This window comes from Citrobacter amalonaticus, from assembly GCF_002918555.1.
Lineage (GTDB): Bacteria > Pseudomonadota > Gammaproteobacteria > Enterobacterales > Enterobacteriaceae > Citrobacter_C > Citrobacter_C amalonaticus_A.
Genome location: NZ_PQMB01000008.1, coordinates 1 through 57,671 on the forward strand (window position 1 = coordinate 1; position 57,671 = coordinate 57,671).

Consider the following 57,671-nt stretch of genomic DNA (forward strand, 5'->3'; position numbering starts at 1 on the left):
TCGGTCGGGCAGTTTCCCAGACATTACTCACCCGTCCGCCACTCGTCAGCRAAGCAGCAAGCTGCTTCCTGTTACCGTTCGACTTGCATGTGTTAGGCCTGCCGCCAGCGTTCAATCTGAGCCATGATCAAACTCTTCAATTTAAGTTTGATGCTCGTAGAATTAAACTTCGTAATGAATTACGTGTTCACTCCAGAGACTTGGTATTCATTTATTGTCCGAAGACATTAAGAATCCATGTCACTTTGAGTGCCCACACAGATTGTCTGATAAATTGTTAAAGAGCAGTGCCGCTTCGCATTTTCTCAGCRGCGCGGGGTGTGCATAATACGCTTTCCCGCTTGAGAGTCAAGCATTTATTTTGCTTTTCTCCGGTATCCGTCGRCGGCTTTCGCCGGGAGGACYCTGCTGACCCGGCGGCTTGCRTGCCGTTGTTCCGTGTCAGTGGAGGCGCATTATAGGGAGTTATTTCAGGCTGACAAGGGGAAATTTAAAATAATTTTCCAAATGTCTTTTTTTTATCCAATACACCCTTAAACGGACAGTTTTTCGAGCTTTTCAAAGCCATAACGCTGTAAAACGGGTATTAATTGCGCAGTCTCAGGCGTTATTGCCATGCAATAGGCAATATTAGCATCCACTGATTTTGCATCCGGTGCTTCATGTTCCAGCAACCACGCCGTACGACGTGCAATCGCTGCCCCAGAATCCACCAGTCGCGTCCCTTCGGGAAGAACCTGTAAGAGTTCATCCTGCAATAGAGGAAAATGAGTGCATCCCAGAACCACCGTATCTGGCGGCTCCTGCATACGCAACCACGGACGCAAAATACGCTGCAAATCTTCCAGTGGTACGGGTTCACCATGCAGTTTCGCCTCGGCCAGTTCAACCAGCTCAGCCGAACCCAGCATCGCTATATGGCACTCATTTGCAAAGCGCGCAATTAACTCATGAGTATAAGGACGTTTCACCGTTCCGCGCGTCGCCAGCAGTCCCACAACACCATTAGCAGTCAATCGCGCAGCGGGTTTAATCGCCGGAACCACCCCAACCACCGGGAAAGCAAATTTTTCACGTAGCGCCGGCAGAGAAACCGTACTGGCTGTATTACAGGCAATCACCGCAAGTGCGAGTGGATAACGTTGCTGCACTGCGGTAACAATCTCGACAACACGCTCAACGATGAACTCTTCGCTCTTCTCCCCATAGGGGAAAGCCACGTTATCAAAAGCGTATATATAGTGGAGATCCGGCAGGAGACGCCGGATCTCGTCATAGACCGACAACCCACCGACGCCGGAATCAAACACCAGCACCGTGGGGCGTGGATCAGAAGGTGTAGCTGCCAGACAAGGTGTATTCCCGTCCTGCAGTTTGGTAGCCATAAACTGTCTCGTAATCTTTGTCGAACAGGTTGGCTATTTTACCACGAACTGTCAGATGTGAGGTGATCGGATATGAAAGTCCAATATCCCATAAGCTCAGGCCACCCATTTTTACATCTCTCTTATTGTCGTAGTCGTTATCGTAACGCTCGCCGAGATACTGATACATTACATTCCAGCCGAGTTCAAAGATTTGCCCGGTCAGCTCATACTTTACCTGCTGCTTAGCACGGCGATAGAGAACCTTATTAGTTTCATCATCACGCGGATCGACATATTGCAGCGTCAGGTGGTGATCTACCGGACCAGTGGTGATATTTCCAGTCCACTCCAGACCTTTAATGGTGGCTGACTTCAGATTGACGTACTGGTTATCTTTATAATCGATCAGGTTTTGAACTTTATAATGATATGCAGAAAGACGCCAATCCAGCGGCCCGGTCAGTCCATCAATACCGGCCTCCCACTGCCTGGATTCTTCCGGCTTCAGATTTGGGTTGGCGGCAATGCCAGGCCCATAAGACGATGCAAAACGCGTCGCGCCATATTGCTGCCCAAGGGACGGCGCCAGGAAACCCGTGCCATAGGAGAGAGTCGCCCGATAGCCATCAACAAACTCCCAGCCCGCAGCGGTCTGCCATGTCCCATGCCAGCCGAACTGCTCATCATGATCTTCACGGCCAGAAGCTTCCAGCGTGACGCTATCGATTTGCTGCTGCCCGGTCAGGTAGAGTCCAGTGGTATCACGTTTGTAAGTATCGGCCTTCGTTGTACTGCTGGAGGTCAGCTTTTCCTGTTTCCAGTCAACCCCGCCGTTAACCGCCCCATGCCCAACTTCAACACTATTACCCCACTGAATATAACGTTGCTCCATGTTATCCAGCGAGGCATCCCCCGCATATCGACCGAGCTCGTTGCTGTAGTTGTAATCTTTCAGGTGCTGATAATTGGCGATCAGCTGAGAAGAATAGATGCCAGAACTGTATTGCAGGCCAGTATCCCAGGATTGAGTGTAATTCTGAGCTTCATCATTGCCGCCAACATAGCCATATGAACCCTGATCGTAATCGCTATTCGCCGTATAGCCATAGCCGCGAAAGAAACCAGAGACGTTATCGTTAAACTTATGCTGTACACCTCCCCAGAACAGCTTGTTGCGGTAGCCGTCCCGGTCACTGTCACCGCGATAGGGAGAGTCAGGCTGAATGTTAAAGCCCCTGGTCGTCTCATATGCCCCGGCAGCCGTTACGATCGTATCGCCAAACCGTTTATTTATGATGCCATCATAGGTCTGGTAACCATCCGTTCCCATACCGGCATTGATCTGCGATTTATCGTCATTGCTCATCGTAATGATATTGACGACGCCGCCAATCGCGCCGGAGCCGTACACCGCTGAACGCGGTCCGCGAATGTATTCAATGCGCTGCACCAACGATACCGGGAGCTGGCCAATATCAATCGCGTTACTAATGCCCGCCCGCGCCATCGGCACACCATCAATCAGTACCAGGACATGCCGCGCTTCGGTGCCGCGAACATACAGAGAGGAACTCTTTCCCATTCCGCCGCTCTGTGAGATATCTACCCCAGGAAGACGGCGCATCACGTCATTAAGATCTTTTGACTGCCAGCGCTGAATATCTTCGCGGGTAACAATATCCGTTGGCGCAAGCACGGTATTTACCGGTTGTTGAAAACGGTTAGCGGTAACGACAAGGGTATCCGGGCCTGAATCCTGCGCCCAACCAGAAAATGCCGTGACGGAGAGCGCCGTCAGCAGCGAAGCTTTTTTAATCATTGTAAAGCATCCACAATATAAGAAGGATGCCGCAGGTCCCACCGATAGTACGCGATGATGAAAACCAGATGCGACGTTAGCCGGCAGGTCTTCGGGCTTGGAAGGTTATCCACGGGATAAAGAGATGATGACTTCCCACCGTTTGGCAGTGTCTGCTTACGCTCTCATCTCACCTTTCCTTACCGCTGCGCGTCAGCTCCAGATTCACACTGGATTCCCTATTAACTCACAGGACCGGCACACGGATGCTACAGTCTGTTACAACGCACTGTCCAGACTACACTTCACAAATCAGAAATCATCAATGCTGGACATCTGATGAGCAATCCCTACAATCCCCGCGTACTTTTATTTTTCAGGATACATCATGACCCCAGAACACCTTCCGACAGAGCAGTATGAGGCGCAGCTCGCCGAAAAAGTGGTGCGTTTACAGAAGATGATGGCACCGTTTTCTGGCCAGGTTCCGGAAGTGTTTCGTTCACCGGTCAGTCACTACCGTATGCGAGCTGAATTTCGTCTGTGGCACGACGGTGATGATCTGTACCACATTATTTTTGAAAAGCAGACGAAAAGCCGGATCCGCGTCGACAGCTTTCCGGCAGCCAGCGAACTGATCAATACATTAATGAAAGCGATGATTGCAGGCGTACGTGATAATCCCGTTCTGCGGCATAAGCTGTTCCAGATTGATTACCTGACGACCATGAGCAATCAGGCGGTGGTGTCGCTGCTGTATCATAAAAAGCTGGACGATGAATGGCGTAAAGCCGCAGAAGCATTGCGCGACGACCTGCGGGCACAAAATCTGAATGTGCATCTGATTGGTCGTGCGACCAAAACCAAAATCGAGCTGGATCAGGATTATATCGACGAACGTCTGCCGGTTGCGGGTAAAGAGATGACCTACCGTCAGGTAGAGAACAGCTTTACGCAGCCTAATGCCGCAATGAATATTCATATGCTCGAGTGGGCGCTGAATGTAACGAAAGAGTCAAAAGGCGATCTGCTTGAGCTTTACTGCGGTAACGGTAACTTCTCGCTGGCTCTGGCACGTAACTTTGATCGCGTGCTGGCGACCGAAATCGCCAAACCATCCGTAGCGGCAGCCCAGTACAATATTGCCGCCAACCATATCGATAACGTGCAGATCATCCGCATGGCGGCTGAAGAGTTTACCCAGGCGATGAACGGGGTGCGCGAGTTTAATCGTCTGCAGGGGATCGACCTGAAGAGCTACCAGTGCGAAACCATTTTTGTCGACCCGCCGCGCAGCGGCCTGGACAGCGAAACAGAGAAGATGGTGCAGGCATATCCGCGTATTCTGTACATCTCCTGTAACCCGGAGACGCTGTGCAAGAACCTGGAAACATTAAGCCAGACGCACAATGTGTCCCGCCTTGCTCTGTTCGATCAGTTCCCGTATACGCACCATATGGAGTGCGGGGTGTTATTGACGGCGAAGTAACGGTATTTCCTTGCAGGCCGGGTAAGGCAAACACGCCGCCATCCGGCCTGCAACTGCCCCACTATTCCGCGACTTCCTGCTTACGGTTACGCATTTTCACGCCAATCCAGAACACCAGAATCACCGACAGCACAGCCGGGAAGAAGTTAGATCCGATATCCGGATATTCCGCGCGAACCACGGTGCTGTAAAGCAGAACGCCGAGGATAAAGCAGGCGGCAGCCAGACCGGGCAACCCAACAGGCATCGTGCGGTTCTGGTAACGTTGATGCAGGCAGTAAACTGTCAGCACCAGCGAAATAATCGGGAATACAGAGAACGGCACAATGGAGCTGAACAGCGCCGAAAATGTGCCATTAATCGATAAGCCAGCAACCAGCGCCAGCAACAGTGTACCTTTATCTTGACCAGATTGTTTCATTGTTCGTCCTTCACGTTAACCGGAGTGATATTCATCTTCTCTTGTTCACGGCGATACCAGTAATAAGCCCCTTTCGCAATCATTCGCAGTTGCAGTACCAGTCGCTCTTCTAATTGTCGGCGCTGTTCTGCGCCCACATCCAGCGCCTCGGCACCTGCACTGAAGACGATCGTGACCATCGCTTCGGCTTGCGCTTCAGTAAACGCACGAGGCATATGGTTTTCGAGTTCCAGATAGTCCGCAAGTTCCGCAATAAAGTGCTGAATTTCACGGGCAACGGCAGCACGAAACGCGGCAGAGGTGCCTGAACGTTCACGCAATAATAAACGGAAGGCGTTAGGATTGTTGCCAATGAACTCCATAAATGTGGAGACCGAGGTGCGGATCACACTCCCACCTTTGGCGATGCGCTGACGCGCCTGGCGCATTAGCTGACGCAGCATCAGCCCGCTTTCATCCACCATGGTCAGACCGAGTTCATCCACGTCACGAAAGTGGCGATAAAAGGAGGTTGGCGCAATGCCCGCTTCACGCGCCACTTCACGCAGGCTGAGGCTGGCGAAACTTCGCTCAGCGCTCAGTTGGCTAAATGCGGCTTCTACCAGCGAACGCCGGGTCTTTTCTTTTTGTTGCGCTCTAACGCCCATCACGATGTCTGAATCCTTCCATATGCCTTATCTGGCACTATACCAGAGAACAAACTTAATCTGTTTGTTCAGCTTTGTGAATGATTGTTTACAGGCAGTTTGTGCTCCAGCTCCGCAAAAAAGCACAACGATAATTGGGTTAAAGACACGCAAATGTTATCATCGTGTTTATTTTATGTATAAAAACAGGTGAGTCATACCATGCCACATTCCTGGGATTATGATGCAATTGTCATAGGTTCAGGCCCCGGCGGCGAAGGCGCTGCGATGGGTCTGGTCAAGCTTGGAGCACGCGTCGCGGTTATTGAGCGTTATCATAACGTTGGCGGCGGTTGTACCCACTGGGGGACCATCCCGTCGAAAGCTCTCCGTCACGCCGTCAGCCGTATTATCGAATTCAATCAGAATCCGCTTTACAGCGACCATTCCCGACTGCTTCGTTCTTCTTTCGCCGATATTCTCAACCATGCCGATAACGTGATTAACCAGCAGACACGTATGCGGCAGGGATTCTATGAACGTAACCACTGCGAGATCCTGCAAGGTAACGCCCATTTTGTGGATGAACATACGCTGGCGCTGGAGTGCCACGACGGCACGATTGAAACGCTGACGGCAGAGAAGTTTGTCATTGCCTGCGGTTCACGCCCGTATCACCCCGCCGACGTTGATTTCGCGCATTCACGCATTTATGACAGCGACTCCATTCTCAGCCTGCATCATGAGCCTCGCCACGTCATAATTTATGGCGCAGGGGTAATTGGCTGCGAATACGCATCGATCTTCCGCGGAATGGATGTAAAAGTTGATTTAATTAACACCCGCGACCGTCTGCTGGCGTTTCTTGATCAGGAGATGTCTGACTCTCTCTCTTACCACTTCTGGAACAGCGGCGTCGTCATTCGCCATAACGAAGAGTACGAGAAAATCGAAGGCTGCGATGACGGCGTCATCATGCACCTGAAATCCGGCAAAAAGCTGAAGGCTGACTGCCTGCTGTACGCCAACGGTCGTACCGGCAATACCGACTCACTGGCGCTGAAAAACATCGGTCTGGATACAGACAGTCGTGGGCAACTGAAGGTCAACAGTATGTACCAGACCGCGCTGCCGCACATTTATGCCGTAGGCGATGTGATTGGTTATCCGAGTCTGGCTTCTGCCGCCTACGATCAGGGCCGTATTGCTGCTCAGGCGCTGGTGAAAGGCGAAGCAACCGCGCACCTTATTGAAGACATCCCCACCGGGATTTACACCATTCCGGAAATCAGCTCCGTCGGTAAAACCGAGCAGCAGCTGACGACGATGAAAGTACCTTACGAAGTCGGCCGCGCCCAGTTTAAACATCTGGCGCGTGCGCAAATCGTTGGGATGAACGTCGGCACGTTGAAAATCTTGTTCCATCGTGAAACGAAAGAGATTCTGGGGATTCACTGCTTTGGTGAGCGCGCGGCCGAAATCATTCATATCGGGCAGGCGATAATGGAGCAGAAGGGTGGCGGTAACACAATCGAGTACTTCGTTAACACCACCTTTAACTACCCGACAATGGCAGAAGCTTATCGGGTAGCCGCGCTAAACGGCTTAAACCGCCTGTTTTAACGCGCTGTCGAAATGGCCGTCCATTGAACCCCGGATGGCCTCTGCCAGTTGCTCATAGCGACTGCGCAGCGGCGAGCCAGGGCGATAAACCAGGCCAATAGTACGGCGCGGTTCTGGCTTAATGCATGGCAGATAAACCACACCATCACGTTTACGCTCGTGCGGCACAGACAGCGCAGGCAACAACGTAATGCCGCTTCCTGCTGCCACCATATTGCGCAGCGTTTCCAGGCTGGTTGCGCGGAAATGAGTATCTTCATCCGCGCCGGCTTCAAAGCAGAAACCCATCGCCTGATCGCGCAGGCAGTGACCATCTTCCAGCATCAGCAGCTTTTCTCCTGCGAGATCGGACATCGGCACGCAGTCGCGATTTGCCCACGGGTGATCTTCGTAGATCGCCAGCAGCATGGGTTCATCAAATAGCGGAACCTCAATAAATGCCTCACTCTCTTTCACCAGCGCCAGAATCACGCAGTCAAGCTTGCCGCTATCCAGCTGCGCCAGCAGCTGATGGGTTTGCGCTTCATGCAGATACATTTCCAGCTTCGGGAAAGTCTGGTGCAGCATAGGAATAATCTGCGGCAGCAGGTATGGCCCTACCGTAGGAATCAAACCGATATGCAGTGGACCCGACATTGTCTCGCCCTGCTGGCTTGCCATCTCCTTAAGCACCTTGACCTCACGCAGCACGGTTCGCGCCTGATCCACCAGCAGCAACCCCGCCTGGGTGAACAGAACTTTACGGCTCGTACGCTCCAGCAGCATCACGCCCAGCTCATCTTCCAGCTTACGGATCTGTCCGCTGAGTGTGGGCTGGCTGACGTGACAGGAATCTGCCGCGCGCCGGAAGTGGCGGTGTTCGGCTAATGCCACCAGGTATTCAAGATCACGAATATTCATTATTCATCCTCCATTGCCACGATAGTTCATGGCGATAGGTAGCATAGCAACGAACGATTATCCCTATCAAGCTTTCTGATTAATAATACATCACAGAAACGGAGCGGTACCCTTTAACCCTTGAAGTCACTGCCCGTTCTAAGAGTGTTTCTCTAACTCGAAATAACTAAAGCCAACGTGAACTTTTGCGGACCCCGTGGTCCGCTTTTTTTTGCGACCGGCAGAATACATTCAAAATATAAATATATAATATAAATAATATATTTCCTCTCGCGCATTTAAATATAATTCATACGAAATTAAAATAATCAAAAACATTTTGTATCATTTATATATTTGACGCCCTATCAGGTTCATAAATAATAACCGCGCGATATTCAATATATGGCAAATCGCAAGGACACTAGCTTCCTCGCCACTCTAATTATTTAGAGTATATTCACCCATATTTTTATAATACTCATCGAATGGAATCTTTTATGAAACTCAATACTATTTCGCGATATTTTCTCGCGGCAGGCCTGATGTCGTGCGCCGCAAACGCATTCGCCCTTGAAGCCTGGAGCGGCCAGGCAGGTGGAAACACCTTCGACGTTATTTTTGACAGTAAAGTTTATAGTAACCGCTGGTACGTGAATGCCGATAATTGCCCACAGGGTGCATCCGCAGACAACTGGGATAATCCGTGGAGTTATGTGCGCGATGCCACAAAAGCGGAAATCGATCAATATGGCAACCCAACCACTTGTGAATCCGGCAGCGCCACGCCTGTTGCCTACGACGCATTCAGCGCAGAAAAAGATTATGCCGAAGATGATATTGTCGCTTATCAGGATGTAACATATGAAGCGGCAATCCCCGTTCCGGCTTATTCCTTTACCCCAGGTGCCAGCAATCCGTGGAAACTCTATACGCCAGTACCCGACTGGCGTTCCAGCCAGGTTTACAACAAAGGGGATGAGGTCAAAGTTGACGGCCAGTCTTATGAAGCACTGTTTTATACTGTTGGCGAAAATCCATCTATTGCAGGAAACCAGAACCCGACCGGCACCAATGGACGTCCGTGGAAACCGTTAGGCCCAACGGTCGAATTCACCCAGGAACAATTTAATAATGCCCCACAGATCAACTCCATTGCGTTTTACGAACCCGGTAAACTGGCGGTGTACAAAGGAACGCCTTTTGTCGCTCAGACGAAAGTCAAAGGCGTTATGCCGTATGATAAAAACCCATGGGCGATTTATACCAACTGGACTGGCACCAAAGAGCGCGTAGGGACGCCGAAGCATCCATGGCCTGCCCACGTTTATGCACCATACGTCGACTTTAGCCTGAACAGCATTCCGGATCTGGCGAAAGAGCAAAACATTACCCACTTCACCATGGCGTTTGTCGTCGCGAAAAGCGGCGAGCAGTGCATCCCAACCTGGGGTACGGCCTATAACCTGCAGGATTACGCACAGTACAGCAAAATAAAAGCACTGCGTGAAGCCGGTGGCGATGTGATGGTTTCCATAGGCGGAGCGAATAACTCCCCGCTGGCGGCTGCCTGTAAGAATGTGAAAGACCTGCAAAAACTCTACTACGACATTGTTGATAACCTGAACCTGAACGTGCTGGATTTTGACATCGAAGGCACATGGGTGGCCGATCAGGATTCCATCGATCGCCGCAACCAGGCAGTAAAAGAGGTTCAGGCTCAGTGGAAAGAGGAAGGTCGCAAAGTCGGTATCTGGTACACCCTGCCAATTCTGCCGACCGGTCTGACGGCTGAAGGTCTGTACGTGCTGGAAAACGCGCGCCATGTCGGCGTTGAGCTGGCTGGTATTAACGTGATGACCATGGACTACGGTAACGCGGTCTGCCAGTCAGACGGCACCGAAGGGCAGAACATTCACGGTCAATGCGCCACGTCCGCCATCGACAACATGTTCACCCAGTTGAAGAAAATCTGGCCAGAGAAATCTGACAAAGAGATCAACGCCATGATGGGCACCACCCCGATGATCGGTTACAACGACGTGCAGGGCGAAGTGTTCTATCTGTCCGATGCGAAACTGGTGATGGACGATGCGAAAAAACGTAACCTCGGCATGATTGGTGCCTGGTCAATGGCGCGCGATCAGCCGGGCGTAGCGAAGCAGGTCAGTCCGGAGCACAGCGGCATGACCGCACAGCAGGCGCCGATGTACGCATACAGCCAGGTATTTGCGCCGTTTACGCATGACAATTCCGCAGATGAAGCGTCTACCGATCTTGCCGGTGATGTGAAAGCGGTTTATGTCGATGTTTTTGATGGACAGCAGCGCGTCAATGTGAATCTCGATACCAGTAAGCTGAGCGGCAGTAACAGTTACTCGGTAGATGTGGATGGTAAATATGCCTTCTCCACCTCCGGCAACAGTGTCTACTACAGCTACCGTTCTAACTACGGCACGCAAAGCACGGTACGGACCGGTGGCATGTCCTACATGTTAGCGCCAGGAAAAGTGATCACCGTTAAACGTACCAACCCGAATCCTGAAGTCCTGGCACAGCTCACCGTGACGCGGGATATGCTGGAAGGTAACAATCCGGTCAAGGATGCCGGTGAAGTGAAATCGTTGACGGTTAAAAAAATCAACGGCGTACCGAATGTGGTTGTTGATTTTGACGCCAAAGCGCTGGGCTGGAAAGCAGCGAACGGTTCTGCGTGGGTCGTGAAAGTGATGGGCGACGCGAAAAACGGTAACTACATCTTCAGTTGTGACAACGGTAACTGCTATTACAGCTCTGCCAAAACAGCGGGAGATATCACCACGGTAACGTCTGATGAAAGAGACATCTCCGCAGGTGAAACCATTGTCGTTGAACGTGTTACACCGAATCCGGCAACCGTAGCCAAACTGGTTGTTACGAAAGATATGCTGAAATAATCCTTTTCGCATAAAGTCAGAACCCCGTCAGCTCATAGCGACGGGGTTCTTTTTTTACACCAGCCGCGCTTTCGCGTCTTTAATGGCCTGCGCCACCTGCGCAGGCGACACACCGCCCTTCGCCGCGCGTTTATCCAGACACGATTGCAGTGACAGAATCGGGTAAACGTCCTCGCCAATCACGCTGCTGAATTTTTGCAGATCGGAAAGGGGCAGATCTTCCAGCGGTTTGCCCTGACGAATCGCTTCCACCACCGTTTCGCCCACAATATGGTGCGCTTCACGGAACGGTACACCTTTCGCCACCAGATAATCCGCCAGTTCAGTGGCGTTGGCGTAACCCTGCTGCGCCGCTTCCTGGCAACGCGGGCGTTTCACCTGAATACCGTCCAGCACCAGCGCGGCCATATGCAGGCAGTCCAGCCAGGTATCAAGCGCATCAAACAGCCCTTCCTTGTCTTCCTGCATATCTTTGTTATACGCCAGCGGCAGTCCTTTCAGCGTCATCATCATGCCGGTCAGTGCTCCCTGCACGCGACCACATTTCCCACGGATCAGCTCCAGCGCATCCGGGTTTTTCTTCTGCGGCATTAATGATGAGCCGGAGGTAACGCGATCGGAAAGCTCGACAAATCCCGACTCTCCGGTATTAAAGAAAATCAGGTCTTCCGCAAAGCGCGACAGGTGCACCATACCGATTGAGGCGTCAGAGAGCAGCTCCAGCACGTGGTCACGGTCAGAAACACTGTCCAGACTGTTACGCGTCGCCGAGGCAAAGCCCAGCCAGCCGGCCAGCTGTTCACGGTCGATTTCATAAGCGGTGCCCGCCAGCGCGCCACAACCTAACGGGCTGACGTCCAGACGCCTGAGCGTATCCTGCAGGCGACTTTCATCGCGCGCCAGCATTTCCACATATGCCAGACACCAGTGAGCAAAAGTCACCGGCTGTGCGCGCTGCAGATGGGTATAACCCGGCATTACGGCATCCTGATTATTCTCCGCTGTCACCACCAGCGCACTCTGCAACTGACGGCTGGCGGTGAGCAGTTCTGTTACCGTATCTTTGCACCACAGCTTCAAATCGGTAGCGACCTGGTCATTACGGCTGCGCCCGGTGTGCAGTTTTTTGCCTAACTGGCCCACTTTGTCGATGAGCTTCCCTTCCACCCAGCTATGAATGTCTTCCGCATCGCTTTCCAGAATCTGCTGCGAATTGGCGCGAACCTCTTCCAGCAGCACGTTCAGGGCGTCTTCCAGTTGCCGTTGTTCATCAGCGGTCAGTACGCCGACCGTGACCAGCGCTTTGGACCAGGCCACAGAGCCGATGATATCCTGCTCAGCCAGGCGGTAGTCGAAGCGCAACGAATCATTAAACTGCTTGAACCGCTGGTCTGCTGCCTGTGTAAAACGTCCACCCCAAAGTGCCATAACATGCTTCCTTAAATTCTTCGATTTCAATGCCGGATGGCGCTGCGCTTATCCGGCCTGCAGATTTGGTTCACCCAGGCCCGATGAGGTATATCCCCGTCATACGTCAAGTTGCAGGTGTGTTGGCTTTCCTGCAACCCGAATGACTTAGGGTATAGTCGCATCGGGCATAAAAATGGTTAAGCCAGAATACGCGTACCAATCGGCGTACCGTTAAACAGTGCCGGCAGTTGATCTGCATGACGCCAGGAGGCGATATCCACCGGGCGGCCCAGCGTACGGGCAGCATCCAGCGCGGCATTGACCTTCACAATCATACCATCGGTAATGATGCCCTGATCGATCAGTTGCTCTGCTTTCGCGGCGGTCATTTCCGCAATCCGCTGACCTTTACCGTCCAGAATGCCGCTGACATCGGAGAGCAGAATCAGATCCGCCCCCAGCGTTGCCGCCAGCGCCGTTGCCGCCTGATCGGCATTGACATTCATCAGTTGCCCTTCGTCGGTAACGCCAATAGAGCTGATAACCGGCAGAAAACCGTTTTCCAGCAGAGTGTTAATCAGCTTAGGCGAACCCGGCTGCGCCAGTCCGACATGACCTAACTCTTCATCGAGCTGGGTCACTTTTACACTGTCGCCATCGCCGAGATACAGACCAACGGAGGCAATATGATGTTTCTTCGCCCACGCCAGCAGGGTTTTATTCGCCGTCCCCGCCAGCGCGCCGGTAATAATGTCGATCTGATCAGCAGGCGTCACGCGCAGGCCATTTTTCTTTTTAACCGGCAGATTGAGCCCTTTCATCAGCTCATCCACAACGCAGCCGCCGCCATGCACAATGACCAGCGGACGCTGGTGCGACTCCCGATAGTTCACCAGCGCAGTAAAAAGACGCTCCAGCGCCTCTTCGCTATCCAGTAATACGCCACCCAGCTTGATAATTAACGGATTCATTATTGCACCCTTAAATAAGAGACTGCGTTTCAGCAAAGCCAAAACGGATATTCGCGCACTGTACCGCCTGTGCCGCCGCGCCTTTCAACAGGTTATCTTCGGTCGCGACCACAATCAGATGCTCGCCCTGTACGGCAAAGCCGATATCGCAGAACGGCAGCCCAACCACGTTCTTCAGTGCCGGAACGCCTTTGTCATACAGGCGCACCAGCGGTTTCTCGCCATACGCCTGCTGTAGCGCCTGCGCCACCTGCGCATGGGTCACCCCCGCCTTCAGGCGACAGGTAATCGTTTCCAGGATCCCACGCGGGAAGTTGCCCAGATGCGGGGTGAAGATCACCTCCGCACCAAGGTGAGTAGCGATTTCCGGCTGATGACGGTGGGTGAACACACCGTATGGTTGCAGGCTCACTTCACAGAAACTGTTCGAGATCGCCGCCTTACGCCCTGCGCCGCTCACGCCACTGGTGGCATTAATCACAGGCCACTGGGTGAGGTCCAGCAGCCTGGCGTCAATCAGCGGTTTGAGCGACAGCTGCGCCGCCGTCGGATAGCAGCCCGGCACGGCAATCAGGTTCGCCTCTTTCAGTTTGTCCGCATTCCACTCTGCCAGACCGTAAACCGCCTGCGCCAGCAGTTCGGGGTGCTGATGGGTAAAGCCGTAAAATTTTTCATAGAAGGCGCCGTCGTTAACGCGAAACGCGCCCGAGAGGTCGAACACCACACAGCCTGCCTGCAGAAACTGAGGCGCCAGGTCATGGCTCACTTCGTGCGCGGTGGCGAGAAACACCACATCCACACCGGCGCTAAATTCGCTGATATCCGACATCGGCTGCAACGGCAAATCGACAATGCCTTTTAACTGCGGATGTAAATCAGAGATTAATTTTCCTGCATCATTGCTTTGCGCTGAGACGGTCAAAGCGGTTATGGTCATATGAGGATGGCGATTTACATAGGTCACAAGCTCTGCGCCAGCGTAGCCGCTCGCGCCCACAATCAGCGTATTCAACATCGGGGCTGTTCACCTTCTTATGTTTGGTTATCTGGTATTCGCGTAATCGCTTCACCCTGCAGAGGGTGGGTTTTCTTACGCTCAATGTTATTGTATTTTTATTCACTATTACTGCATGAATATTGATACTATCATGACCTGAGGTGTGTCAACAATGAAAAACAAATTACCGCCATTTATCGAGATTTACCGCGCTCTGATTGCCACACCATCGATTAGCGCCACGGAAGAAGCGCTCGATCAAAGCAATGCAGGTTTAATCACTCTGCTGGCGGACTGGTTTAAAGATTCAGGCTTCAATGTCGAGGTGCAGCCCGTCCCCGGAACGCGCAATAAATTCAATATGCTTGCCAGTACCGGACAAGGGGCTGGCGGTCTGCTGCTGGCAGGTCATACCGATACCGTGCCGTTTGACGACGGACGCTGGACCCGTGACCCATTCACCCTTACAGAGCATGACAACAAGCTCTATGGTCTGGGCACTGCCGACATGAAGGGTTTCTTCGCGTTTATTCTCGACGCACTACGCGACGTGGATGTGACGAAGCTGAAAAAGCCACTCTACATCCTGGCGACCGCCGATGAAGAAACCAGCATGGCGGGCGCACGCTATTTCTCCGAAACCACCACGTTACGCCCGGACTGCGCAATCATTGGCGAGCCAACGTCGCTACAGCCGGTGCGCGCCCACAAAGGGCACATCTCTAACGTGGTACGTGTGATGGGTCAGTCCGGCCACTCCAGCGATCCCGCACGCGGGGTGAACGCCATCGAGCTGATGCACGATGCGATTGGTCACATCATGCAGCTTCGTGACGATCTGAAAGAGCGCTATCACTACGAAGCGTTTACCGTTCCGTATCCAACGTTGAATCTGGGGCATATTCACGGCGGCGACGCCGCGAACCGCATCTGCGCCTGTTGCGAACTGCATATGGACATTCGCCCGCTGCCGGGCATGACGCTAAACGATCTCAATGGCCTGCTTAATGACGCGCTGGCTCCGGTGAGCGAACGCTGGCCTGGTCGTCTGACGGTGGCGGAACTGCATCCCCCCATTCCGGGCTACGAGTGTCCGCCGGATCACCAGCTGGTTGAGGTGGTCGAAAAACTGTTAGGCGCGCAAACGGAGGTGGTGAACTACTGTACCGAAGCGCCGTTTATCCAGACGCTGTGTCCAACGCTGGTACTCGGTCCGGGGTCAATTAACCAGGCGCACCAGCCGGATGAATATCTGGAAACACGTTTTATTAAGCCAACCCGTGAATTGATCGCTCAGGTAGTCCATCACTTCTGCTGGCATTAATTCGGATCCCCCGGTGGCGAAACGTTCACCGGGTCTACACTTGAACGCAGGCCCGATTAGCGTAGCGCCATCCGGCGACAGGTCATTCTCGCGTTTTTTTACATTTACATAAGCAACGCTTATTTGATCCGATATGAATTAAATTACGTAAATTTCCGTCATTTATTCGTTTGCTGAACCGATTTCGCCGCAATTGACGTCACGGGTTTTACGTGGCTTTATAAAAGGCGACTTAAGAACAAAGTCCGAAAGATTTCACGTTGCAGCAAAGCGGCAAACGAGCACATCCCTGGGAGCTGACATAAGTCAGTAACCTGGGTAGGCAAACGCGGGCAACACCGCTGCGGCGCGAAAGATACAGGACATTGACAAAATAGATGGGGTGTCTGGGTTAATATGAACGAACAATATTCCGCGTTGCGTAGTAATGTCAGTATGCTCGGCAAAGTGCTGGGAGAAACCATCAAGGATGCGCTGGGAGAGAACATTCTTGATCGCGTAGAAACAATCCGTAAGCTGTCCAAATCTTCACGCGCTGGCAATGAAGCTAACCGCCAGGAGTTGCTCACCACGTTACAAAATCTGTCGAACGACGAGCTGCTGCCGGTCGCGCGCGCGTTCAGCCAGTTCCTGAACCTGGCCAATACCGCCGAGCAATACCATAGCATTTCGCCAAAAGGCGAGGCTGCCAGCAACCCGGAAGTGATTGCCCGCACCCTGCGTAAGCTAAAGAACCAGCCGGATCTTAACGAAGCCATCATTAAAAAGGCGGTGGAATCGTTATCTCTGGAGCTGGTGCTCACCGCGCACCCAACTGAAATCACCCGCCGTACGCTGATCCACAAAATGGGTGAAATCAATACCTGTCTGAAACAGCTCGATAATAAAGATATCGTCGATTATGAGCGCCACCAGCTGATGCGCCGTCTGCGCCAGCTAATTGCCCAGTCCTGGCATACCGATGAGATCCGCAAATTGCGCCCCACTCCGGTTGATGAAGCCAAATGGGGCTTTGCCGTGGTCGAAAACAGCCTGTGGCAGGGTGTGCCAAACTATCTGCGTGAACTGAACGAACAGCTCGAAGAAAATTTAGGCTACCAGCTACCGGTTGATTTTGTTCCGGTACGCTTCACCTCCTGGATGGGCGGCGACCGCGACGGCAACCCGAACGTGACGGCGGATATCACTCGTCACGTCCTGCTGTTGAGCCGCTGGAAAGCGACCGACCTGTTCCTGAAAGATATCCAGATTCTGGTTTCTGAGCTGTCGATGGTGAACGCCACACCGGAGCTGCTGGCGCTGGTCGGTGAAGAAGGCGCCAGTGAACCCTATCGCTACCTGATGAAAAATCTGCGTACCCGTCTGATGGCGACTCAGTCCTGGCTGGAAGCGCGTCTGAAAGGTGAAAAGCTGCCGAAACCGGCTGGTCTGCTGACGCAAAACGAGCAGCTCTGGGAACCGCTGTACGCCTGTTATAAATCACTTCAGGCGTGTGGAATGGGGATTATCGCTAACGGTGACCTGCTTGATACTTTACGCCGCGTGAAGTGTTTCGGCGTTCCGCTGGTGCGAATCGATATTCGCCAGGAGAGTACCCGCCATACCGAAGCGTTGGGTGAGCTGACCCGCTATCTCGGGATTGGCGATTACGAAAGCTGGTCGGAAGCGGACAAACAGGCCTTCCTGATCCGCGAGCTGAACTCGAAGCGTCCGCTGCTGCCGCATCACTGGGAACCCAGCGACGAAACGCGCGAAGTGCTTGATACCTGTAAGGTTATTGCCGAAGCGCCACGAGGCTCCATTGCCGCCTACGTGATTTCCATGGCAAAAACGCCGTCTGACGTGCTGGCCGTACACCTGTTGCTGAAAGAAGCCGGTATTGGCTTTACCATGCCGGTTGCGCCGCTGTTTGAGACCCTCGACGATCTGAACAACGCCGACGATGTCATGACCCAACTGCTGAATATCGACTGGTATCGCGGTCTGATTCAGGGCAAACAGATGGTAATGATTGGCTACTCTGACTCAGCAAAAGACGCCGGGGTGATGGCAGCCTCCTGGGCGCAGTATCAGGCACAGGATGCGTTGATCAAGACCTGTGAGAAAGCCGGTATTGAACTGACGCTTTTCCACGGTCGCGGCGGCTCTATTGGTCGCGGCGGCGCGCCAGCCCATGCGGCGCTGCTTTCGCAACCGCCGGGCAGTCTGAAAGGCGGTCTGCGCGTCACCGAACAAGGTGAGATGATCCGCTTCAAGTACGGTCTGCCGGAGGTCACCGTCAGCAGCCTGTCTCTGTACACCGGTGCGATTCTGGAAGCCAACCTGCTGCCGCCGCCGGAACCCAGGGACACCTGGCGTCATATTATGGACGAGCTGTCCGTCATCTCCTGTAATTTGTACCGCGGTTACGTGCGTGAAAATAAAGACTTTGTTCCCTATTTCCGCTCTGCGACGCCAGAACAGGAGCTGGGCAAATTACCGTTAGGTTCACGCCCGGCAAAACGCCGTCCGACCGGCGGCGTTGAGTCGCTGCGCGCCATTCCGTGGATCTTCGCCTGGACGCAGAACCGCTTAATGCTTCCGGCCTGGCTGGGTGCGGGTACAGCACTGCAAAAAGTGGTCGAAGACGGTAAGCAAAGCGAACTGGAGTCCATGTGCCGCGACTGGCCGTTCTTCTCAACCCGTCTGGGCATGCTGGAGATGGTATTTGCGAAAGCGGACCTGTGGCTGGCGGAGTACTACGATCAGCGTCTGGTATCAAAAGAGCTGTGGCCGCTGGGTGAGGAGCTGCGCAACCTGTTGGCAGAAGATATCAAAGTCGTACTGGCGATTGCCAACGACTCACATCTGATGGCCGATCAACCCTGGATTGCCGAGTCTATTCAGTTAAGGAATATTTATACTGACCCACTGAACGTTCTGCAGGCCGAACTGTTACATCGTTCGCGTTTGACCGAGCAAGAGGGCAAAGAACCCGATCCACGCGTAGAGCAGGCGCTGATGGTCACCATCGCAGGCGTCGCAGCAGGTATGCGCAATACCGGCTAACCTTCCTGTCACATCGCCCTCGTGCTATTGCGCGGGGGCGGCGTGAAATACTTCTGTCATAAACCTTAAGTTTTCAATATATTCCCGTCTGCATTTTATGCGTTATTTGGCGATCTTTTCGTTCATCTGCGGATGCTTCAGATCTCCTTAAGGTTAAGTCGCTACGTTTTACGCAAAATCATTCATGATGCTTCAATGCGGCAAGCGAGCGAATCCTCAGAGTCACAGGCAACGATGTGACAGGGGTGAGCGAGCGCGGTCAACGCAGAGGCAGCCTGAAGGATCAAGTGTATGCGCTACTTTTAAAGACAGGCTTATTAATGATGCAATCCTCTCAACTCCAGTCTACGTACACCTTTAGCTGGAAAGCCCTTGGTTGGGCGCTGCTCTATTTTTGGTTTTTCTCCACCTTGCTTCAGGCCACGATTTTTATTAGCGGCTACAGCGGCACCAATGGCATACGTGATTCACTGTTGTTCAGCTCCCTGTGGCTGATCCCGGTCTTCTTATTCCCGAACCGCATTCGTATTATTGCCGCAGTAATTGGCGTTGTCCTGTGGGCGGCCTCCCTTGCGGCGCTAAGCTATTACGTTATTTATGGGCAAGAGTTCTCGCAGAGCGTGCTGTTCGTGATGTTCGAAACCAACGCGAACGAAGCCAGCGAATATCTGAGCCAATATTTTAGTCTGAAGATCGTGCTTATCGCCCTGGCTTATACCGCAGTGGCGATTCTGCTGTGGACCCGTCTGCGCCCGGTCTATATCCCGTCCCCCTGGCGTTACCTGGTCTCCTTTGCGCTGCTGTATGGCCTGATTCTCCACCCAATGGTGGTCAACTCGCTCATTAACCATAAGCCCTTCGAGAAGACGCTGGATGGCCTGGCCTCACGCATGGAGCCTGCTGCACCGTGGCAGTTTATTTCCGGCTATTATCAGTATCGCCAGCAGCTCACTTCGCTGACCCGTCTGCTTAACGAGAATGACGCGCTGCCGCCGCTCACCAACTTTAAAGACAACTCCGGCGACGCGCCGCGCACGCTGGTGCTGGTGATCGGCGAATCGACCCAGCGTGGTCGCATGAGCCTGTACGGTTATCCGCGTGAAACCACCCCGGAACTGGACGCGCTGCATAAAACCGATCCAAATCTGACTGTTTTCAATAATGTTGTGACTTCACGTCCTTACACCATTGAGATCCTGCAACAGGCGCTGACCTTCGCCAACGAGAAGAACCCGGATCTCTATCTGACTAAGCCGTCGCTAATGAACATGATGAAGCAGGCGGGCTATAAGACCTTCTGGATCACCAACCAACAGACGATGACTGCCCGCAACACGATGCTGACAGTGTTCTCCAGACAGACCGACAAGCAGTACTATATGAACCAGCAGCGCACCCAGAGCGCACGTGAATATGACTCCAACGTACTGGCGCCATTTAAAGACGTCATGGCTGACCCGGCACCGAAGAAGTTCATCATCGTTCATCTGCTGGGAACGCATATCAAGTACAAGTTCCGCTACCCGGAAAACCAGGGCAAGTTCGACGGTAAAACCGACCATGTTCCGGCAGGTCTGAGCAACGAAGAACTGGAGTCATATAACGACTACGACAATGCCAACCTGTACAACGACTATGTGGTTGCCAGCCTGATTAAAGATTACAAGGCGACCGACCCGAACGGGTTCCTGCTCTACTTCTCCGATCACGGTGAAGAGGTGTATGACACGCCGCCGCATAAAACCCAGGGGCGTAACGAAGACACCCCGACTCGTCATATGTATACGGTGCCGTTCCTGTTGTGGACGTCGGAAAAATGGCAGGCGGCACACCCGCGTGACTTCTCTGCAGATGTCGATCGTAAGTACAGCAGCTCAGAGCTTATTCACACCTGGTCTGACTTAGCAGGATTAACCTACGACGATTATGACCCGACGCGTTCCATCACTAACCCGCAGTTTAAAGAGATAACGCGCTGGATTGGTAACCCGTACAAGAAAAATGCCCTGATTGATTACGATACCTTGCCTTACGGCGATCAAACCGGTAATCAATAACCACGACACAGGCCACTCTTTTAGGGTGGCCTTTTTTTATTATCAACGTTACTGTTGCCCTGTCTGCGCTCTGCAAGGGATTAACATGTATCAAGACGTCAGCCACCTGCTCTCCCATCTGATCAACGGCCCCGCATCGCTTCGCCAGGTTTACTTTGCCAGCACCAGCGGTCCGACGCCGCCGCTGGCGTATCAGGTCGATTTTCCACGGCTGGAGATTGTACTGGACGGAGAGTTCAGTGATAACGGCATCGCCGGAGCGCCCGCCATGCTAATCGCTGGCGATGTGCTGTACGTTCCGGCTGGCGGCTGGAACTTCCCGCAATGGCAAACGCCGGTGACGACGCTCAGTATCCTGTTTGGCAAACAGCAACTCGGTTTCAGCGTGGTTCACTGGGACGGTAAACAGTATCTCAACCTGGCTAAACAGCACGTGGCGCGCCGTGGACCGCGCATCGGTTCTTTCCTGCTACAGACGCTTAATGAGATGCAGATGCAGCCACAGGAGCAACAGACGGCCAGACTGATTGTCGCGAGCCTGTTGAGCCACTGCCGTGACCTGCTCGGCAGCCAGATCCAGACGGCATCACGCAGTCAGGCGCTCTTTGAAGCCATCCGCGACTATATTGATGAGCACTACGCTTTGCCCCTCACCCGGGAATCGGTGGCGCAGGCGTTTTATATTTCACCCAATTATCTCTCGCACCTGTTTCAGAAAACAGGTGCTATCGGCTTCAACGAATACCTGAACTACACGCGGCTGGAACATGCTAAGACGCTGTTAAAGGGTTACGATCTGAAGGTCAAAGAGGTGGCGCACACCTGTGGGTTTGTGGACAGTAACTACTTTTGTCGTCTGTTTCGCAAAAATACGGAGCGTTCACCGTCAGAGTATCGTCGGCAGTATCACAGCCAGTTGACGGAAAAGAAGACTACTCCAGAATAAGGTGGGTATGCTGCGGTGCTGAAAGGAGTTTACGCACGGCGCTCATGACTCGCTGAGGCTCCCGCAGAAAAGCGCTAATGCCTGACTGGACGTAGCGGCTCCGGGCAAAACGCTCCGCCCCCGCCAGCTCAATATCCGTGATCAGTAACACGACGTCAGCGCGACCGATCTCCTCTTCCGTTAAGCGATTCTCGGTGCCCAGCGCCCCCTGAGTTTCAATCCTGATACTCCACCGCTCCTGCTGGCAAAGCTTTTCCAGTCTTTCAGCAGCCATATAGGTATGCGCCACGCCGCTCACGCAAGCGGTCACTGCGACCAAATGTCGTACAGGTGCAACTACCATCTTAACCTCCCAGGATTACCTGAAAACCAGCGCGTTCAGCCATCTCACGCATTGCCGTCACCTCTTGCGCCGACGGAGCAGGGACATTCTTCATCGACCACTCCCGACCCAGCAGGCGATATTTCGGTTCACCATACTGATGGAACGGTAGCAGGTGTACCTGCGTTATGCCCAGTGATGCTAACAACGTCAACGCTTGCCGCAGGTTCTCGACATTAAGCGTATATCCAGGAATTAACGGCAAACGCGGGATCACAGTGATCCCCTCACGGACTAACAGCTGCAAATTTTCCAGCACGCGCGGCAGGTTCATCTTCACCTTCGCGCGCGCCTGATCCACATCCATAATTTTGAGATCAAACAGCACCTCATCGCACGCTTTTGCCAGTGGTAGCAGGCGGCTGGCCGGGGCATCACCTGCGGTTTCAATGGCACACTGAATCCCCAGCCGCTTCAGACGTTGTAAAAAACGGGTGGCGAAAGGTGCCTGCATCAGTACTTCACCACCGGAAAGCGTCACGCCCCCGCCGGAAGCACGGAAGAAGATCTCATCTTTCAGCACCTCACGTTCCAGTTCATCCAGCGTGATATCACGGCCGATACGCTCAAACGCACCTGACGGGCATTCATCGGCATCACGCAGACACGGCGTACAGTGCAGACACTGACTCTCTCGTCGCACTGTCTCAATACGTGGGGAGACAGACTCAGGATTGGCACACCACGGGCAGGTATGCGGGCAGCCTTTAAAAAAGACCACCGTGCGAATGCCTTGCCCGTCATTAAGCGAATAACGCTGAATGTTGAAGATGCGTGCAACTTCATCCCCGCACGGCTCCACAACCTCACAGCTGATGCGCGGTGCGGCGAATAATGTCATCCTGAATCTCCTTCGACAGCTCGACAAAGAAGGCGCTGTAGCCCGCCACTCGCACCACCAGCCCGGCGAAATCCTGTGGACGCTGCTGCGCTTCCTGCAATGTTTCGGCATTCACCACGTTAAACTGGATATGCTGTAGCTTGAGCTGGGTAAACGCGCGCAGGAAATCCGCCAGCTTGCGTAAGCCCGCCTCTCCTTCGAGAGTCGCCGGGGTAAACTTCACGTTCAGCAAGGTGCCGTTCGACAACAGCGTATTATCCAGCTTGCTTACCGATTTCAGTACCGCCGTCGGACCCTGCATATCCTGGCCTGGCATGGGCGACAGGCCTCCGTCCGCCAGCTGCTCCCCGGAAAAACGACCATCCGGCGTCGCCCCTACCACTGAACCCAGCGGCACGTGTGCGGAGACGGTATATGAACCTGGCGTAAACTGCCCTCCGCGCGGATTCTGGTATTTTTCCACCTCTTTGCAGTAATAACGCAGCAGTTCGGCGCTGATGTTATCCACATCATCAATATCGTTACCGTATTTCTCGAAGCGGTTAATCAGTCTGGCGCGAACTTTCTCGCCCTCTGGCGTGGCGAAATTGCCTTTTAATACCGACAACAGTTCGTCAAAACGTAAGCGCTGCTGTTCAAACACCAGTCCGTTTAGCGCATGCAAGGAGTCGCTCAGGTTGGCGATGCCAATACCCTGCACGCCGGAGAAGTTATAGCGTGCGCCGCCATCGGTAATATCACGCCCTTTCTCCAGGCAGTCGCTGATAAATGAAGAGAGCAGCGGCACCGGCGCCCAGTCCCGATGGCCGATATCGCAGATATTGCTGCCCTCCACCATCAGCGTGATGTAGTGGCTGATTTTGGCGCGAATATGCGACAGCAAACCCTCATACGTCAGCGCGCTATTACCTTCGTTCTCATACAGGCTGATTTCCATCACTTTCAGCAGGTTGAACATAGCAATGTCGTGCAGCCCGTAGGTTCTGCCCGGAATCGACAGCTCCACGCACCCCACCACCGCGTAATCACGCGCATCTTCCAGCGAAACGCCACGGTTCAGGAAGGCGGGGACCACCACTTCATCATTAAAGATTTGCGGGATGCCGGTGCCAAGACGAATAGTCTCCGCCGTCTTCATCAGAAAAGGTGTATCAATCAACGCATTGGTGCGCACGCCAAGGTTTGGCTGCGGCAGTTGCACGCTCTGATAAGCATCAAGGCAGAGGAACGAAAGCACGTTCACCGCACTGCGTCCGTTCTCCGTCAACCCGCCGAGCAGCGCGGTGTACCCCGTCGGGAATCCGGCAAAATAGCGAGCGCTGCTGGTGGAACGCAACAGCACAATGTCATTGCATTTTACCCACAGCGATTCAAGGATCTCTTTTAAGAATGCCGGGTCATCCCCCAGGCTCAGCGAGGTCTGGTAAAACGGCAGCATATACTGGTCAAAGCGCCCCAGTGAGAGCGAACTGGCGTTGGATTCATATTGCAGAATGATGTTCATGTACCAGAACAGCTGGCACGCCTGCCAGAAGGTCTGCGGCTTGTGCTGCATATTGTGACGAGAGTTCGCAGCAAGGATAAGTAACTCCTGACGACGCTGTGCATCCGGGCAGGTTTGCGCCATCTTCTCTGCCAGCAGAGCGTAACGCAGAATGTGGCGTTGCGAAGCCTCCAGCAGGAGCAGCGCAGCCTGGTAAAAGTGATTATCCGGCTGCTGCTGACAGTGTTGCCGCATCTGTAACACCAGCGCCCCCAGACCGTGATTGAGCAGGCGAGGATAGTCAATAATGATATGCCCCTGCCCTTTGTCCGTCTGGTTAACGCTAAAAATCTGGGTGCTGACGGCGGCTTTCACCTCATCGGTCATCTGACCGTTGATGAAATCCTTCATCGACCGCTTTTCCCAGTACGGGAACAGCACGTCGCGATAGAGGCGTTTATCCTCTTCACTGATATCAAAACGATCCTGCGGACGCGTCGGGAACTGGTCCAGCTCCTTGAGCAGCCAGTAAGGATCCATCTCCGGTGACATAATGCCCGCCCGCGGTTTAACGGTACGATTCCCGGCAATCAGCTCTTCATCACGAATCGAAATTTCAACATGCTCAAGGATATACGCGGTCGCTTTGGCCCGACGCAGGATGACCGGTTCGCCCTCCGTCTGCTGATGGCTGGCGGTATACAGCTGCGCGCGCTCAAGTGAAATTTCACGGTTATTCTGAAACAGAGCGGCTTTGAGGCGTTGAATGCGATTGGTCATGAAGAACTCCCTGAAGCCTGACCATCAGGCTATCTTATTTGTCATTTTGAACCTGGGCAGTGCTCGTAACCCTCACGTACTACGCGTACGCTCGGGTTCCTGCACGCTGTCCGTGTTCAAACTGCCCGCAACGATGACGCCTGATGAGGCAGGCTTGTGCACAAAAACGTTACGCGGTTTGCGAAAGATGCGCGTCAATTTTGTTCATAATGGCGTCAGCGCGTTTTACCGCATCGCTAATGTTGACGCGAACGATGGTTTTACCCGCAAAACGCTCCTCAAATTTAATGCCGATATCTTTGGTCAGAATCACCATATCGGCATCCGCCACATCTGCCGCAGTCAGTTCGTTTTCCAGACCTATGGAGCCCTGAGTCTCAACTTTGACATCCCAGCCTTTGGCTTTAGCTGCGCTTTCCAGCGCTTCGGCCGCCATATAGGTGTGCGCTACACCAGAAGGACATGCTGTTACTGCAATAATTTTAGTCATGGTTTATTCCTTACTTAGAGCCTGGCCCACCAGGCGTTATTGTCGCAGGCAGTTTGAACACGGACAGCGCGGAGAAGCCGGAACGTATCATTCGCTACGCTCACCCTTCGGGCCGCCGCAAGCGGCGTTCAAAACGCTGTCGGGTTTTGTGCGAGCACTGCCCGGGTTCAACATGGCAAGTAAAATAGCCCTAATGGGTCAGGCTCTTAATTCATTTCAAAATCCAAATCCAGGTCGTCTTCTTTTTCGTCAACCGGAGAGACGTTCTTACGTGCCAGACTTTTCAACACGTTAACGCAGATCGCCGTCACTACAGCGCCGATGGCGACGGCTGCAACATAACCCAGCTTGCCTTCCACCACCGGCAGAACGATTAAGCCTCCCCAACCGGCATAGCACTGCGCGCCAGACAGCGCGGCCGTTACCGCACCACAGGCAGAACCGATCATGATGGACGGGATCACGCGCAGTGGATCGGCGGCAGCGAATGGAATCGCTCCTTCGGTGACCCCAACGCACCCCATCACCAGTGCGGCTTTACCGGCTTCACGCTCTTCTGCAGAAAAATTCTTGCGGCCAATCAGCGTCGCCAGCCCCAATCCCAGCGGAGGGACGCAAATACCCACCGCCGCAATCGCTACCACGGTGTAAACCCCCTGTGATACGCAAATCAGCATGAAGGCGTAGGCAACTTTGTTGACGGGACCGCCCATATCAAAAGCCAGCATGAGTCCCATAATGACAGCCAGCACCACAATGCTGCCCTGCTGCATCCCCTGCAACCACTCGGTCAGACCGGAGGTCAACGCACCAACAGGCTCACCCAGCCCCCACATCATGATGCCTGCGGTAATAAAGGTGCCGACGACAGGAATAACAAAGATAGGCATGACCGAACGCAACACCTTGTGTACGGGGATCTTCTTCAGGTAGTGCACCACAATACCGCCGATAATCCCGGCAATCAGCGCACCGAAGAATCCGGCACCGAAGCTGTTGCCTACCCATGCGCCAATCGCACAAGGCGCCAGCGCAGAGCGCTCGGCGATGGAGTAACCGATATAAGCGGCGAGAAAAGGAACCATCAGCGTCAGTCCCGCGACGCCAATATCAAAGAGCTTCTTGAGATTGGGATCCGTTACGGCATCGGGCACAGCCCCCTTGCCATACAGCATGACGGAGACCGCCAGCAAAATTCCACCGGCCACCACGAAGGGGATCATATGCGAAACTCCGGTCATCAGATGCTGACGGGTGTTTTTCAGGATCTGCACCAACTCTTTCATAAGTCGCTCCCGGGCTGGTTAAAGCCCATGTCCATAATGTTGTTGCGGAAAACAATAGGCAATCTCTTGCTGCGCAGACAGTGGATAAAAAGGCCATTTACTGGATTTTTGTAATGTCAGTATAAAAATGCGATCCGCCTCATAAGTTGCGGAATAGCGGAAAGAAGGGAACAGCAGTGAACCTGTGAGGGATATCTCACTTCGATGATTACATTACATTTGTCCAGCTTTTGACAGATTTGTCACATGGTGTCTTCCGGCAATGCCCTTTTATTCTGTAGTGAGAGAACCGTTATGGGAGAAAGGCTATGGCCCTGATTGTGGAATTTACCTGTGAGCTGCCGAATGGGGTACATGCACGCCCGGCAAGCCACGTTGAGACATTGTGCAATACTTTTACTTCACACATTGAGTGGCATAACCTGCGCACCGACCGTAAAGGTAACGCCAAGAGCGCGCTGGCGCTGATCGGCACCGACACGCTGGCAGGCGACAACTGTCAGTTACTTATCTCAGGTAAGGATGAACAGGATGCCCACCAGCGCCTGAGCCAATGGCTGCGTGATGAATTTCCTCTCTGCGATGCGCCGCTGATTGACGTCAAAAACAGCGATCTGGAGCCGCTTCCGGCATCGCTGACAAACCTGAATCCACAGCTTTTCCGCGCCCGTAGCGTCTGTGCTGGCAGTGCGGGCGGCACTCTGACGCTGCTCTCCTCGCTGGATCTCAATGCTCTGAGCGATCTCCCTTCCGCCAGCGATGTAGAAACCGAACAATCAGCACTGGATAGCGGATTAACGTTGCTGATGAAGAATATTGAATTCCGGTTGCTCGACAGCGACGGCGCCACCAGCGCAATTCTGGAAGCGCATCGCTCGCTGGCGAGCGACACATCACTGCGTCAGCACCTGCTGGCTGGCGTTTCACGCGGATTAAGCTGCGCCCAGGCGATCGTCGAAAGCGCCGGGCATTTCTGCGAGGAATTTGCCCGCTCCAGCAGCAGCTATCTACAGGAACGCGCGCTGGACGTGCGCGACGTCTGTTTCCAGCTGCTACAGCACATTTATGGCGAACAGCGTTTTCCGGCACCGGGTAAACTGACTCAACCGGCTATCTGTATGGCGGATGAGCTGACGCCGAGCCAGTTCCTCGAACTGGACAAAACATTCCTGAAAGGTTTGCTGTTAAAAAGCGGCGGCACCACCTCTCACACGGTGATTCTCGCCCGTTCATTCAACATTCCCACGCTGGTGGGAGTGGAGATTGAGGCCCTGACGCCGTGGCTGCAGCAGACGGTTTACATAGACGGTAATGCTGGCGCGATTATTGTTGCACCTGATGAGCTGGTCTCCCGCTACTATCGGCAGGAAGCACGGGTACAGGATGCTCTGCGTGAGCAGCAGCGTATCTGGCTGACCCGGGAAGCGCGCACGGCTGATGGCATCCGCATGGAAGTCGGCGCCAACATAGCTCACTCCGTGGAGGCACAGGCGGCCTTCGGCAACGGCGCCGAAGCGGTTGGCCTGTTCCGTACAGAAATGCTGTATATGGACCGCGCCAGTGCGCCAGATGAGAACGAGCTGTACAACATTTTTTGCCAGGCGCTGGAATCCGCGCGGGGACGCAGCATCATTGTGCGCACCATGGATATCGGCGGAGATAAGCCCGTTGATTATCTGAATATTCCTGCCGAAGCCAACCCGTTTCTCGGTTATCGCGCGGTGCGTATTTATGAAGAGTACGCCGCGCTGTTTACCACTCAGCTGCGGTCAATCCTCCGCGCATCGGCCCACGGCAGCCTGAAAATCATGATCCCGATGATCTCCTCAATGGAAGAGATCCTGTGGGTTAAAGAGAAACTGGCAGAGGCGAAACAGCAGCTGCGCAATGAACATATTCCGTTTGATGAGAAGATCCCGCTCGGCATCATGCTGGAAGTTCCATCGGTGATGTTCATCATCGATCAATGCAGTGAAGAGATTGATTTCTTTAGTATTGGTAGTAATGACCTGACGCAATATCTGCTGGCGGTCGATCGCGACAACGCCAAAGTCACCCGACACTACAACAGCCTGAATCCGGCTTTCCTGCGTGCGCTGGATTTCGCGGTGCAGGCGGTACATCGTCAGGGCAAATGGATTGGCCTGTGCGGCGAACTCGGCGCGAAAGGGTCCGTTCTACCGCTACTTGTCGGCCTGGGGCTGGACGAGATCAGCATGAGCGCACCGTCGATTCCTGCCGCTAAAGCGCGAATGGCACAGCTCGACAGCCGCGCCTGCCGCCAGTTGCTGAATCAGGCGATGGCCTGTCGCACCTCGCTCGAGGTGGAGCATCTGCTGGCCCAGTTCCGCATGGCCCAACAGGATGCGCCGCTGGTCACCGCCCGGTGCATCACGCTGGATAGCGACTGGCGCAGCAAAGAAGAGGTGATCAAAGGCATGACCGACAATCTGCTGCTGGCAGGCCGCTGTCGCTACCCGCGCAAGCTGGAAGCCGATCTGTGGGCGCGCGAGGCGGTCTTTTCCACCGGGTTAGGCTTCAGCTTTGCGATTCCACACAGCAAATCCGAACATATTGAGCAGTCCACCATCAGCGTGGCGCGTCTGAAAACGCCGGTTCGCTGGGGTGATGATGATGCGCAGTTCATCATCATGCTGACGCTCAACAAGCACGCCGCAGGCGACCAGCATATGCGTATCTTCTCACGCCTGGCCCGCCGCATTATGCATGAAGAATTCCGCAACGCGCTGGTTAATGCCGCTTCCGCCGAGGCTATCGCCAGCCTGCTGCAACACGAACTGGAACTTTAAGAGGAAATAGCATGGAACTGTATCTGGATACCGCCAACGTGGCGGAAGTCGAGCGCCTGGCGCGTATCTTCCCGATTGCTGGCGTCACCACCAACCCGAGCATTGTGGCCGCGAGCAAAGAGTCCATCTGGGACGTATTGCCGGGATTGCAAAACGCCATTGGCGAGGAGGGGGTCCTCTTCGCCCAGACCATGAGCCGCGACGCACAGGGGATGGTGGAAGAAGCCAAACGTCTGAGCAACGTCGTACCGGGGATTGTGGTTAAAATTCCGGTAACCTCTGAAGGACTGGCGGCGATCAAAGTACTGAAAAAAGAGGGGATCACCACGCTGGGTACCGCCGTGTACAGCGCCTCGCAGGGTCTGCTGGCGGCGCTGGCCGGAGCAAAATATGTTGCCCCGTATGTTAACCGCATTGACGCTCAGGGCGGTGACGGCATCCGTACGGTCCAGGAACTTCAGGCGCTGCTGGAGCTGCACGCCCCGGAAAGCATGGTGCTGGCGGCCAGCTTTAAGACGCCGCGTCAGGCGCTGGATTGTCTGCTGGCTGGTTGCGAAGCCATCACCCTTCCTTTAGATGTAGCGCAACAAATGCTCGATACCCCTGCGGTACAGTCAGCTATAGAAAAGTTTGAGCAGGACTGGAAAAACACATTTGGCAATCTAAACCTGTAAACCTGGCGCAGAGCTGCATTCTGGCGGCTCAAAAAGCCAAAATGGAGGATATGTATGGACCGCATTATTCAATCACCCGGTAAGTATATTCAGGGTGCAGATGTCATCACGCGGCTTGGCGAATATCTCAAGCCAATGGCGGAAAGCTGGCTGGTTGTCGGCGACAAGTTTGTTTTAGGCTTTGCCCAGGGCGCGCTGGAAAAAAGTTTCAAAGATGCTGGCCTGACGCTGGAAATCGCACCGTTTGGCGGTGAATGTTCGCAAAATGAGATAGACAGACTACGTGGCGTAGCAGACAAAGCGGAGTGCGGCGCTGTGCTGGGGATCGGCGGCGGTAAAACGCTGGATACCGCGAAAGCGCTGGCACACGTTATGAACGTGCCTGTGGCTATCGCACCGACTATCGCTTCTACCGATGCGCCATGCAGCGCACTCTCCGTTATCTATACCGACGCCGGTGAGTTTGACCGCTACCTGATGCTGCCGCATAACCCGAATATGGTGATTGTCGATACCAAAATTGTCGCGGGCGCACCTGCGCGTCTGCTGGCTGCCGGTATCGGCGATGCGCTGGCGACCTGGTTTGAAGCTCGCGCCTGTTCACGCAGCGGCGCAACCACAATGGCGGGTGGCAAGTGCACCCAGGCCGCGCTGGCGCTGGCTGAACTGTGCTACAACACGCTGCTTGAAGAAGGCGAAAAAGCGATGCTGGCCGCCGAGCAGCATGTGGTCACCCCTGCGCTGGAACGCGTGATTGAAGCCAATACCTATCTGAGTGGCGTGGGTTTTGAAAGTGGCGGCCTGGCAGCAGCACACGCGGTGCATAATGGCCTGACGGCCATTCCGGATGCACATCACTACTACCACGGCGAGAAGGTGGCTTTTGGGACGTTGACTCAGTTGGTGCTGGAAAATGCCCCGGTTGAAGAGATCGAAACGGTGGCGGCGCTGTGCCATTCCGTTGGCCTGCCAATCACTCTTGCCCAGCTGGACATTAAACAGGATATCCCTGCGAAAATGCGTATCGTGGCGCAAGCGTCCTGTGCAGAAGGCGAAACTATTCACAACATGCCTGGCGGTTCCACGCCGGATCAGGTTTATGCCGCTCTGCTGGTTGCCGACCAGTACGGTCAGCGCTATCTGCAAGAGTGGGAATAAGCCCCAAATAAAAATCCCCGCATTCGCGTGCGGGGATTTTTGTCACCGGATAAGCGTCAACGCCATCCGCCATTTTTGCTTACAGCAGGTCGAAGCGGTCCAGGTTCATCACTTTCACCCATGCCGCAACGAAGTCTTTCACAAACTTCTCGTGGGCATCGCTAGCGGCATACACTTCCGCCAGCGCACGCAGTACCGCATGAGAGCCAAAGACCAGATCGGCACGCGTTGCCGTGTATTTCACTTCACCATTCTGACGATCGCGACCTTCAAACCGTTCGTTAGATTCATCAACCGGCTTCCATTCATTGCGCATATCCAGCAGATTAACGAAGAAATCATTGCTGAGTACGCCAGGACGATCGGTAAAGACACCAGTCTGGCTTCCATCAAAGTTCGCACCGAGAACACGCAGCCCCCCGACCAGCACGGTCATTTCCGGCGCGGTCAGCGTCAACTGCTGTGCTTTATCGATCAGCATAGACTCTGTTGTTGCTGCGCCTGGCTCCCCGCGGTAGTTACGGAAACCATCGGCAAGTGGTTTGAGCAGTTCAAACATCTCAATATCCGTTTGATCCTGACGCGCATCCACCCGGCCCGGAGTAAAAGGTACATTGATGCTAACACCTGCGGCACTTGCTGCCTGCTCTACGCCGACAACGCCAGCCAGAACGATAATATCGGCCAGCGAGGCAGTGTGGGCAGATTTATAAATACCTTCCAGTACAGGCAGAACGCGTGCCGCAGTAGCGTTAACGTCCCAGTCACGTTGCGGAGCCAGCGCCAGACGCGCGCCGTTCGCACCGCCGCGTTTATCACCGCCGCGGAAAGTCGATGCAGAAGCCCACGCCACCGACACCAGCTCGCTCACGGAAAGCCCGGAAGCCGCAATGGTCGCTTTCAGGTTAAGAATATCTTCTTCGCTCGGGTTGAAGAACGGCTGCGGCAGCGGATCCTGCCAAATCAGATCTTCTTTCGGCACTTCCGGTCCGATGTAACGCGTTTTTGGCCCCATATCGCGGTGCGTGAGTTTAAACCACGCACGGGCAAAGGCTTCGTTGAACGCCTGCGGATCGTTGAGGAAACGACGCGAAATTTTCTCGAATTCCGGATCCATACGCAGCGTCAGGTCGGTGACCAGCATGGTTGGTTTGCGTTTTTTCGATGGATCGAAGGGATCGGGAATGATTTCTGGCGCATCTACAGCTTCAAACTGGATTGCGCCTGCCGGACTGCGCGTCTGCACCCACTCATATTTGAACAGGTTCTCGAAGAAGTAGTTACTCCACTGCGTCGGGGTTTGCGTCCAGACCACTTCCAGACCAGAGGTAATCGCATCAGCGCCTGCGCCGCTGCCAAAGTCGCTCTTCCAGCCCAGGCCCTGGTTTTCGAGCGGTGCCGCTTCCGGATCAGGACCCACGTGCGTCGCCGGACCTGCACCGTGGGTTTTACCCAACGTGTGGCCGCCTGCGATCAACGCGACAGTCTCTTCATCGTTCATACCCATGTTGCCAAAGGTTGCACGAATCGCCGAGGCCGCAGAAAGTGGCTCGCCGCTGGCGTTTGGCCCTTCCGGGTTTACGTAAATAAGCCCCATTTCAGTTGCGGCTAAAGGACGTTTCGCCAGTTCTTCCGGGTCACGGTGCGCAAGCCAGGCTTTTTCATCCCCCCAGTTCACATCAAGATCCGGTTCCCAGACGTCTTCGCGACCGGCAGCAAAACCGAAGGTACGGAAGCCGGAGTTTTCCAGCGCCACGTTGCCCGCGAGAATAAACAGGTCAGCCCAGGAAATTTTCTGTCCATATTTCTGCTTGATTGGCCACAGCAGACGACGTGCTTTGTCCAGGCTCACGTTATCCGGCCAGGAGTTCAGCGGCGCGAAACGTTGCTGCCCGCGCCCTGCCCCACCACGCCCATCAACAGAGCGATAGGTTCCCGCGCCGTGCCAGGCCATACGGATAAAAAGACCGGCGTAAGTTCCCCAGTCAGCGGGCCACCACGGTTGAGATTCGGTAAGAAGAGCACGAAGCTCCCCTTTCAGGGCCGAGTAATCTAATTTACTGAATTCTTTGCGGTAGTCGAAGTCTTCACCCAATGGGTTAGAACGCATGGAGTGCTGGTTCAGGAGGTCTACACGGAGTTGTTTAGGCCACCAGTCTCGGCTGGTTGTACCTGCTCCCGCGCTTTGATCGTGACCGCCCTGATGGAAAGGACATTTCCCGGTGGACGTCGTGTTATGGATATCGTCTGGCGTGCTCATCTATATGCTCCCTTTACAGTGTTATCGTTACGATATACACCTCTTGAGAATAGATATAGTTGAAATAATCCACAGATTCGATAGCCAATACCTTTTATATTTTACGTTACGAAGATGTAGATCAATGTTAACGAGAAAAAGCCCTCCGCAGAGGGCCGAAGCATTTTATAAACCGGGTCTGACACCCAGAGTGTGGCAAATGGCGTAGCTCATTTCAGCGCGGTTAAGCGTATAGAAATGAAAATCTTTCACCCCTTCCCGGCTTAATATTTTCACCATATCCATGGCGATATTCGCGCCCACCAGCTTACGGGTTTCCGCATCGTCATCCAGGCCATTAAACATCGTCGACATCCATGCCGGGATACGCACGTTGGTCATATCAGCAAATTTCTTCGCCTGCTTAAAATTGGAGACGGGCAAAATACCCGGAATAATTTCCACGTCGATCCCCGCAGAGACGCAGCGGTCACGAAAACGCAGGTAGCTTTCAACGTCGAAAAAGAATTGGGTGATTGCGCGGTTCGCCCCGGCGTCGACTTTACGTTTCAGATTGAGCAGATCCGCCTGCGCGCTCTTTGCTTCCGGATGCACTTCCGGATAGGCCGCCACGGAGATATCGAAATCAGCCACTTCTTTAAGCAGACTCACCAGGTCGGCAGCATACATATCCGGCTTACCGCCGCCGGGCGGCAGGTCGCCGCGTAGCGCGACGATATGGCGAATGCCGTTGTTCCAGTAATCCTGAGCAATGGTGCGCAGCTCGTCGCGGGTCGCGTCAATACAGGTCAGGTGCGGCGCGGCTTCCAGTCCAGTTCGGTCTTTAATGCCTTTGATGATGCTGTGCGTGCGGTCGCGTTCACCAGAGTTGGCGCCGTAAGTCACTGAGACAAACTTCGGCTTCAGGCTGCTCAGGCGATCGATGGAGTTCCACAAGGTTTGCTCCATTTCACTGGTGCGCGGCGGGAAAAACTCGAACGAAACGTTAATCTGACCCTGGACTTCCGCCAGGCTCTGATTCAGGGCTTCCCGCTGGTTGGCGTGAAAAAAGCTCATACCTTACCTCATCAATCGTTTATCGTTATATGTTGTGAACATCTATCCGTTTAGACGTCCAGATGTAAAAATGACGGAAAAGGGAGATGCCGTCAACAGAAAAATCACTGCCGACGTTGAGGAATCCTCAAGGAAGTTGAAAAAAATTCACGTCAGCCTGAAATGGTGAGAGATGGCATTATCAGCGTCGTAACCCACTGCAAGCGTGCGGCATTCTCAGGCAGCATCACCAGTCCGGCGCTGATATGTAATTCAGGGTCGCTGAGCGGGCGAAATACCACGCCCTGACGCTGAATGGCGGCAAAGGAGGACGGCATGAGGCTCAGGCCGTCGCCGTGGGCGATTCGTGCAAGCAGCACGTCATGCTGCAAAGGCTCCTCCAGACAGACAGGGGAGTAACCAGCCCGCCGGAACGTTTGCCGGGTGTAATCAAAAAAAGCGGGATTACGTTCACGTTTGAACCAGAAGAGCGGCCGGTGATTAAGCGCATTAAGGAAGAGCGATGTCAGGCTCGCTTCCGGCCAGCTGGCCGGCAAGGCAGCAATTAACGGATCCTGCCCACCGAGCAGCGTAACGACTAATCCAGCGGTCTCAAGCGGCAGCGCCACCAGCGCAGCATCCAGTTTTCCCCGTCGGACCTGACGAACCAGCTCTGGCGAGCCATGACGCACAACATGCAGCGTATCTACGCGAGTATTGACTTGTGTTTCCAGCGAAGCAAAAACACCCTGTTCAAACGCGGTACTTAATCCCAGGCGTAACACCGGCACACCGTTTTGCGCCAGTTGGTGCAGCGCAGCATACGTTTTTTCCTGTAGCGCCAGCAGCGGGCGAATAATCTCCAGCACGCGGAGTCCCTCATCCGTCAGCGTCAGTCCTTTGGTATGACGGACAAAAAGCGTCACCCCCAGACGTTCTTCAAGCTGGCGAATATGGCGGCTGAGGGGCGGCTGCGACATAAACAAACGCTGCGCCGCACGGCTCATGTTGTTCTCTTCCGCCACCACGGCAAAGTAGCGCAGCAGGCGAATATCCAGCGAGTGCAGAGTCGATGTTGTCATACCGAAAAGGTATCACGGAAACGGTATTATCCAAATCACTCCTCGCGGCCTACTCTCATACCACATCAGCACACGAGGGATACATCATGCATTCAGAACGCTTTATTACGGGTCAAAAGATGTTACGACAGGTGGATGGCAAAGGAGGTGAGGCCGTCGTCGAAAGTCTGAAAGACATTGCGCCAGACTTCGCCCGCTACCTGATCGAATTTCCTTTTGGCGATATCTATTCCCGGCCAGGACTGGATTTACGCAGCCGGGAAGTCGCGACCGTCGCCGCATTAACCGCGTTGGGCAACGCCACGCCGCAGCTGAAAGTACACATTTCCGCCGCGCTGCACGTGGGTTTAACACAGGAAGAAATTATTGAAGTGATAATGCAGATGGCGGTCTATGCGGGCTTTCCGGCCGCGCTGAACGGCCTGTTCGCCGCAAAAGAGGTTTTTGCCGGTCGGTAAAGCGCCGGATGGCGATGCTGACGCCTCTCATCCGGCCTGCATGATGCCCGAACCGTAGGCCGGATAAGCACAGTGCCATCCGGCAACAAAAACTACAGCAGCTGCGCCAGACGGTTGATATCGGACTGAATCGCCCCGGCGGTAACATCCCGCCCCGCTCCCGGCCCACGGATCACCAGCGGGTTATCGCGGTACCAGCGACTTTCGATAGCAAACACGTTATCGCACGGCAGCAGCGCCGCCAGCGGGTGTTCCGGACGTACCGCCTCGACACCCACGCGGGCCTTGCCGTTGGCGTCGAAACGCGCCACATAACGTAGCACCAGCCCCATTTCGCGGGCAGCCTCCAGGCGCTGTACCATCTGTTCGTTCAGCTCATCGCCATTTTCAAAGAAATGGTCAACAGAGCCTTCTTCACAGTGCGCAGGCACCAGCGACTCAACACGCACCTGATCCGGCTCAATATCATAACCCGCCTCACGCGCCAGGATCACCAGCTTACGCATCACATCTTTACCAGAGAGGTCAACGCGCGGGTCGGGTTCCGTTAGCCCTTGCTGCCAGGCCTGATCCACCAGATCGGTAAACGGTACGGAACCATCAAACTGCAGGAACAGCCAGGAGAGCGTGCCGGAGAAGATCCCGCTGATCGACAAAATGGTGTCGCCGCTGTCGATGAGATCGCGCACCGTGTAGTTGATCGGCAAGCCTGCGCCAACGGTGGCGTTGTACAGCCAGCGCCGTCCGGTCTTCTCGAATGCATCGTGGATCTGGCGATACTTATCACTGCTGCTCGCCCCCGCCAGTTTATTGGCGCTGATAACGTGGAAGCCGTGGCTGGCGAAATCAAGATACTGATCGGCCAGCTGTTCGCTTGCAGTCACATCCAGCACCACCAGATCGTCATACGGGTGCGCGCGCATCCACAGGAACAGTGACTCTTCATCCTGCTCAATGGCTTCGTCGTTAAAGAACGCCAGCGCACGGCTGGCATCCAGCCCGTCATAACTCAGCAGGCTACGGCGGCTATCCACCACGCCCGCCAGCACAAATTCAAACCCGGTACGCGCCGAGAGCGTGCTCTGTTCACGGGCGAACAGTTCCAGCCAGCGAGAGCCAATGTTGCCTTTGCCGAACAGCACCAGGCCGATGCGTTTTTCGGCACGGAAAATCGACTGGTGCAGCCCCTGAATCAGACTCTCCGTCGGACCGGTACGCAGTACGGCGACCAGGCTTATGCCTTCTTCCGACTGCCAGGTAAACTCCACCGGCTGGCCCTTTAACTGCTGCCAGAAACGATGGCAGTGCAACGGGTTACGGGTGACGCCAGCCCCCACCATCGCGACCAGCGCCAGCCCCTGACGTAAGCGCAGCTCGCCGGGCAGACCCGCGTCATCAAGCAGTTTCAGCACGCTGTCGGCCACTTCGGAGGTGTAGCAAAATTGCAGCAACTTACGGTCATTGTGAACGCCCACCGCCAGCGGACGCACCTGCGCACGCTTAAGGATCTGGTCAATATCCTTGTGTGCCTGTTTAAAATCAAGACTGGCGGGAACCTGAAACTCGATCAGACAGACATCGTCATGGCTGGTCACGATACGGGCGCCCGTTCCGGAGGCCAGCACGCGCTCAATGCGTGTGGAGCCCTGATCCGGCGTATAGCTACAGCGCAGTTGCAGATCGATATCGCTACCGGAAACCGGCTGTAACGTACGGGTGTGCAGAACCGGCGCAGCCAGACGCGCCAGTTCGCTCGCTTCGTCCAGACGCAGCAACGGCAGCAGACAGGCATCCTTCACTTTACGCGGGTCAGCGCTGTAAACCCCGGCCACATCGCTCCAGATAGTCACGCGGGAAACGCCCGCCAGCGCGCCGATTTGCGTCGCGGAGTAGTCGGAACCGTTACGGCCCAGCAGTACCGTTTCCCCGGCATGACTTCGGCTAATAAACCCCGTGACCACCAGACGTTTGCCGGGATGCTGGACCAACAGCTGTTGCAGCAGGGGATAAGAAAGCCCTTCATCCACCTGCGGCTGTGCCGCGCGCTCGGCGCGTAAAAATTCACGCGCGTCCAGCCAGGCGGAGGCCAGTCCCTGCTGGTTCAATACCGCAGACATCAGACGCGCTGACCACACTTCACCGTGACCAACGACTTCCGCATAGACGGCGTCCGTCACGCCGGCATCAAGCAGCCCGGCAAGACGTTCAAGATCGCCAATGAACATGCTGATTAACCCGTCGGCAACCTCTGCGGGAAGCAGCCCGCTAATCAGATCGCACTGATAGCGACGTAAGGTTTGTTGCACCTGATGCGCAGAGAGCCTGTCGGTCTGGCTTAATTTCAGCCAGCTAATCAGCTGGTTGGTGGTACTGCCTGCGGCGGAAACCACCATCATATCGTCAGGCTGCGAGTATTCCGCCATGATGCCTGCGACACGCAGATAACACTTCACGTCTGCCAGACTACTGCCACCAAATTTATGCAGCTGACGGCCCTTCGCCCCTGCCTGCGCAATCACACTCATTTTTACCCCTTGTTTGCAGCCCGGAAGCCATTTTCCAGGTCGGCAATTAAATCTTCGCCATCTTCAATACCAGTGGAGATACGCAACAGCGTTTCGGAGATCCCGGCGGCGGCACGCGCTTCTGGCGCCATGCCGGCATGGGTCATCGTTGCGGCGTGAGAGATTAAACTTTCCACTCCCCCTAATGATTCCGCCAGCGTAAACAACGACAGACCGCCAAGAAAACGACGCAGCGTCTGCTCATCGCCATCCAGTTCAAAACTCAACATCGCGCCAAAGCCTTTCTGCTGGCGTGCGGCAATTTCATGCCCCTGATTCTCCGGCAGCGACGGGTGATACAGTTTCTTCACCAGCGGCTGGGTTTGCAGGAAATCGACAATCGCCTGAGCATTACGCTGCGCCACTTCCATACGCGGCGACAATGTACGTAACCCGCGCAGCAACAGATAGCTATCAAATGCACTGCCGGTAACGCCAATATTGTTCGCCCACCATGCCAGCTCAGTCACGGTTTCCGGATCTTTTGCAATCACCACACCGGCCACCACATCGGAGTGACCGTTCAGGTATTTCGTGCATGAATGCAACACCAGATCGGCGCCCAATGCCAGCGGATTTTGCAGTGCCGGGCTTAAAAAAGTATTGTCCACAACGCTCACCGCCCCGGCATCTCTGGCCAACTGGCAGATTTTCGCAATATCCACCACCCGTAACAGCGGATTACTCGGGCTTTCCACCAGCACCAGCTTCGGTTTTTCCGCCAGCGCAGCCTGCAACGCGTTTTCATCGCCCTGATCGACAAACCGCACGCGATAGCAGCCATGCTTTGCCAGACTATCGAACAGACGATAGCTGCCGCCATAGCAATCATGCGGTGCAACCAGCAGATCGCCAGGCTTCAGGAACACCGTCGTCACCAGGTGAATCGCCGACATGCCGGTATTGGTCAATACCGCACCGCCGCCGCCTTCCAGCTCCGCCAGCGCACGCTGAACCACATCACGCGTGGGATTACCACGACGTGAATAATCATGGGCGCGAGGCTCATTAAAACCGGTAAAGTTATAGGTGCTGGAGAGATGAATCGGTGGGACGACGCAACCGTATTGCTCGTCGTCATTTAACCCGCTACGCACTGCGATGGTGGCCTGTTTACGCGTCATGTGAAGATATTCCTGACTGAGTCGGTGAAAAGTCAGGCACCAGAGTAATCATTGTCACAATAGACGTCAACACATCTGGACATCTAAACTTCTTTGCGTATAGATTGAGCAAACTGGAAATAGCCGTTAAAATTATCTGCATTAGCGCACATCTACAGGTGCTTAATCCGTGTCACGGTATCACCTGTACGGTAAACTATGCGGGATTACGGCCAGACGCGATGATTCTGGCCTTTAACTAATGACTAGAGGATTAAGGTATCTCATGGCTGAATGGAGCGGCGAATATATCAGCCCATACGCTGAGCACGGTAAGAAGAGTGAGCAAGTAAAGAAAATTACGGTTTCCATTCCTCTGAAGGTGTTAAAAATCCTCACCGATGAACGCACCCGTCGTCAGGTGAACAACCTGCGTCACGCCACCAACAGCGAACTGCTGTGCGAAGCGTTTCTGCACGCTTTTACCGGACAACCGTTGCCGAACGATGAGGATCTGCGCAAAGAGCGCAGTGATGAAATTCCGGAAGCGGCAAAAGAGATCATGCGTGAACTGGGCATCGACCCGGAGACGTGGGAATATTGATGCAGAAAAGAGCGGCGCAGGTTTCATGGTCGCTCTTTTTAACCGTGTAACAAGAACGTTTCATCATAATTCACTGCCTGCTGTGCTGATTACCACTCCTGTTTTTGCCTGGGAGCCACAAATCAGCAACATCATCTTCCAGATTTCTCGCTCATCCCAAAGTAAAGCCATTCCGTTGGCAACCCATTCTGACTACAGCCTTACCGGCACGGTTGTCATGCGCTATTTGCCTGTTTCAATACGGGTCTGCAAACACAAAAAAAGCGCCTTTCGGCGCTTTTTTCTGGCAGCGGAAACTTACTTGCTGCCCGGGATGCTGAAACGCTTGTTGAAGCGGTCAACACGGCCACCGGTAGCAACATCACGCTGTTTGCCAGTGTAGAACGGGTGGCATTTACCGCACACGTCGAGGTTCAGATCGTGACCTACGGTGGAACGGATTTTCATGACATTACCGCAAGAACAGGTAGCAGTAATTTCGTCGTATTTCGGGTGAATATCTTTTTTCATGGGGGAACCTCAGTTTAAGGCCGCGTCGCTCTTCCAGCCCTAACGCCAGACACCACGCGATGTTAATATTCCCCGTCGCCTTCCACACTGCTGATGCGTTAGCAGCGCGAAATCCACGGGTAATGGTCAATTTGACGCAATCAATTTGCATCAAAGGCGGCGAATCATACAGAAATTAGCCCGCTCATGCAAACTGATTCGCTCCTCTTCCCGCAACTAATGTGTATACTAACCCGCCAGATTTCAAGTCAGGATGATGTCATGCCCGTCGCGCACGTTGCCTTACCCGTACCGCTTCCTCGTACCTTTGATTACCTCTTGCCGGAAGGCATGGACGTCAAGGCCGGGTATCGCGTACGCGTGCCGTTTGGTAAGCAGCAGGAGCGGGTTGGGATTGTGGTGTCGGTCAGCGATAAAAGCGAGCTACCGATCGATGATCTTAAAGCCGTCATCGAAGTCCTGGACAGCGAACCGGTTTTTTCTACCTCCGTCTGGCGCCTGCTGCTCTGGGCAGTAGATTACTATCATCATCCGATTGGCGACGTGCTGTTTCATGCCCTGCCGATACTGCTGCGCCAGGGGAAACCCGCCAGCAATACACCAATGTGGTACTGGTTTGCCACCGAAGAAGGTCGGGCTGTCGATCTCAACAGTCTGAAGCGTTCCGCAAAACAGCAGCAGGCGCTGGCGGCATTGCGTCAGGGGAAGATCTGGCGCAATCAGGTGGCCGACCTCGAATTTAATGATGCGGCATTACAGGCGCTGCGTAAGAAAGGGTTGTGCGACCTGGCAAGCGAAACGCCAGGCTTTAGCGACTGGCGCACTCATTACGCCGTCTGCGGCGATCGGCTCCGTCTGAATACCGAACAAGCCACCGCCGTCGGCGCAATTCACAGCGCGTCGGACAGTTTTTCCGCATGGCTGCTGGCGGGCGTAACGGGTTCCGGTAAAACCGAAGTCTATTTAAGCGTACTGGAGAACGTTCTCGCCCAGGGTAAACAGGCGCTGGTGATGGTGCCGGAGATTGGCCTGACGCCACAAACCATCGCCCGCTTCCGCGAACGCTTCAACGCACCGGTAGAGGTGTTGCACTCCGGCCTGAATGACAGCGAGCGTCTCTCCGCCTGGTTAAAAGCGAAAAATGGCGAAGCGGCGATCGTCATCGGTACCCGCTCATCGCTGTTTACGCCGTTTAAAAACCTCGGCGTTATCGTAATTGATGAAGAGCATGACAGCTCCTATAAACAGCAGGAGGGCTGGCGCTATCACGCTCGCGACCTGGCGGTTTATCGGGCCCACAGCGAGCAAATCCCGATTATCCTCGGTTCGGCGACGCCTGCGCTGGAAACGCTGTGCAACGTGCGGCAGAAAAAATACCGGATGCTGCGTTTGACCCGACGCGCAGGCAACGCACGTCCCGCCATCCAGCATGTGCTGGATTTAAAAGGTCAGCATATACAGGCCGGACTGGCTCCGGCGTTAATCACCCGTATGCGGCAGCATTTGCAGGCGGATAATCAGGTGATTCTTTTTCTCAACCGCCGCGGCTTTGCTCCGGCGCTGCTGTGTCACGACTGTGGCTGGATTGCGGAGTGCCCGCGCTGCGATCACTACTACACGCTGCATCAGGCGCAACATCATTTGCGCTGTCACCACTGCGACAGCCAGCGTCCGGTGCCACGCCAGTGTCCTTCCTGCGGCTCGACGCATATGGTGCCGGTAGGGTTAGGCACTGAGCAGCTCGAACAGGCATTGGTTCCCTTCTTCCCTGGCGTGCCGATTTCGCGTATTGACCGCGACACCACCAGCCGTAAAGGTGCGCTGGAACAGCATCTCGCAGAAGTTCATCGCGGCGGGGCGCGGATCCTAATCGGCACACAAATGCTGGCAAAGGGCCATCACTTTCCGGATGTTACCCTGGTCGCGCTACTGGATGTTGACGGGGCGCTATTCTCTGCAGACTTCCGCTCGGCGGAACGTTTTGCCCAGCTCTATACCCAGGTTTCCGGACGCGCAGGGCGTGCTGGCAAACAGGGTGAAGTGGTATTGCAAACCCACCATCCGGAACATCCGCTTCTGCAAACCTTGCTGTACAAAGGCTATGACACCTTCGCCGAGCAGGCGCTGGCCGAGCGGCAAACAATGCAGCTTCCCCCGTGGACCAGTCATGTGATCGTGCGCGCGGAGGATCACAACAACCAGCTGGCGCCCGTGTTTCTGCAACAGTTGCGCAATCTGATCCAGGCAAGCCCGTTGGCGGATGACAAACTCTGGGTCTTAGGTCCGGTTCCTGCTCTTGCCGCAAAACGCGGCGGGCGCTACCGCTGGCAAATTTTATTACAGCATCCGTCGCGCATTCGCCTGCAGCATATCGTCAGCGGTACCCTGGCGTTGATCAACACGTTACCTGACGCACGTAAAGTCAAATGGGTGCTGGATGTCGATCCTATTGAGGGATAAACCTCTCACGATGCGAAGCGGATCGAAAAATTCAATATCCATCACACTTTTCATGAAAATTCTGTAACCGCTTCTATTCACTATCTGATAAAAATGTTTCCGATGTGAGTTAAACAAGGATAGTTCTGCGCCGGATCCCAGGGCGAGGAGAGAGAGTGAAACCGAAGAAGCAGGTTACTGCCGCTACAATGAAAGATGTTGCCCTGAAGGCGAAAGTCTCAACGGCAACGGTATCCCGTGCATTAATGAACCCCGATAAAGTCTCGCAGACCACACGCAACCGGGTAGAGCAGGCGGCGATGGAGGTCGGGTATTTGCCTCAGTCAATGGGACGAAACGTTAAGCGCAACGAGTCCCTTACAATCCTGGTGATTGTTCCGGATATCTGCGATCCATTCTTTAGTGAAATTATCCGCGGCATTGAAGTCACTGCGGCGGAGCATGGTTATCTGGTGCTGATAGGCGATTGCGCTCATCAGAACCAGCAGGAAAAAACATTCCTCAACCTGATCATCACCAAACAAATTGATGGCATGGTACTGCTGAGTTCGCGTTTGCCATTTGACGCCAGCGTGGAAGAACAACGCAATCTGCCGCCGATGGTGATGTCCAACGAGTTTGCCCCGGAACTTGAGCTGCCGACCGTGCATATTGATAATCTCACGGCCGCATTTAATGCGATGAATTACCTGCTCGATCTCGGCCATAAGCGCATCGGTTGTATTGCGGGTCCCGAAGATATGCCGCTTTGCCACTATCGGCTACAAGGATATGTCCAGGCGCTGCGCCGCAGCGGTATTACGGTTGACCCGCACTATATCGCCCGGGGGGACTTCACTTACGAAGCCGGTGGCAACGCGTTGCAACAGTTGCTCGAGCAGCCTCAGCCCCCTACCGCCATTTTCTGCCATAGCGATGTCATGGCGCTTGGTGCGCTTTCTTATGCCAAACGTCAGGGTCTGAAGGTGCCTGATGATTTGTCCATCGTTGGCTTCGACAATATTGCATTAGCGGAATTTTGCGATCCGCCGCTGACAACCATTGCGCAACCGCGCTTCGAAATTGGTCGCGAATCTATGTTGTTATTGCTCGATCAGATGCACGGACAAAACGTCAACAGCGGCTCGCGTTTAATGGATTGCGAGCTTATCATTCGGGGTTCAACACGCGCATTGACCTAAAGTAAACTGCTTTAGGTCTCCCGATCTGGTCAAAGGCCCGCCGCTTAAGTAACATGGCGGGCTGACGAACGAATAAATACAGCGAAACGATAGTGGCACAACGAGATTATGTACGTCGCGGCCAACCGGCACCTTCGCGGCGCAAAAAGAGCACCTCACGGAAAAAGCAACGCAACATGCCTGCGGTATCACCCGCCATGGTCGCCATTGCCGCCGCCGTCCTTGTGGCCTTTATCGGTGGTCTGTACTTCATTACGCATCACAAGAAGGAAGAGTCCGAAACGCTACAGGGCCAGAAAGTCACTGGAAACGGACTCCCGCCAAAACCGGAAGAGCGCTGGCGCTATATTAAAGAGCTGGAGAGTCGCCAGCCGGGCGTGCGTGCGCCAACGGAACCCTCTGCTGGCGGTGAGGTGATGAATCCGGATCAGCTGACCAACGAACAACGTCAGCTGCTTGCACAAATGCAGGCAGACATGCGCCAGCAGCCTACGCAACTTAACGAAGTGCCGTGGAACGAGCAGACGGCTGAGCAGCGTCAGCAAACGCTGCAACGCCAGGCGCAACAGCGCCAGGTTCAGCAACAGCAGCAGCAGCAGCAGTGGAACACTGCTCCACCACCACAGCAGCAGACGCGAACTGCACAAACGGCACCGGTACAGCAACAGCCGCGCCAGACGCAGCAGCCGAAGCCGACCGCTCAGCAGCCTTATCAGGATCTGCTACAGACGCCTGCGCACACCACCGCCTCCCAGCCCAAAACGCAGCAGGCCGCGCCGATTACCCGCACGCCAGAAGCGCCAAAACAGACGGCAGAGAAGAAAGATGAACGCCGCTGGATGGTGCAGTGCGGCTCCTTTAAAGGTGCCGAGCAGGCGGAAACCGTGCGTGCGCAATTGGCTTTCGAAGGTTTTGACTCCAAAATCACCACCAACAATGGCTGGAATCGCGTGGTCATCGGCCCGCTGAAAGGCAAGGAAAATGCCGACAGCACGCTCAACCGTCTGAAGATGGCGGGTCACACAAACTGTATTCGGCTCGCCTCCGGGGGTTGAAACCCCTAAAATCCTCCCCATCTATAGACAAAATCATTCAAGATGCATCAAAGCGGCAAGCGAGTGAATCCCCAGGAGCAAAGATAACGCTGTGACTGGGGTGCACGAGCGCAGCTAACACAGAGGCCGTTTGAAGGATGATGTGTAACTTGCATTATGCCCCGAACAACCGTGCGGGGATTGTATTCTGCATTTGTAACCAAGGGGTCTGCTCGTGACAACAATAGTAAGCGTACGCCGTAACGGTCATGTGGTCATCGCCGGTGATGGTCAGGCCACACTGGGTAATACCGTCATGAAGGGCAACGTGAAAAAAGTTCGCCGTCTGTACAACGACAAAGTGATCGCTGGCTTTGCGGGCGGTACTGCGGACGCCTTCACGCTGTTCGAACTGTTTGAACGTAAACTGGAAATGCACCAGGGTCATCTGGTCAAAGCCGCCGTTGAGCTGGCGAAAGACTGGCGTACCGATCGCATGTTGCGCAAACTCGAAGCGCTGCTGGCAGTCGCGGATGAAACCGCCTCACTGATCATCACCGGGAACGGTGACGTCGTACAGCCAGAAAACGACCTGATCGCTATCGGCTCCGGCGGGCCGTACGCCCAGGCCGCCGCTCGCGCATTGCTGGAAAACACCGAGCTTGGCGCGCGCGAAATTGCTGAAAAAGCGTTGGATATCGCAGGTGACATCTGCATCTATACCAACCATTTCCATACCATTGAAGAATTACCGTCTAAGGCGTAAGGATCTCCCATGTCTGAAATGACCCCACGCGAAATAGTCAGCGAACTGAACAAACACATCATCGGTCAGGACGCGGCTAAACGCTCCGTCGCAATCGCCTTACGTAACCGCTGGCGCCGTATGCAACTTGATGAAGAGCTTCGTCACGAAGTTACGCCGAAAAACATTCTGATGATCGGCCCCACCGGTGTCGGTAAAACCGAGATCGCCCGTCGTCTGGCGAAGCTGGCCAACGCGCCGTTTATCAAAGTTGAAGCAACCAAATTCACCGAAGTGGGCTATGTCGGTAAAGAAGTGGATTCTATCATCCGCGATCTGACCGATTCGGCGATCAAAATGATACGCGTCCAGTCCATCGAGAAAAATCGCTACCGTGCGGAAGAGATGGCTGAAGAGCGCATCCTCGACGTGCTGATCCCTCCGGCGAAAAACAACTGGGGCCAGACTGAACAGCAGTCTGAACCTTCTGCTGCGCGTCAGGCATTCCGCAAAAAACTGCGTGAAGGACAGCTGGACGATAAAGAGATTGAGATTGATCTCGCAGCCGCACCGATGGGCGTTGAAATCATGGCGCCTCCGGGAATGGAAGAGATGACCAGCCAGCTGCAGTCCATGTTCCAGAACCTGGGCGGTCAGAAACAGAAGCCGCGTAAGCTGAAAATCAAAGATGCGATGAAGCTGCTGGTTGAAGAAGAAGCGGCAAAACTGGTAAACCCGGAAGAGCTGAAACAGGACGCTATCGACGCGGTTGAGCAGCACGGGATTGTGTTTATCGATGAGATCGACAAAATCTGTAAGCGCGGTGAATCTTCCGGCCCGGATGTTTCCCGCGAAGGGGTACAGCGTGACCTGCTGCCGCTGGTTGAAGGCTGCACCGTTTCAACCAAGCACGGCATGGTGAAAACCGATCACATCCTGTTTATCGCTTCTGGCGCATTCCAGGTGGCAAAACCGTCTGATCTGATCCCGGAACTTCAGGGTCGTCTGCCGATTCGCGTGGAGCTGCAGGCGCTGACCACCAGTGACTTCGAGCGCATCCTGACTGAGCCGAACGCGTCGGTCACCGTACAATACAAAGCGTTGATGGCGACTGAAGGCGTGAATATCGAGTTCACCGAATCGGGCATTAAGCGTATTGCTGAAGCGGCGTGGCAGGTTAACGAGACAACCGAAAACATCGGCGCCCGTCGTTTGCACACCGTACTGGAACGTCTGATGGAAGATATTTCCTACGACGCGAGCGATTTGAATGGTCAAAGCATAACAATTGATGCTGATTATGTGAGCAAACATCTGGATGCGTTGGTCGCAGATGAAGATCTGAGCCGTTTTATCCTATAATCGCGTTCAATGCATTTTCATCATTGTTGATGGGGCTGAAAAGCCCCATTTTTATTGGCGCTAAATATGACTGAACAACAACAAATTAGCCGCTCACAGGCCTGGCTGGAAAGTTTACGACCCAAGACCCTACCGCTCGCCTTCGCGGCGATCATCGTCGGTACGGCTCTGGCATGGTGGCAGGGATATTTTGATCCCCTCGTCGCCCTGCTGGCATTAATTACCGCAGGACTGCTGCAGATCCTGTCAAACCTCGCCAACGATTATGGCGATGCCGTCAAAGGCAGCGATAAACCTGACCGTATCGGGCCGCTGCGCGGGATGCAGAAAGGGGTCATCACTCAATCGGAGATGAAGCGAGCGCTGATTATCACCGTGGTGCTCATCTGTCTGTCCGGTCTGGCGCTGGTTGCCGTTGCGTGTCATACGCTGGCGGACTTTGTTGGTTTCCTGGTGCTTGGGGGCCTGTCAATCATCGCCGCCATCACCTACACCGTCGGTAATCGCCCTTACGGTTACATCGGCCTGGGCGATATCTCCGTGCTGGTATTCTTCGGCTGGCTCAGCGTGATGGGCAGCTGGTATCTGCAGGCGCATACGCTGATTCCGGCGCTGATCCTCCCGGCAACCGCCTGCGGCTTGCTGGCCACCGCCGTGCTCAACATTAATAACCTGCGCGATATCAACAGCGACCGGGAAAACGGCAAAAACACATTGGTGGTGCGCTTAGGCGCGGTGAACGCGCGTCGTTATCATGCCTGCCTGTTGATGGGCACGCTGGTCTGCCTGGCTCTGTTTAATCTTATCTCGCTGCAAAGTTTGTGGGGCTGGCTGTTCATTCTGGCCGCACCGTTATTGATTAAACAGGCGCGCTATGTGATGCGCGAAATGGATCCGACGGCGATGCGCCCGATGCTGGAACGTACCGTAAAAGCAGCGTTACTGACTAACCTTCTGTTTGTTTTCGGGATTTTCTTAAGTCAGTCGGCTGTTTAACTGACAAATATCAATTAACAACTGATGATTTTGCCAACAGTACACTTAGCGCGATATACTAAAAATTCTCGCAGCAACTGAACGTTAAGCCTATGAAATATGATACTTCCGAGCTTTGTGACATCTATCAAGAAGATGTCAACGTCGTGGAACCGCTGTTCTCTAACTTTGGAGGACGGTCGTCATTTGGCGGACAAATCATCACGGTGAAATGTTTCGAGGACAACGGGTTGCTGTACGATCTGCTCGAACAAAATGGCCGTGGCCGTATTCTGCTGGTTGATGGCGGCGGTTCTGTCCGTCGTGCGCTGGTTGACGCCGAACTGGCGCGTCTGGCGGTACAGAATGAATGGGAAGGGCTGGTCATCTACGGCGCGGTGCGCCAGGTGGATGATTTAGAAGAGCTGGATATCGGCATTCAGGCGATTGCCGCGATTCCGGTGGGTGCCGCAGGTGAAGGGATTGGGGAAAGCGATGTCCGCGTTAATTTCGGCGGCGTGACGTTCTTCTCCGGCGACCATTTGTACGCCGACAATACCGGCATCATCCTCTCCGAAGACCCGCTTGATATCGAGTGATTAAATCGAGCGATCAAAAAGGCACCGTAAGGTGCCTTTTTTATGGGTTTCGCATTACCGATCCCCAGGAAATTTGCGCTCTGAATCCTCTAAATATTTCGCGTTAGGGTAAGGCGGCAAGCAAATGAATCCCCAGGAGCGTAGTAAACTACGTGACTGGGGGGAATATGCGCAGCCAACGCCACCATAACGTGAAAGATGACGAGGATTAGACTTCTTCCATACGACCAAGCAGCGCCTGCAGACGATCCTGCCAGCCGTTCTGCTGTTCTTTGAGCGTGTGGTTTTCGCGCTCCAGCTCTTCACGCTGATGCTGCGCAGACTGCACTTCCTGCGACAGGTTGTTGTTCTTCTCTTTCAGCTCTTCAATTTCCATCTGCAACAGAGTGATGGTATCAATCGCCTGCTGTACTTTTGCTTCCAGTTTCTCAAACACTTCTAAAGACATGATCATACTCTCCTGAATTGCAAGGCGACGCTTCACGCAAACGCGCACAATATCGCATACTTTATAGTGCCCGATTGTATGAAGCCGCGCCGTCCCTGTCCAGCAGCATCCCGCGCAGATTGTGGTTTGCAATACTTTTCATCTTTGTCCTGGTGACATAACTCACACAAATCGAAAGTGTTAATAAATTGGTTAATAAAATGATTCAGCTCACACTTTTTTTGTATAACAAAACGCGCCACATGGCGCGATAACGCTCATTTTGTTGACGGACTACACACATTTTAATTTCGATATTTCTCGTTTTTGCTCGTTAACGATAAATTAACAGTATGCCTACAGGCATCGCGGACGTCACTGACCTCCTTGCATACAATAAACATTAAACTCTTAGGATCCGATTATGAGTCAAACCTCAACCTTAAAAGGGCAGTGCATTGCTGAATTTCTCGGTACCGGGTTGTTGATTTTCTTCGGTGTGGGTTGCGTCGCTGCACTCAAAGTTGCTGGTGCTACTTTTGGTCAGTGGGAAATTAGTATTATCTGGGGCCTGGGGGTGGCGATGGCTATCTACCTGACCGCAGGTGTTTCCGGTGCTCACCTTAATCCCGCAGTGACCATTGCATTGTGGCTCTTTGCTTGCTTCGACAAGCGTAAAGTTGTTCCTTTTATTATTTCTCAATTTGCCGGTGCGTTTTGCGCAGCGGCGTTAGTTTACGGGCTTTATTACAATCTTTTCGCAGACTTTGAGCAGACACATCACATCGTTCGTGGCAGTGTCGAAAGTGTTGATCTGGCTGGCACTTTCTCAACGTATCCAAATCCACATATCAATTTTGTGCAGGCCTTCGCGGTTGAAATGGTAATTACCGCTATCCTGATGGGGCTTATTCTGGCGCTGACTGACGACGGTAACGGCGTTCCGCGTGGCCCACTGGCTCCGCTGCTCATCGGCTTGCTGATTGCCGTTATCGGTGCGTCTATGGGTCCGCTGACCGGATTTGCAATGAACCCGGCACGTGACATCGGCCCGAAAGCTTTCGCCTGGCTCGCAGGTTGGGGCAATGTGGCCTTTACCGGTGGCAAAGACATTCCTTACTTCCTGGTGCCGCTGTTCGGCCCCATCGTTGGTGCAATTTTGGGCGCATTCGCCTATCGCAAACTGATCGGCCACCATTTGCCGTGCGATACTTGCGTAGTGGAAGAGCAGGACGCCACTACCACTTCACAACAAAAAGCTTCGCTGTAATGTGACTACGGGACAATCAATTATGACTGAGAAAAAATATATCGTTGCGCTCGACCAGGGCACCACCAGCTCCCGCGCGGTCGTGATGGACCACGATGCGAATATCGTTAGCGTTTCCCAACGCGAATTTGAACAGATCTACCCGAAAGCAGGCTGGGTAGAACACGACCCAATGGAGATCTGGGCGACACAAAGTTCAACGCTGGTTGAAGTGCTGGCGAAAGCGGACATCAATTCCGACCAAATTGCAGCAATTGGGATCACCAACCAGCGTGAAACCACTATCGTCTGGGAACGTGAAACCGGTAGACCTATCTACAACGCGATTGTCTGGCAGTGCCGCCGTACTGCTGACATCTGCGAACGCCTGAAGCGCGACGGCATGGAAGAGTATGTCCGCAATAACACCGGTCTGGTGATCGACCCGTACTTCTCAGGTACCAAAGTGAAGTGGATCCTCGACCACGTAGAAGGCTCCCGCGAGCGCGCCCGTCGCGGTGAACTGCTGTTTGGTACCGTTGATACCTGGCTTATCTGGAAAATGACGCAGGGGCGCGTACACGTCACGGATTACACCAACGCCTCACGCACCATGCTGTTCAACATCCACACCCTGGACTGGGACGAGAAGATGCTGGACGCGCTCGATATTCCGCGCGCGATGCTGCCGGAAGTACGTCGTTCTTCTGAAGTGTATGGCCAGACAAACATTGGCGGTAAAGGCGGTACGCGTATCCCTATCGCCGGTATCGCCGGTGACCAGCAGGCTGCACTGTTCGGCCAGCTGTGCGTGAAGGAAGGGATGGCGAAAAACACCTACGGCACCGGCTGCTTTATGCTGATGAACACCGGTGAGAAAGCGGTCAAGTCAGAAAACGGACTTTTGACGACGATTGCCTGCGGCCCGACCGGAGAAGTGAATTACGCGCTGGAAGGGGCGGTGTTTATGGCAGGGGCGTCCATCCAGTGGCTGCGTGATGAAATGAAGCTCATCAGCGACGCGTTTGATTCCGAATATTTTGCCACAAAGGTGAAAGACACCAACGGTGTGTACGTTGTTCCGGCCTTTACCGGCCTGGGTGCGCCATACTGGGATCCGTATGCCCGCGGCGCTATCTTTGGTCTGACCCGTGGCGTGAACTCCAACCACATTATCCGTGCAACGCTGGAGTCCATTGCTTACCAGACCCGCGACGTACTCGAAGCAATGCAGGCCGACTCCGGTATTCGTCTGCACGCCCTGCGCGTGGACGGCGGTGCGGTCGCCAACAACTTCCTGATGCAGTTCCAGTCTGACATTCTTGGCGCGCGCGTTGAGCGCCCGGAAGTACGCGAAGTCACGGCGCTGGGTGCGGCATATCTGGCAGGTCTGGCCGTTGGCTACTGGCAGAATCTGGACGAACTGCAGGAAAAAGCGGTCATTGAGCGCGAATTCCGCCCAGGCATTGAAACCACCGAGCGTAACTACCGTTACAGCGGCTGGAAAAAAGCGGTCAAACGCGCCCTGGCGTGGGAAGATCACGAAGAGTAATGCTGACGTGCCGGATGGCGGCTTCGCCTTGTCCGGCCTGCGGCTACTGTCACACGTGTGCGGGGACAACCCCGCACACACATCAATAATCTTGCCCCCTCCCCTGTGCTACACTTCGCGCCATTCCTTTCTGCTACGAGTTTGCTATGAGACGAGAACTTGCCATCGAATTTTCCCGCGTAACCGAAGCGGCGGCGCTGGCTGGCTACAAATGGTTGGGACGCGGCGATAAAAACACCGCTGACGGCGCGGCGGTGAACGCTATGCGCATTATGCTTAATCAGGTCAATATTGACGGTACCATCGTGATCGGTGAAGGCGAGATCGACGAAGCACCGATGCTGTACATCGGTGAGAAAGTTGGCACCGGTCGCGGCGACGCGGTGGATATCGCGGTTGATCCCATCGAAGGTACACGCATGACGGCGATGGGTCAGGCCAACGCGCTGGCGGTGCTGGCCGTCGGCGATAAAGGCTGCTTTCTGAACGCGCCGGACATGTATATGGAAAAGCTGATTGTCGGTCCTGCCGCTAAAGGTTCTGTCGATCTCAATCTCCCGCTGGCTGACAACTTACGTAACATCGCTACGGCGCTCGGTAAGCCGCTGGACGAACTGACCGTCACTATTCTGGCAAAACCACGTCATGATGACGTTATCGCAGAAATGGCGAAACTGGGCGTGCGCGTTTTCGCTATTCCGGATGGCGACGTGGCGGCGTCTATTCTGACCTGTATGCCGGACAGTGAAGTGGATGTGCTGTACGGGATTGGCGGAGCGCCGGAAGGCGTCGTCTCCGCTGCGGTTATTCGCGCACTGGATGGCGACATGCAGGGACGTCTGCTGGCGCGCCATGATGTGAAAGGTGACAGCGAAGAGAATCGTCGCATTGGCGAACAAGAACTGGCACGCTGTAAAGCAATGGGCATTGAAGCGGGTAAAGCGCTGCGTCTGGACGAAATGGCGCGTAGCGATAACGTCATCTTCTCCGCCACCGGCATTACCAAAGGGGATCTGCTGGACGGGATTAGCCGGAAAGGCAACATTGCAACCACCGAAACGCTGTTGATTCGTGGAAAATCACGCACCATCCGTCGTATTCAGTCGATTCACTACCTCGATCGCAAAGACCCGGACGTGCAGACGCACATTCTTTAATTGATTTGATCAAGAGAGCTTTCCAGTCCTTCAGGGCTGGAAATCTTTCCGCCAACAAACGAAGATAAGGAAATCAGACAAGAACAGGAGAAAACCATGGCAGATTGGGTAACAGGCAAAGTCACGAAGGTACAGAACTGGACCGATGCCTTGTTTAGTCTGACCGTTCACGCTCCCGTTCTCCCCTTCACTGCGGGTCAGTTCACCAAGCTCGGCCTTGAGCTCGAAGGTGAGCGCGTCCAGCGCGCCTACTCTTATGTGAATGCCCCTGACAATCCCGATCTGGAGTTTTACCTGGTTACCGTTCCCGACGGCAAGCTGAGTCCGCGTCTGGCGGCGCTAAAGCCCGGCGACGAGGTTCAGGTAGTCAGCGAAGCTGCTGGTTTCTTTGTGCTGGATGAAGTTCCTGACTGCGACACACTGTGGATGCTGGCTACGGGGACAGCCATCGGCCCGTATCTGTCAATTCTTCAGCTCGGCAAAGATTTAGATCGCTTCAAAAACCTGGTGCTGGTTCACGCTGCCCGCTATGCCGCGGATTTGAGCTATCTGCCGCTGATGCTGGAACTCGAAAAACGCTACGAAGGCAAACTGCGAATTCAGACGGTGGTCAGCCGTGAAACGTCCGCCGGTTCACTGACCGGTCGCGTACCGGCGCTGATTGAGAGTGGCGAACTGGAAAAAGCGGTTGGGCTGCCGATGGATAAAGAGACCAGCCATGTCATGCTGTGCGGGAACCCGCAGATGGTACGCGACACCCAGCAACTGCTGAAAGAGACCCGGCAGATGACCAAACATTTGCGTCGTCGACCGGGTCATATGACGGCAGAACATTACTGGTGATGATTTTGCCTGGCGTATCTTTTGCCGGATGGCAGTTTCGCCATCCGGCATGATATTCACGCCTTATACTTCACATCCTGCGTTTCTTTACCGAACTTATTTTCACTCTGGGTGCCGATAAATGCGCCCAAATCGATAAGCATCATGACCAGGATCAGCGTTGGCAGAAAGCGTCCTACAGCCCACTGCCACATTCCCGGCAGAATCGCCCAGTTTCCGGCTAACAGCATCCACGCCACAATCATCAGCAACGCCCACAGCCCGGAGCGGCCCCGGTCATGCAGACGTTTTACCGTCACCGCGGCGGTCGGCCAGAGAAGACATACCAGGCAAAATGCCGCCGTCTGAATATCCAGCAACTGTTGGCTTGCCAGCGAGAACAGAACCAGCATACCGACAATCCACAAAACGATCCAAATCCAGAAATCACGGCGTCCGATACGCCCTTTAAATGAGAATAACCACTGCTGTATGGTCATGTAAGTTCCCTTAATATTACCTTCACGAACAGTTTACCCTTTTGACAAGCCCGACAGTTATCGTTTTAATCGTGAGCAGTCATAACGAAAGGTGAGATTGATGAAGTCAGGATGTATCCTTTTTTTACTCTTATTTTCTGCGATGACCGTGAGCACAACGGTTAAGGCGGAAAAGCCGTCTGCGGCATCAACAGCGCCTTATCTGCTGGCCGGAGCGCCAACGTTTGACTTCTCAATCAGCCAGTTCCGCGAAGATTTTAACGCCGAAAACCCTAATCTCCCGCTCAATGAGTTTCGCGCCATCGGCAGCAGTCGTGACAAAGCGAACCTGACCCGCGCCGCCAGTAAAATTAATGAAAATCTGTATGCGTCAACGGCGCTGGAGCGCGGCACGTTGAAGATTAAAAGCATGCAAATTACCTGGCTGCCGATTCAGGGACCGGAGCAAAAAGCGGCAAAGGCCAGGGCGCTGGAGTATATGGCCGCCGTCATTCGTACCGTCGCGCCGTTATTGACGAAAGAGCAGAGCCAGAAAAAACTGCAAAAACTGCTTATTACGGGCAAAGGTAAGCATTATTACGCCGAAACGGAAGGCGCAATTCGCTATGTTGTTGCAGATAACGGCGAAAAAGGGCTGACCTTCGCTGTTGAACCGATTAAGCTGACACTATCCGAAAACCTGAAAGGGCTGAATTAAGTGATAAAAGCACAACCTTTCCGGGGATGAATCGCTATACCCGCCATCATTCGGGTTACAGGAAGGCGGCAACGCAGAGGCCCCGCCGGGGCGAGCCGGGTAACAAAGCCAACGCACCTGTAACTTGAAGTATGACGGGTATATACTGATTGACAGACCATGCTGCCCTGAAGGGTGGCCATCTTCCTAATTCGCTAACAAGCGTGGAGAATTAAAATGCGACATCCTTTAGTGATGGGTAACTGGAAACTAAACGGCAGCCGCCACATGGTGAACGAGCTGGTTGCTAACCTGCGTAAAGAACTGGCTGGCGTTGCTGGCTGCGCAGTAGCTATCGCTCCGCCAGAAATGTATATCGACCTGGCGAAACACGCTGCGGCCGGTAGCCACATTATCCTGGGCGCGCAGAATGTTGACCTGAACCTGTCTGGCGCATTCACGGGTGAAACTTCTGCTGAAATGCTGAAAGACATTGGCGCACAGTACATCATTATCGGTCACTCTGAGCGTCGTACCTATCACAAAGAGTCCGATGAGCTGATCGCTAAAAAATTCGCGGTGCTGAAAGAGCAGGGTCTGACTCCGGTTCTGTGCATCGGTGAAACCGAAGCGGAAAACGAAGCGGGTAAAACCGAAGAAGTTTGCGCTCGCCAGATCGACGCGGTTCTGAAAACTCAGGGCGCGGCGGCATTCGAAGGCGTCGTTATCGCTTACGAACCTGTATGGGCGATCGGTACGGGTAAATCCGCGACTCCGGCGCAGGCGCAGGCGGTTCACAAATTCATCCGCGATCACATTGCCAAAGCGGACGCAAAAATCGCTGAGCAGGTTATCATCCAGTACGGCGGTTCTGTGAACGCATCCAACGCCGCTGAACTGTTTGCTCAGCCGGATATCGACGGTGCACTGGTAGGCGGTGCTTCTCTGAAAGCCGACGCCTTCGCAGTCATCGTGAAAGCAGCAGAAGCCGCTAAACAGGCTTAAGCTGTCGCGACGGGAGGAATACTCCTCCCGTCACACTGGATTTACCAGTATCCCAGCCAGTGCCACCAGAAGGCGCCGGTCACGCCCCAGATGACCAGGTTGACCACACTCATTACCAGCCCCGTTTTCCACCATTCCGCCAGCGAGACATAGCCCGATCCAAAAATGATAGGCGCCGTGCCCGTACCATAGTGCGTGAGCGACATCATCAACGAAGAAGAGAAACCGAGCATCAGTCCAAGCAGTGCCGGCGGTGCGCCCAGGGCTAATCCCGCAGCGAAGAATGCAGCAAACATCGCCGTAATATGCGCGGTAGTGCTGGCAAAAAAGTAATGTGAGTAAACGTAAAGCAGGATCAGCAACAGCGTCGCGATACTCCAGTGAACGCCAAGATGATCAATTGCGCTTCCGACGCTGGTCGCCAGCCAGCCCACCAGCCCCAGCTTGCTGAGAAAATCGGCCATCATCACCAGCGCGGCAAACCAGACGATGGTGTCCCATGCCCCACGGCACTT

General features: G+C 54.2%; 47 protein-coding genes, 1 rRNA gene, 1 pseudogene and 1 riboswitch (1 of these 50 running past the window's edge). Of the genes and pseudogenes, 26 read left to right on the forward strand and 23 right to left on the reverse strand.

Features of this window, described 5'->3' with window-relative positions; translation table 11 throughout:
• The 3 genes from C3432_RS24740 to btuB all read right to left on the reverse strand — a co-directional run.
• Window positions 1-143, reverse strand: a 16S ribosomal RNA gene (locus C3432_RS24740); the annotation flags it as partial.
• A gap of 390 nt (window positions 144-533) precedes the next feature.
• Window positions 534-1,385 (reverse strand): glutamate racemase, encoded by an 852-nt coding sequence (gene murI, locus C3432_RS24745; protein ID WP_103779897.1) that lies wholly within the window; start codon window positions 1,383-1,385, stop codon window positions 534-536.
• Window positions 1,330-3,186 carry a TonB-dependent vitamin B12 receptor BtuB gene (btuB, locus tag C3432_RS24750; protein ID WP_103779899.1) on the reverse strand — a complete coding sequence of 619 codons (1,857 nt, stop codon included), beginning with the start codon at window positions 3,184-3,186 and terminating at the stop codon, window positions 1,330-1,332. Before btuB ends, murI begins: the two co-directional genes overlap by 56 nt.
• Before the next feature lie 65 nt (window positions 3,187-3,251).
• A riboswitch (cobalamin riboswitch) is annotated at window positions 3,252-3,440 on the reverse strand.
• A gap of 113 nt (window positions 3,441-3,553) precedes the next feature.
• Here btuB and trmA point away from each other — a divergent pair.
• On the forward strand, window positions 3,554-4,654 hold the full coding sequence (gene trmA, locus C3432_RS24755) for a tRNA (uridine(54)-C5)-methyltransferase TrmA (RefSeq protein WP_103779901.1): 1,101 nt from the start codon (window positions 3,554-3,556) through the stop codon (window positions 4,652-4,654).
• Window positions 4,655-4,715: 61 nt separating this feature from the next.
• Here the strand turns inward: trmA and C3432_RS24760 are convergent, their stop codons facing one another.
• Together C3432_RS24760 and fabR are read right to left on the reverse strand one after the other, a co-directional pair.
• Entirely contained in the window at window positions 4,716-5,075 is a 360-nt protein-coding gene (locus C3432_RS24760; protein WP_103779903.1) for a YijD family membrane protein, read from the reverse strand.
• A complete protein-coding gene (gene fabR, locus C3432_RS24765) occupies window positions 5,072-5,725 on the reverse strand; it encodes an HTH-type transcriptional repressor FabR (protein WP_103779905.1) in 654 nt (217 codons plus the stop codon). The genes C3432_RS24760 and fabR overlap by 4 nt, the downstream gene beginning before the upstream one ends.
• 198 nt (window positions 5,726-5,923) lie before the next feature.
• Between fabR and sthA the strand changes: the two genes are divergently transcribed.
• Window positions 5,924-7,324: a Si-specific NAD(P)(+) transhydrogenase gene (gene sthA / locus C3432_RS24770; RefSeq protein WP_103779907.1), complete on the forward strand. Its 1,401-nt coding sequence runs from the start codon at window positions 5,924-5,926 to the stop codon at window positions 7,322-7,324.
• Here the strand turns inward: sthA and oxyR are convergent.
• A complete protein-coding gene (gene oxyR / locus C3432_RS24775) occupies window positions 7,307-8,224 on the reverse strand; it encodes a DNA-binding transcriptional regulator OxyR (RefSeq protein WP_103779909.1) in 918 nt (305 codons plus the stop codon). The two genes, sthA and oxyR, sit on opposite strands and share 18 nt — an antisense overlap.
• Window positions 8,225-8,703: 479 nt before the next feature.
• On the opposite strand from oxyR, the gene C3432_RS24785 reads away from it, so the two are divergent.
• Window positions 8,704-11,139: a glycosyl hydrolase family 18 protein gene (locus C3432_RS24785; protein ID WP_103779911.1), complete on the forward strand. Its 2,436-nt coding sequence runs from the start codon at window positions 8,704-8,706 to the stop codon at window positions 11,137-11,139.
• Between the two features lie 54 nt (window positions 11,140-11,193).
• On the opposite strand, the gene argH is transcribed toward C3432_RS24785, so the two are convergent.
• The 3 genes from argH to argC all read right to left on the reverse strand — a co-directional run bounded on the left by argH (window position 11,194) and on the right by argC (window position 14,535).
• Complete coding sequence (gene argH, locus C3432_RS24790) at window positions 11,194-12,567, reverse strand: argininosuccinate lyase (RefSeq protein ID WP_103779913.1); 1,374 nt, start codon at window positions 12,565-12,567, stop codon at window positions 11,194-11,196.
• Between the two features lie 179 nt (window positions 12,568-12,746).
• Complete coding sequence (gene argB, locus C3432_RS24795; RefSeq protein ID WP_103780137.1) at window positions 12,747-13,523, reverse strand: acetylglutamate kinase; 777 nt, start codon at window positions 13,521-13,523, stop codon at window positions 12,747-12,749.
• Window positions 13,524-13,530: 7 nt separating this feature from the next.
• A complete protein-coding gene (argC, locus tag C3432_RS24800; protein ID WP_103779915.1) occupies window positions 13,531-14,535 on the reverse strand; it encodes an N-acetyl-gamma-glutamyl-phosphate reductase in 1,005 nt (334 codons plus the stop codon).
• Window positions 14,536-14,689: 154 nt separating this feature from the next.
• Here argC and argE point away from each other — a divergent pair, with 154 nt between their 5' ends.
• The 4 genes from argE (at window position 14,690) to C3432_RS24820 (ending at window position 21,892) form a co-directional block, all read left to right on the forward strand.
• Window positions 14,690-15,841, forward strand: a complete 1,152-nt coding sequence (gene argE / locus C3432_RS24805) for an acetylornithine deacetylase (protein ID WP_103779917.1) — start codon at window positions 14,690-14,692, stop codon at window positions 15,839-15,841.
• A gap of 396 nt (window positions 15,842-16,237) precedes the next feature.
• The gene (gene ppc / locus C3432_RS24810) at window positions 16,238-18,889 is read left to right on the forward strand and encodes a phosphoenolpyruvate carboxylase (RefSeq protein ID WP_103779919.1); all 2,652 of its coding nucleotides are present in this window, start codon (window positions 16,238-16,240) and stop codon (window positions 18,887-18,889) included.
• Between the two features lie 323 nt (window positions 18,890-19,212).
• Complete coding sequence (locus tag C3432_RS24815; RefSeq protein ID WP_103780139.1) at window positions 19,213-20,946, forward strand: phosphoethanolamine transferase CptA; 1,734 nt, start codon at window positions 19,213-19,215, stop codon at window positions 20,944-20,946.
• A gap of 85 nt (window positions 20,947-21,031) precedes the next feature.
• The gene (locus tag C3432_RS24820; protein WP_103779921.1) at window positions 21,032-21,892 is read left to right on the forward strand and encodes a helix-turn-helix transcriptional regulator; all 861 of its coding nucleotides are present in this window, start codon (window positions 21,032-21,034) and stop codon (window positions 21,890-21,892) included.
• Here C3432_RS24820 and C3432_RS24825 read toward each other — a convergent pair.
• From C3432_RS24825 to C3432_RS24845, 5 genes are all read right to left on the reverse strand, one after another.
• Window positions 21,879-22,235, reverse strand: coding sequence for a PTS fructose-like transporter subunit IIB (locus C3432_RS24825; protein ID WP_103779923.1), 357 nt, complete (start codon window positions 22,233-22,235; stop codon window positions 21,879-21,881). The two genes, C3432_RS24820 and C3432_RS24825, sit on opposite strands and share 14 nt — an antisense overlap.
• A gap of 1 nt (window position 22,236) precedes the next feature.
• Window positions 22,237-23,115 carry a [formate-C-acetyltransferase]-activating enzyme gene (locus tag C3432_RS24830; RefSeq protein ID WP_103779925.1) on the reverse strand — a complete coding sequence of 293 codons (879 nt, stop codon included), beginning with the start codon at window positions 23,113-23,115 and terminating at the stop codon, window positions 22,237-22,239.
• The gene (locus tag C3432_RS24835; protein ID WP_103779927.1) at window positions 23,081-25,378 is read right to left on the reverse strand and encodes a formate C-acetyltransferase; all 2,298 of its coding nucleotides are present in this window, start codon (window positions 25,376-25,378) and stop codon (window positions 23,081-23,083) included. The genes C3432_RS24830 and C3432_RS24835 overlap by 35 nt, the downstream gene beginning before the upstream one ends.
• Window positions 25,379-25,547: 169 nt before the next feature.
• A complete protein-coding gene (locus C3432_RS24840) occupies window positions 25,548-25,868 on the reverse strand; it encodes a PTS fructose-like transporter subunit IIB (protein WP_103779929.1) in 321 nt (106 codons plus the stop codon).
• A 206-nt stretch (window positions 25,869-26,074) separates the two neighbouring features.
• Window positions 26,075-27,154, reverse strand: a complete 1,080-nt coding sequence (locus tag C3432_RS24845; RefSeq protein WP_103779931.1) for a PTS fructose transporter subunit EIIC — start codon at window positions 27,152-27,154, stop codon at window positions 26,075-26,077.
• Between the two features lie 308 nt (window positions 27,155-27,462).
• Here C3432_RS24845 and ptsP point away from each other — a divergent pair, with 308 nt between their 5' ends.
• The 3 genes from ptsP to gldA are packed head-to-tail and all read left to right on the forward strand — an operon-like array spanning window position 27,463 to window position 31,796.
• The gene (gene ptsP / locus C3432_RS24850) at window positions 27,463-29,964 is read left to right on the forward strand and encodes a phosphoenolpyruvate--protein phosphotransferase (RefSeq protein WP_103779933.1); all 2,502 of its coding nucleotides are present in this window, start codon (window positions 27,463-27,465) and stop codon (window positions 29,962-29,964) included.
• A gap of 11 nt (window positions 29,965-29,975) precedes the next feature.
• Complete coding sequence (gene fsa, locus C3432_RS24855) at window positions 29,976-30,638, forward strand: fructose-6-phosphate aldolase (protein WP_103779935.1); 663 nt, start codon at window positions 29,976-29,978, stop codon at window positions 30,636-30,638.
• 54 nt (window positions 30,639-30,692) lie between these two features.
• Window positions 30,693-31,796 carry a bifunctional L-1,2-propanediol dehydrogenase/glycerol dehydrogenase gene (gene gldA, locus C3432_RS24860; protein ID WP_103779937.1) on the forward strand — a complete coding sequence of 368 codons (1,104 nt, stop codon included), beginning with the start codon at window positions 30,693-30,695 and terminating at the stop codon, window positions 31,794-31,796.
• Window positions 31,797-31,875: 79 nt separating this feature from the next.
• On the opposite strand, the gene katG is transcribed toward gldA, so the two are convergent.
• The 3 genes from katG to C3432_RS24875 all read right to left on the reverse strand — a co-directional run bounded on the left by katG (window position 31,876) and on the right by C3432_RS24875 (window position 36,173).
• Window positions 31,876-34,056 (reverse strand): catalase/peroxidase HPI, encoded by a 2,181-nt coding sequence (gene katG / locus C3432_RS24865; RefSeq protein ID WP_103779939.1) that lies wholly within the window; start codon window positions 34,054-34,056, stop codon window positions 31,876-31,878.
• Window positions 34,057-34,221: 165 nt separating this feature from the next.
• Window positions 34,222-35,112, reverse strand: a complete 891-nt coding sequence (metF, locus tag C3432_RS24870; RefSeq protein ID WP_103779941.1) for a methylenetetrahydrofolate reductase — start codon at window positions 35,110-35,112, stop codon at window positions 34,222-34,224.
• 152 nt (window positions 35,113-35,264) lie between these two features.
• Window positions 35,265-36,173, reverse strand: coding sequence for a LysR family transcriptional regulator (locus C3432_RS24875; protein ID WP_103779943.1), 909 nt, complete (start codon window positions 36,171-36,173; stop codon window positions 35,265-35,267).
• 86 nt (window positions 36,174-36,259) lie between these two features.
• Between C3432_RS24875 and C3432_RS24880 the strand changes: the two genes are divergently transcribed.
• The gene (locus tag C3432_RS24880) at window positions 36,260-36,631 is read left to right on the forward strand and encodes a carboxymuconolactone decarboxylase family protein (RefSeq protein ID WP_103779945.1); all 372 of its coding nucleotides are present in this window, start codon (window positions 36,260-36,262) and stop codon (window positions 36,629-36,631) included.
• Between the two features lie 92 nt (window positions 36,632-36,723).
• Here the strand turns inward: C3432_RS24880 and metL are convergent, their stop codons facing one another.
• On the reverse strand, window positions 36,724-39,156 hold the full coding sequence (metL, locus tag C3432_RS24885) for a bifunctional aspartate kinase/homoserine dehydrogenase II (protein WP_103779947.1): 2,433 nt from the start codon (window positions 39,154-39,156) through the stop codon (window positions 36,724-36,726).
• A 2-nt stretch (window positions 39,157-39,158) separates the two neighbouring features.
• On the reverse strand, window positions 39,159-40,319 hold the full coding sequence (gene metB, locus C3432_RS24890) for a cystathionine gamma-synthase (protein ID WP_103779948.1): 1,161 nt from the start codon (window positions 40,317-40,319) through the stop codon (window positions 39,159-39,161).
• A 265-nt stretch (window positions 40,320-40,584) separates the two neighbouring features.
• Here metB and metJ point away from each other — a divergent pair, with 265 nt between their 5' ends.
• Window positions 40,585-40,902 carry a met regulon transcriptional regulator MetJ gene (metJ, locus tag C3432_RS24895; RefSeq protein ID WP_012907792.1) on the forward strand — a complete coding sequence of 106 codons (318 nt, stop codon included), beginning with the start codon at window positions 40,585-40,587 and terminating at the stop codon, window positions 40,900-40,902.
• A gap of 73 nt (window positions 40,903-40,975) precedes the next feature.
• A pseudogene (locus C3432_RS28165) lies at window positions 40,976-41,125 on the forward strand (YiiX family permuted papain-like enzyme); the annotation flags it as partial.
• A gap of 74 nt (window positions 41,126-41,199) precedes the next feature.
• On the opposite strand, the gene rpmE reads toward C3432_RS28165, so the two are convergent.
• Entirely contained in the window at window positions 41,200-41,412 is a 213-nt protein-coding gene (gene rpmE / locus C3432_RS24905) for a 50S ribosomal protein L31 (RefSeq protein ID WP_103779952.1), read from the reverse strand.
• A 261-nt stretch (window positions 41,413-41,673) separates the two neighbouring features.
• On the opposite strand from rpmE, the gene priA reads away from it, so the two are divergent.
• The 7 genes from priA (at window position 41,674) to rraA (ending at window position 49,768) form a co-directional block, all read left to right on the forward strand.
• Complete coding sequence (gene priA, locus C3432_RS24910) at window positions 41,674-43,872, forward strand: primosomal protein N' (protein WP_103779954.1); 2,199 nt, start codon at window positions 41,674-41,676, stop codon at window positions 43,870-43,872.
• A 155-nt stretch (window positions 43,873-44,027) separates the two neighbouring features.
• Window positions 44,028-45,053, forward strand: coding sequence for a DNA-binding transcriptional regulator CytR (gene cytR, locus C3432_RS24915; RefSeq protein WP_103779956.1), 1,026 nt, complete (start codon window positions 44,028-44,030; stop codon window positions 45,051-45,053).
• A 92-nt stretch (window positions 45,054-45,145) separates the two neighbouring features.
• Window positions 45,146-46,108, forward strand: coding sequence for a cell division protein FtsN (gene ftsN, locus C3432_RS24925; RefSeq protein ID WP_103779958.1), 963 nt, complete (start codon window positions 45,146-45,148; stop codon window positions 46,106-46,108).
• A gap of 214 nt (window positions 46,109-46,322) precedes the next feature.
• Window positions 46,323-46,853, forward strand: a complete 531-nt coding sequence (gene hslV / locus C3432_RS24930; RefSeq protein ID WP_103779960.1) for an ATP-dependent protease subunit HslV — start codon at window positions 46,323-46,325, stop codon at window positions 46,851-46,853.
• A gap of 9 nt (window positions 46,854-46,862) precedes the next feature.
• On the forward strand, window positions 46,863-48,194 hold the full coding sequence (gene hslU, locus C3432_RS24935; RefSeq protein ID WP_103779962.1) for an HslU--HslV peptidase ATPase subunit: 1,332 nt from the start codon (window positions 46,863-46,865) through the stop codon (window positions 48,192-48,194).
• Window positions 48,195-48,260: 66 nt separating this feature from the next.
• Window positions 48,261-49,190, forward strand: a complete 930-nt coding sequence (menA, locus tag C3432_RS24940; protein ID WP_103779964.1) for a 1,4-dihydroxy-2-naphthoate polyprenyltransferase — start codon at window positions 48,261-48,263, stop codon at window positions 49,188-49,190.
• Between the two features lie 92 nt (window positions 49,191-49,282).
• Entirely contained in the window at window positions 49,283-49,768 is a 486-nt protein-coding gene (gene rraA, locus C3432_RS24945) for a ribonuclease E activity regulator RraA (RefSeq protein WP_103779966.1), read from the forward strand.
• Window positions 49,769-49,976: 208 nt separating this feature from the next.
• Here the strand turns inward: rraA and zapB are convergent, their stop codons facing one another.
• Entirely contained in the window at window positions 49,977-50,222 is a 246-nt protein-coding gene (gene zapB, locus C3432_RS24950; protein ID WP_103779968.1) for a septal ring assembly protein ZapB, read from the reverse strand.
• Window positions 50,223-50,619: 397 nt separating this feature from the next.
• On the opposite strand from zapB, the gene C3432_RS24955 reads away from it, so the two are divergent.
• The 4 genes from C3432_RS24955 (at window position 50,620) to fpr (ending at window position 54,996) form a co-directional block, all read left to right on the forward strand.
• Window positions 50,620-51,465, forward strand: coding sequence for an MIP/aquaporin family protein (locus C3432_RS24955; protein WP_103779970.1), 846 nt, complete (start codon window positions 50,620-50,622; stop codon window positions 51,463-51,465).
• Window positions 51,466-51,487: 22 nt separating this feature from the next.
• Window positions 51,488-52,996, forward strand: a complete 1,509-nt coding sequence (gene glpK, locus C3432_RS24960) for a glycerol kinase GlpK (protein WP_103779972.1) — start codon at window positions 51,488-51,490, stop codon at window positions 52,994-52,996.
• Window positions 52,997-53,142: 146 nt separating this feature from the next.
• The gene (gene glpX, locus C3432_RS24965) at window positions 53,143-54,153 is read left to right on the forward strand and encodes a class II fructose-bisphosphatase (protein WP_103779974.1); all 1,011 of its coding nucleotides are present in this window, start codon (window positions 53,143-53,145) and stop codon (window positions 54,151-54,153) included.
• A gap of 96 nt (window positions 54,154-54,249) precedes the next feature.
• Window positions 54,250-54,996: a ferredoxin--NADP(+) reductase gene (gene fpr / locus C3432_RS24970; protein ID WP_103779976.1), complete on the forward strand. Its 747-nt coding sequence runs from the start codon at window positions 54,250-54,252 to the stop codon at window positions 54,994-54,996.
• A gap of 56 nt (window positions 54,997-55,052) precedes the next feature.
• On the opposite strand, the gene C3432_RS24975 is transcribed toward fpr, so the two are convergent.
• Window positions 55,053-55,475, reverse strand: coding sequence for a DUF805 domain-containing protein (locus tag C3432_RS24975; protein ID WP_103779978.1), 423 nt, complete (start codon window positions 55,473-55,475; stop codon window positions 55,053-55,055).
• Between the two features lie 100 nt (window positions 55,476-55,575).
• Here C3432_RS24975 and C3432_RS24980 point away from each other — a divergent pair, with 100 nt between their 5' ends.
• Window positions 55,576-56,172 (forward strand): YiiQ family protein, encoded by a 597-nt coding sequence (locus C3432_RS24980; RefSeq protein WP_103779980.1) that lies wholly within the window; start codon window positions 55,576-55,578, stop codon window positions 56,170-56,172.
• A 216-nt stretch (window positions 56,173-56,388) separates the two neighbouring features.
• Window positions 56,389-57,156 (forward strand): triose-phosphate isomerase, encoded by a 768-nt coding sequence (gene tpiA, locus C3432_RS24985; protein ID WP_103779982.1) that lies wholly within the window; start codon window positions 56,389-56,391, stop codon window positions 57,154-57,156.
• A 41-nt stretch (window positions 57,157-57,197) separates the two neighbouring features.
• Here tpiA and C3432_RS24990 read toward each other — a convergent pair whose 3' ends face one another.
• On the reverse strand, window positions 57,198-57,671 hold the end of the coding sequence (locus tag C3432_RS24990; protein WP_103779984.1) for a DASS family sodium-coupled anion symporter. Its footprint extends 999 nt past the window's final position; the window shows 474 of its 1,473 coding nt (coding positions 1,000-1,473); its start codon lies off the right edge, out of view; it ends in the stop codon at window positions 57,198-57,200.

Coding starts and splice junctions, on each gene's coding strand:
- murI (WP_103779897.1), bottom strand. CDS start 1,385: ATGGCTACCAAACTGCAGGACGGGAATACACCTTGTCTGGCAGCTACA.
- btuB (WP_103779899.1), bottom strand. CDS start 3,186: ATGATTAAAAAAGCTTCGCTGCTGACGGCGCTCTCCGTCACGGCATTT.
- trmA (WP_103779901.1), top strand. CDS start 3,554: ATGACCCCAGAACACCTTCCGACAGAGCAGTATGAGGCGCAGCTCGCC.
- C3432_RS24760 (WP_103779903.1), bottom strand. CDS start 5,075: ATGAAACAATCTGGTCAAGATAAAGGTACACTGTTGCTGGCGCTGGTT.
- sthA (WP_103779907.1), top strand. CDS start 5,924: ATGCCACATTCCTGGGATTATGATGCAATTGTCATAGGTTCAGGCCCC.
- oxyR (WP_103779909.1), bottom strand. CDS start 8,224: ATGAATATTCGTGATCTTGAATACCTGGTGGCATTAGCCGAACACCGC.
- C3432_RS24785 (WP_103779911.1), top strand. CDS start 8,704: ATGAAACTCAATACTATTTCGCGATATTTTCTCGCGGCAGGCCTGATG.
- argH (WP_103779913.1), bottom strand. CDS start 12,567: ATGGCACTTTGGGGTGGACGTTTTACACAGGCAGCAGACCAGCGGTTC.
- argC (WP_103779915.1), bottom strand. CDS start 14,535: ATGTTGAATACGCTGATTGTGGGCGCGAGCGGCTACGCTGGCGCAGAG.
- argE (WP_103779917.1), top strand. CDS start 14,690: ATGAAAAACAAATTACCGCCATTTATCGAGATTTACCGCGCTCTGATT.
- ppc (WP_103779919.1), top strand. CDS start 16,238: ATGAACGAACAATATTCCGCGTTGCGTAGTAATGTCAGTATGCTCGGC.
- C3432_RS24815 (WP_103780139.1), top strand. CDS start 19,213: ATGCAATCCTCTCAACTCCAGTCTACGTACACCTTTAGCTGGAAAGCC.
- C3432_RS24820 (WP_103779921.1), top strand. CDS start 21,032: ATGTATCAAGACGTCAGCCACCTGCTCTCCCATCTGATCAACGGCCCC.
- C3432_RS24825 (WP_103779923.1), bottom strand. CDS start 22,235: ATGGTAGTTGCACCTGTACGACATTTGGTCGCAGTGACCGCTTGCGTG.
- C3432_RS24830 (WP_103779925.1), bottom strand. CDS start 23,115: ATGACATTATTCGCCGCACCGCGCATCAGCTGTGAGGTTGTGGAGCCG.
- C3432_RS24835 (WP_103779927.1), bottom strand. CDS start 25,378: ATGACCAATCGCATTCAACGCCTCAAAGCCGCTCTGTTTCAGAATAAC.
- C3432_RS24840 (WP_103779929.1), bottom strand. CDS start 25,868: ATGACTAAAATTATTGCAGTAACAGCATGTCCTTCTGGTGTAGCGCAC.
- C3432_RS24845 (WP_103779931.1), bottom strand. CDS start 27,154: ATGAAAGAGTTGGTGCAGATCCTGAAAAACACCCGTCAGCATCTGATG.
- ptsP (WP_103779933.1), top strand. CDS start 27,463: ATGGCCCTGATTGTGGAATTTACCTGTGAGCTGCCGAATGGGGTACAT.
- fsa (WP_103779935.1), top strand. CDS start 29,976: ATGGAACTGTATCTGGATACCGCCAACGTGGCGGAAGTCGAGCGCCTG.
- gldA (WP_103779937.1), top strand. CDS start 30,693: ATGGACCGCATTATTCAATCACCCGGTAAGTATATTCAGGGTGCAGAT.
- katG (WP_103779939.1), bottom strand. CDS start 34,056: ATGAGCACGCCAGACGATATCCATAACACGACGTCCACCGGGAAATGT.
- metF (WP_103779941.1), bottom strand. CDS start 35,112: ATGAGCTTTTTTCACGCCAACCAGCGGGAAGCCCTGAATCAGAGCCTG.
- C3432_RS24875 (WP_103779943.1), bottom strand. CDS start 36,173: ATGACAACATCGACTCTGCACTCGCTGGATATTCGCCTGCTGCGCTAC.
- C3432_RS24880 (WP_103779945.1), top strand. CDS start 36,260: ATGCATTCAGAACGCTTTATTACGGGTCAAAAGATGTTACGACAGGTG.
- metL (WP_103779947.1), bottom strand. CDS start 39,156: ATGAGTGTGATTGCGCAGGCAGGGGCGAAGGGCCGTCAGCTGCATAAA.
- metB (WP_103779948.1), bottom strand. CDS start 40,319: ATGACGCGTAAACAGGCCACCATCGCAGTGCGTAGCGGGTTAAATGAC.
- metJ (WP_012907792.1), top strand. CDS start 40,585: ATGGCTGAATGGAGCGGCGAATATATCAGCCCATACGCTGAGCACGGT.
- rpmE (WP_103779952.1), bottom strand. CDS start 41,412: ATGAAAAAAGATATTCACCCGAAATACGACGAAATTACTGCTACCTGT.
- priA (WP_103779954.1), top strand. CDS start 41,674: ATGCCCGTCGCGCACGTTGCCTTACCCGTACCGCTTCCTCGTACCTTT.
- hslU (WP_103779962.1), top strand. CDS start 46,863: ATGTCTGAAATGACCCCACGCGAAATAGTCAGCGAACTGAACAAACAC.
- menA (WP_103779964.1), top strand. CDS start 48,261: ATGACTGAACAACAACAAATTAGCCGCTCACAGGCCTGGCTGGAAAGT.
- rraA (WP_103779966.1), top strand. CDS start 49,283: ATGAAATATGATACTTCCGAGCTTTGTGACATCTATCAAGAAGATGTC.
- zapB (WP_103779968.1), bottom strand. CDS start 50,222: ATGATCATGTCTTTAGAAGTGTTTGAGAAACTGGAAGCAAAAGTACAG.
- C3432_RS24955 (WP_103779970.1), top strand. CDS start 50,620: ATGAGTCAAACCTCAACCTTAAAAGGGCAGTGCATTGCTGAATTTCTC.
- glpK (WP_103779972.1), top strand. CDS start 51,488: ATGACTGAGAAAAAATATATCGTTGCGCTCGACCAGGGCACCACCAGC.
- glpX (WP_103779974.1), top strand. CDS start 53,143: ATGAGACGAGAACTTGCCATCGAATTTTCCCGCGTAACCGAAGCGGCG.
- fpr (WP_103779976.1), top strand. CDS start 54,250: ATGGCAGATTGGGTAACAGGCAAAGTCACGAAGGTACAGAACTGGACC.
- C3432_RS24975 (WP_103779978.1), bottom strand. CDS start 55,475: ATGACCATACAGCAGTGGTTATTCTCATTTAAAGGGCGTATCGGACGC.
- C3432_RS24980 (WP_103779980.1), top strand. CDS start 55,576: ATGAAGTCAGGATGTATCCTTTTTTTACTCTTATTTTCTGCGATGACC.
- tpiA (WP_103779982.1), top strand. CDS start 56,389: ATGCGACATCCTTTAGTGATGGGTAACTGGAAACTAAACGGCAGCCGC.